The sequence below is a fragment of the Rhodococcus sp. IEGM 1341 genome (assembly GCF_030056895.1).
Classification (GTDB): Bacteria; Actinomycetota; Actinomycetes; order Mycobacteriales; family Mycobacteriaceae; genus Rhodococcoides.
Genome location: NZ_JASHKV010000003.1, coordinates 344865 through 401209, shown reverse-complemented (window position 1 = coordinate 401209; position 56345 = coordinate 344865). Strand labels below are relative to the sequence as shown.

The window sequence follows — 56345 nt, the reverse complement described above, 5'->3', positions numbered from 1 at the left end:
CCAACAAGCTGATAGGCCGCGGGCCCATCCTGCACCGATAAATCTTTCCACCACACACCATGCGGCATGTGGTCATATCCGGTATTAGACCCAGTTTCCCAAGCTTATCCCAGAGTGCAGGGCAGATCACCCACGTGTTACTCACCCGTTCGCCGCTCGTGTACCCCGAAAGGCCTTACCGCTCGACTTGCATGTGTTAAGCACGCCGCCAGCGTTCGTCCTGAGCCAGGATCAAACTCTCCGTAAAAGACCTGCGAAACAACAACCCCGACCCCCGAAAAGAGGACCGAAGCTGCGAATCAGTCAAAGACATCAAGTCAAATCACTAGCAGAAAAACTCAACTAGCATTTCAAACAACACCCGACAACAACCACCACAAGCGGATGATTGATACATCGAATGCTTTCACCAAAACAAAATATTTCGGCACTGACATTCATCGACACACTGTTGAGTTCTCAAAGAACACGCACACACCATTCACCTTCGAGCTGAAGCTCGTAGATGTCCGGGGCAAGAGTTCCAGCTTAGATCAGATGATCAAGCGCAGTCAAACTGGCTTCACATCCGTGAAGAAGTCGATCTTTCGGCTTTGACATCTTCATGGTGTCGGAGGCGAACTCCGCGTTGCTCAGGCCTTGCGGTCTGGGCTGGCGTCCGTGTCGCTCTGACCTGGACAAAGTTACGCCCCGGATAACAACGCGTCAAATCCCCAGGTCGTTCACGCGTGAATCGCGTGAACGGCCTGGTCGCAACCGGTCACTTACCCACCTGACGGGCGTCGTAGCCAAATTACATGGATGTGACTCCGCCCACTGACTACAACGGAAAACTCAGTCCGCGATTCGGGCGCCTGCGAAGTTCCGCTTTCCGCGTCGGACCACCAACCAACGGCCGTGCAGGAGATCGTCCGCACCGGGTGTCCATTCTTCGTCGGAAATCTTGACGTTGTTGACCGATGCGCCGCCCTCCTTGACTGCGCGTCGGGCAGCGCCCTTGCTCTCGCTCAACCCCGTAGCGACGAGCAGATCGACGATGGTGTTCGGTGCACCGGCCTCGATGTCGGCCACAGACGCTTCCTGTAGCGCGGCAGCGAGCGTCTTCTCGTCGAGTTCGGTCAGTTCGGCCCGCCCGAATAGCGCCTGGCTGGCCAGTTCGACCGAGCGAGTCGCGGCTTCGCCGTGGACGAACGTGGTCATCTCGGCGGCCAGGCGCTTCTGCGCCTCACGCGCGTGCGGACGCTCGGTGGTCGCCGTCTCCAGTTCGGCCAACTCGTCCTTCGACAGGAAGGTGAACCAGCGCAGGTACTTCACCACGTCTGCGTCACCGGTGTTCACGAAGTACTGGTACCAGGCGTACGGGCTCGTCATCTCCGGGTCGAGCCACAGGCTGCCGCCTCCGGTGGATTTGCCGAATTTCTTGCCGTCGGCGGAGGTGACCAGCGGAACCGTCATGGCGTGCACCGACTCGGCGTCCTGGCGCCGGTTCAGCTCCACCCCGGCGATGATGTTTCCCCACTGGTCGGAGCCGCCGATCTGAAGACTGCAGCCGTATTGCCTGCGGAGCTGCACGTAGTCGTTCGCCTGCAACAGCATGTAGCTGAACTCGGTGTACGACATTCCGTCGCTCTCGAGCCTGTTCTTCACCGTCTCGCGAGCAAGCATGACGTTGATCGAGAAGTGCTTACCGATGTCGCGAAGGAAATCGATCGCGGACAGCTCCCCCGTCCAGGACAGATTGTTCACCACCACTGCACCCGTCGGGCTCTCGTCCAGGTCGACGAACCGTTCGAGCTGACCACGGATGCGCGAGGCCCACTCGGTGACGACCTCGGGGGAATTCATGGTGCGCTCCCCTACATCGCGAGGGTCACCGATGAGTCCCGTCGCACCACCAGCGAGGATGATCGGGCGATGGCCGGCTCGCTGGAAACGCTTGAGCGCCAGCAACGGCACGAGGTGCCCTGCGTGCAGCGAGGGACCTGTCGGATCGAAACCGGAGTACAGCGTGATCGGGCCCTCGGACGTAGCCTTCTTCAGCGCGTCCACATCGGTGGACTGTGCGATCAGTCCACGCCAGGTCATTTCGTCGATGATGTTCTCACTCACGACGTCGATCCTCCCGTATGGACGCATCCAGGCGTCGGTCAGGCCTCCGAGCTCCGGGAGCGGCGGCGCGGGGACTGCGTTTGTAGCTCGACACCGCCTGCGACCCGAGCATCCAGAAGCGCCACGGACGATCGGCCGCCGAACTCACCCCTACCCGTGGGCCGGATACAACGGCCTTCTCGTTCAACGGGCGCTCGAGTAGTTCGAGGGTGACCGCCGACGACGCGTCGAACACGTCCGATCCGTTGTCCGCCAGCGAGACGCCAAGGGCTCGACCGAGATTTCCGGGCCCGCGGGCCCAACCGGCCTCGACCCGTGCGGTCCGTGGACCGCGGCCGGCGCGCCTGGTCTCGACGATGTGGTGACCGGCCACCACTTCACCCGCTCGAAGCAACACCGCAGCGGCCGTACCGTCCGGGCCGCAACTCACGTTCACACAAAGATGCATTCCGTAGCTCAGGTAGACGTACAGACGCCCCGCAGGACCGAACATCACCTGGTTACGAGGGGTCGGGCCCCGGAAGGAATGCGCGGCCGGATCCGGCCATGGACCATCGAGTGGACCACCGTAGGCCTCGACTTCCACGATGCGCACCGACACGTCGCCCACGGTGACGGTTCCGCCGAGGATGCGTCGGGCTGCGGCGTCGGGTTCCCCGATCTCCAAGTCAGCGACATTCATCGATCCCATGATGCTTCGCCCTTGACCACCGTGCGCCGACGGGGCTATGACTTCGACATCCGACAAGTCTGGAGGCCGCTATGGCGTTCACCGGTGAACACGCCGTCGAGATCGCAGGGCTGACGGTTCGCCGCGGCAAGCGAACGGTGCTGAACAATCTGTCCCTGACAATCCCCCGTGGTGTCATCACCGGACTTCTCGGTCCATCGGGCTGCGGTAAGACGACTTTGATGCGATCGATCGTCGGCACTCAGATCGTCAGCAGCGGAACCGTGACAGTACTCGGATCGCCGGCCGGCTCGGCACCGTTGCGCCGCACCGTCGGGTACGTGACCCAGGCACCGAGCGTCTACCGAGATCTCACCGTTCGCGAGAACGTGCAGTACTTCGGGTCGCTGTACGGTCGCCGGCGCGCGGACGTCGCGTCCGCCATCGAGACCGTCGGACTGGCCGACCACGCGTCGTCACGGGCGGGCGAGCTCTCCGGCGGCCAACTGGGGCGGGTCTCCCTGGCCAGCGCGCTGGTTGCCGAACCCGAGCTGATCGTCCTCGACGAACCGACGGTCGGCTTGGATCCCGTGCTGCGCTCGGAGCTGTGGTCGCGTTTCGCCGATATCGCGGCAAGCGGCACAACGGTGCTGGTCTCGAGCCACGTGATGGAAGAGGCGGAGCACTGCAGCCGTCTCGTTCTGATGCGCGACGGCACCGTTCTCGCCCACTCGAGCCCGGACGCGCTACTCGCGCGCACGAACGAAACGACCCTCGATCGCGCATTCCTGTCCCTCATCAGATCTACCGAGGAGACATCGTGAACGCGCGTATCTACGCAGCCGGCACGGGCCGCATACTGCGACAGCTACGAGCAGACCATCGATCGGTGGCGATGGTGCTGCTCGTTCCGTCCCTGCTGATGGTGTTGCTGTATTACCTGTACCGAGACGTGCCGACCCCGCCTGATCAGCAGCCGTTGTTCGATCGGATCGCGATCACGATGCTCGGCATCCTGCCGTTCGTCGTCATGTTCCTGATCACGTCGATCTCGATGCAGCGTGAACGATCCTCGGGAACGCTCGAACGCCTGCTGACGACTCCGATGTCCAAACTGGATCTGCTCGCGAGCTACGGGTCCGCGTTCTCGCTGGCCGCCGTCGGACAGGCGGTACTCGCATGCACCGTCGCGTTCGGATTTCTCGGGCTCGACATCGAGGGCTCGGTAGGTTGGGTACTGGTGATCGCAATCCTGGGAGCGATGCTCGGGGTCGCCGTCGGACTGCTGTGCAGCGCATTCGCTCGCACCGAGTTCCAAGCCGTCCAGTTCATGCCGGTGGTCGTGATTCCACAGCTGTTTCTCTGCGGACTCCTGGTGCCGCGCGACCAGATGCCGAACTGGCTGAGCACGATCAGCGATGTCCTGCCGCTGAGCTACCTGGTCGACGCGCTCCAGGAGATATCCAGGTACCCCGGAGTCACCGGGCGCATGTGGACCGACATCGCCGTGGTCACGGCGTTCACCGTCGCTGCGCTGAGCGGAGCCGCCGCGACATTGCGTCGACGAACCCAGTAGTCGACGACCCCTGTAGTCGACGAACCCGGCGCGCGGCCGAGAGTTCTAGGACGTGGCGCGAGCCAGGATCGACTCGTGCTCGGCGTCGTCGACATCGCGGGCGTCGTCGGCGAGCAACACCGGGATGCCGTTCTCGATCGGATATGCACGCCGCAGTCGCGGGTTGTAGAGCAGTTCCCCTTCGATCAACAGCAGCGGGCCCTTGTCCACCGGGCACGCGAGTATGGAAAGCAGTGTCGAATCGATTGCCACAGGTGTCCTTTGCTCTGCTCCGGTCGAACCGGAGTGGTGTACTCGCTTACGCTACCGAACCCGTATTCTTCCGTGCCGACTCGTTCCTACGACGATTTTTCGGCCGCGGCCTCGCGCCCGACGAACCGTTCGGCCACAACAGCTTTCGTCAATCGACGGTAGCTGTTCGACTCGGAGTCGTAGAACCACGAACGTGCACTCGGCGTCGGAATGCCGACCTTCTTCAACGCCGTCGCGGTCGGTCGGTACGCGCGTCCTACCGGAATTTCGGGCACCACGTGCACGATCGCCGGCCGCTCGGCCGGGAGCAGCACTCCGAGAGTGTCCGTCAATGCACGAGCGGTGATCACCGCCTCCGGTTGCAGCGAGATGGCGCAGACGGCCACCTCGGTGGCCGAAGCCTCGACGCGCACCGATCGTGGCCGATCGGATGTCACCCGCACTCCGTAGACCACGGCCGAATCGACCTGATCCAGGTCACCTACCGCATCGACGATCGGCTGGGTGTACACCGGACCGCACGCCGAGCGCACCACGGTGTCCTTGCGGTCGACGAGCCAGTAATCGCCGTCGGAATCGCGACGGAAGAGGTTCTCGGTGGGGATCCAGGCATCCGTGGGCTCGAATACTCCACGCATGACATGGCTGGTCGCTTCGCCGTCCCCGCTCGGTCGGCCGAGGAGCAGCCCGATCTCGTCGTCACGGCACTGCCGGACGAAACCGTCGTCGTCCTCTTCGAGACGGCCGGTGATCGGGTCGTAGGCCGCCAACGCAACCCGTGCACTGCCCGGCAGCGGACGTCCCTTGGAGCCGATCTTCGAGCCGGCCACATTGGCCAGGATCACGTCGTTCTCGGTGGATGCGTAGAACTCGAGCACCCGAGCCGGGCTGAACCGCGCCAGCGTGCGACGCCACAGCCCCACCGGCATACCGGAGCCGATGAACAGGCGCACCGGGTGGCCGGAGTCGACCGGGAACCGGCCGTCGTCGAGGATCTGCCGCATCATCGTCCAGGTGTAGCTCACGACGGTGACGCCGTAGCGGTACACCTCTTCGCTGAACCGCTCGGGCTCGAGACCACGGGAGAGCGCGATGCGTGACCCGCCCGCAAGCGCACCACCGATCGTGACGAGAATCCCGGCCGAATGATGTAGCGGGGCAAGGCAATAGACAGTATCTCCGGGCCCGAGCGCGGCCGTCGTCGCGGTTCCGAACGCAGACAACGCCCAGCGATGATTGGTGATGTATCTCGGTTCGAGACCGCGATCTGTGGTCGTGAACAGGATCATCGCCAGTTCGCGGGCACGACCCGGATCCGGCTCGTACCACTGAGGCAGACGCACCGCGTCGGGATCGATGGCCTCGAGATCGACCACCTCGTAGCCTGACGGGATGTCGAGGCGCCGAGTCTCACCGCCGCCGAGCACCAGGACGTTCGGTGCCACCGGGACCGCCGCCGCAGCGTTCTCCGGATCGGCGATCACCGTGTCGACGTCGACGGTTCGCAGGGCTGCGGTCAGGTCGCTGCCCGGCTGCAGCAGAACAGGTACGGCCCCGATCCGCGAGAGCGCCGCCATCGCGGCCAACGCGCTCGGACGAGTCTCCATCAACACACCGATGCGCGACGCAGGCCGCACCCCGACACTGATCAGACCGCGCACCACATTGTCGATGCGGACATTGACGGCATCGTAGGTGTGCACTCGGTCGTCGAACAGGAAGCACTCGCCGTTCGGAGACTTACGTCCCTGTTCGGCGATCAAGCGGCCCAACGACACTCGACTGTGCGGCTGCATCTGCCCGAGGCGGGCGAGCCTCGGCAACGTACGCACGGCCTCGGACGAGATTTCGCGGGTTCCGCGCACCGCGCCGGTCGCCGCCGACGCCAGCCCGCGGCCGACACCGACGCCCACCTCGGCGATGGAGGCAGCGGTGTGGATCAGTCGATTGGTGATCGACACACCGCTTTCGGAATCGCCGTGGTCCTCGCGCTCCATCACACGGACCGCCTCCGGCTTCGGTCCGAGATCCTCGCGCCACCGTATCCAGTTTCCCGTCGTCGGCCAGGTCTGTGCAGCCGCGGTACTTCCGACAACCAGTCCGAAATGACCTGCGCGCAAGGTGGTTTCGAATACCTGGGCACGCGGGGCAGCGCGCTGGATGCCGCGCACGGCCAACGGTTGACCGATGTCGTCGACTTCGCCGACGAAGGCGAGCACGGGCACCGTGAGTTCGGCCAGAGTCAGCAATCTGTCCTTGATGACGAAACCGCCGGTCATCATGCGGTTGTGGACGACGAACTGCTTCAGCAACTCCGCAACGGCCGGGCCGGACCACGCCACCCACCCGTCCATCGCCAGAAAGCGACGCTGCGGCTCGCGTGGGAGCAGCGCCTCACGATCGTGCAATTGCCGCAGGAAATCCAAGCGCGACCGCACGGTCTTCGCCGGATCGAGCAACTGGAATCCCGTCCGCGCCATCCACCCCGACACAGCGAGCCGAGTGAACACGTGATCGGCGAGGAACTCCGCTCCCCGCGTCGCCACGCCTGCCGGAATCCCGAGCGGCAGACCGGCAAGCGTGTCGACCGGAGCTCCGAACGTGATGAGGCTGGCCAGATTTCGGCCACCTCGGTAGGCGGCCGCCTGGTAGCAGAACATGCCGCCCTGGGAGTAGCCACCCAGGTGGACGTCGCGACCGGTGTGCTCGTGCACCTTGTCGACGACCTCGCTGATCGCCACGACGTGATCAGCGAGCGTACGGCCCCATCCACCCTCTTCGGTATCGGGTGACCCGAAATCGACAACCCACGGATCCAGACCCATGCCGTGCAGAATTCCGGCCGCACCTTGGTCGGTGGTGACGTCGTAGACGTCCGCGGAGACCATCATCGGCGGAATGAGCACCACCGGAGGACTGTCCGCGGGCACATCGTCGGGGAAATACCGCCGAAGCCGATACATCGGCTCGCGATCCATCACCCGAAACGGCGACGGATCCACCTCGGTTTCGAGCCCACCCAGACGAATGACCTCGAGACCGTTCTGGGCTGTGGCGATGGCACGCCGCAGTGGTCCACGTACGGCATCTGCATTCAGTCCCACCAATACACTCCTGCGTTCGGCCCGACGGAACGACCGGCATCGGTCTTCGCGTGACGAAAGCTTCTCACATCACACTCGAGGAAACCGGCGTGGATATCGATTGCCCTCTCAGTGCCGCAACACCGGTTCCTCAGCCCATGCACGCAGGGTCGCGGCAGTCGCCCGCACGCCCCCGAGCTGATGAGCAACCTGCACGGCCGCCGTCCCACCGCGGGCATCGCGCGACGAGATCGAGCCCTCCACCGTGAGCACCTCACGAACGTCGGGAGTGAGTGCCGGATCGATCGCGGCGAGTTCCTCATCGGTCAGATCCACCAGCCCGACGCCTCGCGCCTCGGCCGCCCGAACGCAGGCACCCGCGGCCTCGTGGGCAACCCGGAACGCGATCCCCTGCCGCACCATCCACTCGGCGATGTCGGTGGCAAGAGTGAACCCGGCCGGTGCCAGCTCGGCCATGCGTTCGGTGTGGAATTCGAGTGTCGCCGTCAACCCGGTGAGCGCCGGGAGCAACAACTCGAGCTGCGCGACCGAATCGAACACCGGCTCCTTGTCTTCCTGGAGATCACGGTTGTAGGCCAACGGTTGCGCCTTCAGCGTGGCCAGCAGGCCGGTCAGATTACCGATCAAGCGGCCGGTCTTTCCGCGAGTCAACTCCGCGACGTCCGGATTCTTCTTCTGCGGCATGATCGAGCTGCCGGTCGACCACGCATCGGCCAGCGTCACGTAGCCGTACTCGGGAGTGCTCCACGAGATGACCTCCTCGGCGAATCGCGACAGATCCACCGCCGTCATCGCCAACACGAAGGCCGCCTCGGCGGCGAAGTCACGTGAGGACGTGGCGTCGATCGAGTTCTCGGCGGACGAGTCGAACCCGAGCTCGGCAGCGATCTTCTCCGGACTCAGCCCCAACGACGAACCGGCGAGAGCACCGGAACCGTACGGCGACACCGCTGCTCGCGTGTCGAAATCCGCGAAGCGCTGCACATCGCGCAACAACGGATGGGTGTGCGCGAGCAGATGATGCGCAAGCAACACCGGCTGCGCGGCCTGCGAATGCGTCTTGCCCGGCATGACGGCCGTGGGATGCGCCGCAGCCTGGGTGGCCAACGCGTCGACCACATCGAGAACGCCCACCGACACCCGGCGGACGGCGTCGCGCAGCCACATGCGGAACAGCGTGGCCACCTGATCGTTCCGCGACCGGCCCGCACGCAGCCGGCCACCGACCTCGGGTCCGACCCGGTCGATCAAACCGCGCTCGAGGGCACCGTGCACGTCCTCGTCCGATTCGGCTGCCACGAATTCACCGGAGGCGACGTCATCGGCGAGTCGCTGCAAACCGTCGAGCATGGTCTCGAGGTCCTGCGGGGTGAGCAGTCCGGCACCGTTCAGCACTCGGGCGTGCGCCATGGATGCGCGGATGTCGTACGGCGCGAGGACCCAGTCGAAGTGCGTCGACTTGCTCAACGCTGCCATGGCGGCGGCCGGCCCCGATGCGAATCTGCCGCCCCAGAGCGAACCTTCGTTGGTTCCGTGTGCGGTCTCCGAATTCGTCACAGGCCCAGGTCCCTCTTCGCGGCGATCTTCGACGACAGTCCGTGCAGCTGAACGAATCCCTTGGCCGCGGACTGGTCGAACGTGTCGCCCTCGTCGTAGGTGGCAAGGTTGAAGTCGTACAGCGACTCGCCACTGCGCCGTCCGTTGACGATGATCCCGCCCGCGTGCAGAACCAGGCGAATATCGCCGGAGACGTGCTCCTGCGTGTGCTCCACGAACGTGTCGAGAGCACCCTTGAGCGGGGAGTACCACAGGCCGTCGTACACCAGCTCGGCCCACTTCTGATCGGTATGGCGCTTGTAGCGACCGAGTTCGCGCTCGAGGGTCACGTGCTCGAGCTCCTCATGGGCGCGGATGAGCACCATGGCACCGGGTGCCTCGTAGATCTCGCGACTCTTGATGCCGACGAGCCGATCCTCGACCACGTCCAATCGGCCGACACCCTGCGCTCCGGCACGAGTGTTGAGCTCCTGGATCGCTTCGAGCACCGAGACCGGGCGACCGTCGATCGCGACCGGGCGACCCTTGTCGAACGAGACGATCAGTTCGTCCGGAGCCTGGAAGTTGACCGTCGGATCCTCGGTGTAGTCGTAGACGTCCTTGGTCGGCGCGTTCCACAGGTCCTCGAGGAAGCCGGTCTCCACCGCGCGTCCCCAGACGTTCTGGTCGATCGAGAACGGCGACTTGGTGGTCACGTTGATCGGGATGTCGTTCTCCTCGGCGAACTTGATCGCCTTCTCGCGCGTCCACGCGTAGTCGCGAACCGGTGCCAACACCTCGAGCTCGGGGGCGAGGGTGTTGAAGCCGACCTCGAACCGAACCTGGTCGTTGCCCTTGCCCGTGCATCCGTGTGCGACAACGGTTCCACCGTGCGCCCGCGCGTTCTCCACGAGGTGCTTGACGATGAGCGGACGGCTGATCGCCGACACGAGGGGATACCGATCCATGTACAGCGCGTTGGACTGCACCGTCGGCAAGCAGTACTCGTCGGCGAACTCGTTCCTGGCATCGACGACGACGGATTCGACTGCGCCGCAATCGAGTGCGCGTTGGCGCACGACGTCCATGTCCTCGCCGCCCTGCCCCAGGTCGATGGCGACGGCAACGACCTCCTTGCCGGTCTCCCTGCCGATCCAGCTGATGGCGACGGAGGTGTCGAGTCCGCCGGAGTAGGCGAGGATGACGCGTTCGGCCATGGTGTTCAAGCTCCTTCGTTGTTCTTGATGCGCATGATGGGTAACCGGATCTCAGTTACCGCGTCGAGCAAGCTTTTCGATCTTGTCCGCGACCTCGCCACCGGTATGTGGCTCGCGGGCGATCAACAGAATCGTGTCGTCACCGGCGATGGTCCCGACGATCTCGGGCATCGCAGCACGGTCCAGAGCGCTGGCCAGGTAGTGCGCCGCGCCCGGTGGCGTGCGGAGGACGGTCTGGTTCCCGCTGTGGTCGGTGGACACCAACAACTCCCCCAGCAACTTCAGGAGGCGGTCGGTGCCGCCGGACACTCCCCGGACCGGGCTGCCGTCCTCGGGCACGACGTACACCCCCACTCCACCGTCCGGCGCGCGCAGTTTCACGGCACCCAGTTCCTCGAGGTCCCGCGAGAGAGTGGCCTGAGTGGTGTCGATCCCCTCGGCTGCGAGCAACGACGCCAGCTGCGGTTGACTGCGCACCTGATGGGTGGCCAGCAACGCGATGATCCGTGCCTGCCTGCCCGCGCGGGTCGACGCGGTCAACGGCACCGCAGTGACGTCCTCGCTCATGGTCGTCGGGCCTGTTCGAGGAGCCACACCAGCAGTGCCTTCTGCGCGTGCAGGCGGTTCTCGGCCTCGTCCCAGACAACACTCTGGGGACCGTCGAGCACCTCGTCGGTGATCTCCTCGCCGCGATGTGCAGGTAGGCAGTGCAGCACGACGGCGTCCGACTGGGCCTTCGAGAGCAGGTCCGAATCGATTCGATACGGCCGGAACGGGGCGACGCGATCGAGACCGTCGTTCTCCTGGCCCATCGACGTCCAGGTGTCGGTGACGAGCGCGTCGGCACCGGCGGCGGCCTCGACCGGGTCCTCGGTGATGGTGATGGTGGCCCCGGTTTCCTCGGCACGCGCATGCGCCGCGTCGAGAACGTAACCGAGCGGGGCAAATTCCTTGGGCGCAGCGATCCGCACGTTCAGCCCGGCCGTCACTCCGCCGATGAGCAGCGAGTGCGCCATGTTGTTGGCACCGTCACCGAAGTAGGCCAAGGTGCGCCCCTGCAGATTTCCCTTGTGTTCGATCAGGGTCTGCAGATCCGCAAGAACCTGGCACGGGTGGAACTCGTTGGAGAGGGCGTTGACGATCGGAATCGTTGCGCCGGTCGCCATCTGCTCGAGCCGCTTCTGCCCGAACGTGCGCCACACGACCGCCTCGACATAGCGCGAGAGAACCCGCCCCGTGTCCTGCAGCGTCTCCTCGCGACCCAACTGGGTGTCGCGGCCCGTCACCACCACGGCATGACCACCCAACTGCGCGATGCCCATCTCGAACGAGAAGCGGGTCCGTGTCGAGTTCTTCTCGAAAATGACGCCGACCCCCTTGGGGCCCTCGAGCGGTCGCTTCGAGAACGGAGCACGCTTGAGTTCGGCTGCCAGAGCAAGGATTTCACCCTGCTGCGCGGGCGTGATGTCGTCGTCCCGGAGGAAATGCTGAACGGTCATGGCTGATGAGCCTCCTGTGCTGCGTCGAGAATTGCCGGTAACGCCGTCACGAACGACGCGGCTTGCTCTTCGGTGATGATCAACGGTGGTGCGAGCCGAAGCACGTCGGGCTGGGCCGCGTTGAGGAGGAAGCCTGCCTCGCGCGCGGCGGCTTCGGCCGCCGGTGCGACGGCGTCGGTGAGGACCACACCGAGGAGAAGGCCCGAACCCCGAACATGGCTCACCAGAGGGTGATCCAGATTCTCGATGGAGTGTGCGATGGTCTTGCCGATGCTGTCGGCGTGCGAGAGCAGGTCCTCGTCGGCGATGGTGCGCAGCACGGCCAGAGCCGCCGCCGCGCATACGGGGTTACCACCGAACGTGGTGCCGTGCTTGCCCGGATGCAGCAACTCCCCCGCCGCTCCGATGCCGATGCAGGCCCCGATGGGAAGGCCGCCGCCCAGACCCTTGGCGAGCGTGATGACGTCGGGCACGATGCCGACCGACTGGTGAGCGTAGAACCAGCCCGTTCGGCCGATACCGGTCTGCACCTCGTCCAGGACCAGCAGTGCGCCGTGCTTCGCGGTGATCTCACGGGCGGCGAGAAGATATCCCTCCGGCGGAACCACCACGCCTCCCTCACCCATGATGGGTTCGAGAAACACTGCGGCAGTGTCCGAATCGACGGCAGCTTCCAGCGCGGCCACATCGCCGTACGGAACGTGGTGCACGCCGGCAGGCATCGGCTCGAACGGGATCCGCTTGTCCGGCTGACCGGTCAGAGCGAGAGCGCCCATCGTCCGTCCGTGAAACGACTTCTCCGCCGCCACGATGTTGGGACGGCCGGTCAGGCGAGCGATCTTGAACGCCGCCTCGTTGGCCTCGGTTCCCGAGTTGCACAGGAACACCCGACCGGTGGCCCCGGCACCGAGCTGCGCGAGCAATTGCTCGGCCAACGCGATACCGGGTTCTGTCGCATACAGATTCGAAGTGTGCCCGAGGGTGGACAGCTGAGTGGTGACCGCCTCGATCACCGCCGGGTGCGCATGTCCGAGGATGTTCACGGCGATACCCGCGAGCAGGTCCAGATACTGCTTTCCGTCGGCGTCCGTCACCACCGAGCCCTCGCCGCGGACGAGCGCCACGCGCGGAACACCGTAGTTGTCCATCAACGAATTCGACCACCGCTGTTGCAGATCGAGGGTGGACTCGGTGCCGGTCATGGCGTGACTCCTGACGTGGAAGAGTGATCGGGGGTGACCATGGTGCCGATTCCCTCACCGGTGAACAGCTCCACCAGCACGGAATGTTCGACGCGACCGTCGATGACATGAGCCGACGGAACACCGGCTCGAACCGCCCGCAGGCACGCTTCCATCTTCGGCACCATCCCGGCGTCGAGTGAGGGCAGCAGGGCCTCGAGCGTGGACGCGTCGATCTCGGAGGTCAACGAGCTGCGATCGGGCCAATCCGTGTACAGGCCTTCGACATCGGTGAGCACCACCATCTTCTCGGCACCGAGGGCACTGGCGAGCGCCGCTGCCGCAGTGTCGGCGTTGATGTTGTGGACGACGCCGTCGCGGTCGGGCGCGATGGTGGACACCACCGGAATGCGTCCTGCGGCAATGAGATCGAAGACCGCGGCAGGATCAACCGACGTGACGTCGCCGACGAGACCGATGTCGGTCTCGACGCCGTCGACCCGCACGGTACGACGCGTCGCGGTGAACAGGTGCGCATCCTCACCGGAAATTCCGACGGCATACGGACCGTGCCCGTTGATCAGGCCGACGAGCTCGCGCCCGACCTGACCGAACAGCACCATCCGCGCGACGTCCATGACCTCGGGGGTGGTGACGCGGAATCCGCCGCGGAATTCACCGGCCAGGCCGAGTCTGGTCAGCATGGCCGAGATCTGCGGTCCGCCGCCGTGAACGACGACCGGATGGATTCCGACGGTGCGCAGAAACACCATGTCGGCCGCGAACGCCCGCTTCAGATTCTCGTCGATCATGGCGTTTCCGCCGTACTTCACTACGACGACCTTGCCCGAGAATCGCTGCAGCCAAGGCAGCGCCTCGGCGAGCGTGAAGGCCTTCTGCGCGGCCGTCAACTGCAGTGCGGCCGAGGTCATGACGAGTACGCCGAATTCTCTTCGACGTACGCGTGCGAGAGATCGGTGGTTCGGATGGTGGCCGACCCTGCGCCGAGACCGAGATCTATGGTCACCGAGATGTCGACGCCGGACAGATCGACCTGCCGAGCTCCCGGCGCTCCCACGCCGTCGATGCACACCGGATTTCCGTTGAAGGACACGGCAATTCGATCCGGATCGAGCTCGATCGGGGCGATACCGATTGCCGCGAGCACCCGGCCCCAGTTGGGATCGGACCCGAAGAGGGCCGTCTTGGTCAGGGAGTCCCTGGCGACCGCGCGAGCGCCGATCAGGGCGTCGTCCTCGCTCATCGCGCCCGACACGGTGATCCGCACCCGCTTGGTCACGCCCTCCGCGTCGGCCATCATCTGGTCGGCCAAATCGTCGCACACCGCCAGGACCGCGGCGTCGAGTTCTTCCTGCGACGGTGCCACTCCGCTGGCCCCGGACGAGAGCAGCAGCACGGTGTCGTTGGTCGAGGACGCGCCGTCGACGTCGAGCCGGTCGTACGACATCCGGGTCGCCGCGCGCAGTGCCTTGTCCAGCTGGTCCGCGGTGGCGACAGCATCGGTGGTGATGACGCTGAGCATCGTGGCCAACGACGGTGCCAGCATGCCTGCACCCTTGGCCATGCCGCCGACGTTCCATTTGTCGGCATGATGAACGGCTGCCTGCTTGGGCACGGTGTCGGTGGTCATGATCGCGTACGCCGCATCGGTACCACCCGAAATTCCGCCCGCGAGCTCGTGCACCACCTCGGTCACACCGGGCAGCAGCTTGTCCATCGGGAGCCGATCACCGATGAGACCCGTCGAGCACACGGCGACCTCGATCGCTCCGGTCTCGGAACCCCAATTGCTCAGTGCGGACGCCACTTCCTCGGCTGTACGGTGCGAGTCCTGAAAGCCCGGAGCACCCGTGCAGGCATTGGCACCACCGGAATTGAGGATGACCGCGCGCAGCCGTCCGGTGGAGAGCACCTGCTGCGACCACAACACCGGCGCAGCCTTGACCTTGTTGCGGGTGAACACACCCGCCGCAGCGAAATCGGGACCCTCGTTGAACACCAAGGCCAGATCGGACTTGCCACTCGCCTTGATTCCGGCCGGAATACCGGCAGCGCGGAAACCTGCAGGACAGGTGACACCCTGCGTGCGCACGAGCTTGCCCGCAATCATGCCGACGGCCTCCGCCTGGCTCCCGACGCTGCTCATGGTGCTACTCCTACGGTAGAGAGACCCTCGGTCTCGGTAATTCCCAGTGCAAGATTCATGGATTGGACGGCGGCTCCTGCCGTGCCCTTGGCCAGGTTGTCGATGGCCGCGATCACGACGAGCAAACCGGCGTCCGCATCGACCGACACGCTCATCTGCACGGCGTTCGACCCGATGACCGAACCGGTCTGCGGAAGGCGACCGGCCGGAAGCACGTGCACGAACGGCTCTGCGGCATAGGCCTTCTCGTAGACCTCGACGGCCTGCGCCTGCGTGGCGGTGGTGATCGCGGTGCAGGTGGCCAGGATTCCGCGGGGCATCGGTGCGAGAACCGGCGTGAAGGACACCGCAACAGCACTACCGGCGAGCGCCGAGAGGTTCTGCACGATCTCGGGAGTGTGGCGGTGTGCGCCCGCAACCGCGTACGCCCGAACCGAACCCATCACCTCCGAACCGAGAAGATCTGCCTTCGGAGCTCGGCCTGCACCCGAAGTACCGCTGACAGCAACGATATTGACGCGGGGCTCGATGATGCCTGCGGCGACAGCCGGTGCGAGCGCGAGCGACGACACCGTCGGGTAACACCCGGGGACGGCGATGCGAGTGGCACCGACCAATCGCTCACGGCAGCCCGGCAACTCCGGCAAGCCGTACGGCCAACTGCCCGCGTGCGGACTCTTGTAGTACTTCTCCCACGCCGCACCGTCGGTGAGGCGGAAGTCGGCCCCGCAATCGATGATCACCACGGACTCGGGCAGCTGCAGCGCGAGTTCGGCGGACTTGCCGTGCGGGAGCCCCAGGAACACCACGTCGTGACCCGCGAGCTCGTCGACGGTGGTCGGGGCGAGAACGCGGTCTGCGAGAGGCAACAGATGGGGATGGAATTCACCCAGCGTCGCACCGGCATTGCCGCCCGCGGTGAGAGTGCCGATGACCAACGAACCGTCGCGCACTCCCGGGTGCCCGAGCAGCAGTCGAAGAATCTCACCGCCGGCGTACCCACTTGCGCCCGCCACTGCGATGCGCCTCGGCGTGGCCTCCGAAATAGTCATGCGGTTTATTATGCAGCATCATGCAAGCTCATTCATGAACGGGTCCGGTGTGTCAGCGTCCACCCATGGACCTGCGGATCTCGTCGAGCTTCCTCCGGCCGGCGTCCTGCCGTTCGTTCCACTGCTCGTCGAGGTCACGGCCCGCCCTGGACTCTCGGTCCAGTTCCTCCGCGCCGACGGCTGTACCCGATCGCTGTTCGACCTTGTCGCGCACACCGTCCCACGTCGGCACCCCCGAATCGGTGAAGTCACCGATCGGCGCGCGCACCGCACCGGCACCGTATCCGCTACCGATGGGCTGGTCCTCGACCAGCTCCGCATCGATGATCCCCGGTACCGTGCCGCCGAGCGGAGCCCCCGGTGGTGGATCACCGAGCGGCTGGTCGATCCGCGGCTTCGTCACCTGCGGAACGTCGACATCGGGAACCGTCCCGGGTGGTGCGCCGCGATCGGGTCCAGTGGATTCGGGTTCAGCATTGCGCAACTCGGCCGCCAGCGCCGATGCGGCTGCCGCTACCGGGGCCAACCGGGACCGACCTGCCATTGCAGCCAGGATCTCCTCGATCACCTGAAGATCCGTCGCCGCACCGTCTGTTCCGAATTCACTCATGCGCTGCTCCCGTCACCCGTCGTACTCGTGACTCCACGCTACGGACAGACGAGCCCGGGTGTGCACGGATCAACCCCGCAGCTGCGCTGGTTCAACTGCGCAGCTGCGCTGGTTCAACTGCGCAGCTGCGCGCCGACGGCCTTCGATGCCGCGTCGACCGCCGCATCGCGGGCAGCCGTTGCCTGATCCTCGGTCAAGGTGCCGTCGGCACCTCGGAACCGCAGCGCGAACGCCAGCGACTTGCGACCCTCGCCGACCTGTTCACCCTCGTAGACGTCGAACAGTCGAATCGACTCGAGCAGGTCGCCACCGCCGATCGTGAGCGCGGCTTCCACCGACGCCGCAGGTACGGACGCGTCGACCACCACTGCCACGTCCTGCAGCACCGCCGGATACGGCGACACCTCTGGGGCAGGGAGCGACTCGACGACGGGAAGAGCGCTCAGGCTCAACTCGACGGCACACGTACGCGGCGGCAGGCCCGCCCGCTCGAGCACGGCCGGATGCAGCTCGCCCGCGTATCCGACGACCTCACCGTCGAGCAGGACCTCCGCGCACCGACCCGGATGCCACGGAAGGTGCTGCGCCGCCCGAAGATCGACGTGCACTCCGGACGCCTCGGCAACCGTACGTACCGCAGCGAACGCATCGGCGGCCTCTGCGGCGCGGCCGGCACCCCACGGACCCGACAACTCACGCTGACCGGTGAGCACCATGCCCACGTGCACCGGCTGCGCCGGCAACGAACCACGAAGCATGGCGATCTGGTCGTCGGTGGGACGACGGTCGACCGGCAACGCGTCCACGGCTGCGGTGGCGTCGTGGCGGAGCACCACCTGGGCAATGCCGAACAGCGAGACGTCTCGCTGACCGCGCGCGATGTTCCGGCTCAGCATCTCGAGCAAACCGGGAAGCACAGTGGTCGCGAGCTCGGGACGGTCGGCCTCGAGTGGATTGAGCACCGAGGTGGTCGCGCGCCGTGGGTCGTCCGCGTCGAGACCCCACGTGTCGAACACGCCCTTGGGCAGGAACACCGGAGGCAACACCTCGACGTACCCGGAGAACGCGAGTGCCTTGCCGACGGCACGCCTGCGCTTCTGTTCGGCAGTGAGGCCACGACCGCCCGGAGCCGACGGCAGTACCGACGGGATCTGTTCGAGCCCTTCGAGCCGCAGCACCTCTTCCACCAGGTCGGCGCGCTGCACCAGATCCGGTCGCCAGGACGGCGGGGTGACGATGAGCTGGCCGTGTCCGGCGTCGTCGACCGATACCTCGACTCCGCAACCGATCTGCGTCAACCGTCGGGCAGCGGTTCCGTTGGGGTACTGCACTCCGGCAATTCGGTCCGGCAGGTCGAAGTCCATCGTGACCGTGGGATATTCGGCTGCCTCGCCGATATCGGTCAACACGGGCTCGATCCGGCCGCCGGCGATCTCGACCAACAACTGTGCGGCCCGATCGAGTGCTGCGACAGGCAGAGCCGAATCCACGGTCCGCTCGAAACGCTTGCTGGCCTCGCTGGAGAGCTTGTGGCGACGACCGGTGCGGAACACCGCGAGCGGATCGAACGATGCCGCTTCGAGCACGACCTCCGTGGTCGAGTCGTCGACTTCGGTGGACGCACCGCCCATGACACCGGCCAACGAGATCGCTCCCGAGCCGTCGGCGATGACGACGTCCTCGGCATCGAGGGAACGCTCGACACCGTCCAGTGTGGTCAGCTTCTCCCCCGCGTTCGCGCGGCGGACGACCAGATCGCCGTCGAGCTTGGCCGCATCGAAGGCGTGCAGCGGCTGGCCGAGTTCGTGGAGCACGTAGTTGGTGACATCGACGGCCGCCGAGATAGGGCGTACGCCTGCCAGCAGCAGTCGACGCTGCATCCACCAGGGCGTCGTCGCCGTCGGATCGATGCCGACAATCTTGCGCAACGCGAATCGCGATGCGCCGGAGTTCGGTTCGACGGTGACCGACCAGGCGTCACCGGTGACCTCGGTGGGGACCGTGCGCGCCGGATCCACGAACGGAAGGTCGAAACTGCAGGCCAGTTCGCGGGCGAGGCCGCGGACCGAGAAGGCGTAGCCGCGATCCGGGGTCACGTTGAGCTCGATGACCGAGTCCAGCAGACCGAGAACGGCTTTGGCGTCGTCGCCCGGGGCAGCCGTACCCTCGGGCAGCACCAGAATTCCGGAGTGATCCTTGCCCAACCCGAGTTCGAGTGTCGAGCAGATCATGCCGTTGGAGTTGCGGCCGTAGGTCTTGCGCGACGCGATGGCGAATCCCCCGGGCAGGACGCTGCCCGGCAGCGCGGCCACGATCAGGTCACCCTCGGCGAAGTTCCTGGCCCCGCACACGATTTCCTGTGGCTCGGCTGCTCCGACGTCCACCAGGCAGAAGCGAATCGGTTTCTTGAACTCGGTCAGCTCCTCGATCGAACTGACCCGACCGACCACGAGTGGCCCGGTCACGTTGTCCAGCGAATCGAGTTCCTCGACCTCGAACCCGACCCGCACGAAACCGGCGTCGAGTTCCTCGGGCGAGACGGCCCAGTCGGGCGTCCCCGCGTGCAGGACCTCGGTCAGCCAGGATTGTGGGACTCGCACGTGTGCTCAGCTCTTTCTTGTATCCGAGAAGAAGTGGGGCGGGGAAGAACGTCCGTCAGGCCTGAACACCGAAGGGCAAAGTGAACCTGATGTCGCCCTCGACGATGTCGCGCATGTCCGGGATGTCGTTGCGGAACTGAAGCGTCCGCTCGAGACCCATTCCGAACGCGAATCCGGTGTAGACCTCGGGATCGATGCCACTGGCCTGCAACACCTTCGGGTTGACCATTCCGCAGCCACCCCACTCGACCCAACCGGCCCCGCCCTTCTTCTTCGGGAACCACACGTCGACCTCGGCCGACGGCTCGGTGAACGGAAAGTAGTTGGGGCGCATGCGTGTACGGGTGTCGTTGCCGAACAACGCCTTCGCGAACGCATCCAGTGTGCCGCGCAGGTGTGCCATGGTCAGGCCCTTGTCGATCGCAAGACCCTCGACCTGATGAAAGACCGGAGTGTGCGTCGTGTCGAGTTCGTCCGTGCGGAACGTCCGTCCCGGGCAGACGACGTAGATCGGAACCTCACGCGAGAGCATCGACCGAACCTGCACCGGGGAGGTATGAGTGCGCAGAACCTGACGCGAACCCTCCGGCGCGATGTGGAACGTGTCCTGCATCGTGCGTGCCGGGTGGTCGGGCAGGAAGTTCAGCGCGTCGAAATTGAAGTGTTCGGTCTCGACCTCGGGGCCTTCTTCGACCTCCCAGCCCATTCCGACGAACACGTCGGCAACCTGTTCGGCGATGATCGTGATCGGGTGCCGGGCACCGACGGGAGCTCGGTCGGTCTGCAGTGTCACGTCGATGGTTTCTGCGACCAGGATGGCGGCGTCACGCTCGGCCGACAGCACGGCGCGTCGCTCGTCGAAGGCCTTCTGCACTCGATCACGCGCTGCCTTGACGCGTTTGCCCGCGTCCGCCTTCTGGTCCCCCGGGATCGCACCGAGCGCGCGCTGCGCCAGTGCCAACGGAGCCTTGCCGCCCACGTGATCGATCTTGACCTTGGTCAGAGCATCGAGGTCCGACGCGTCGGCGAACGCCTGCTCGGCCGAGTCCACTGCGGATCCGAGCGCGGACTCCTCGAGAACGGACGGATCTACCGGCTCGGGTCCGCCATCTTTCTTCGCCACGACAGCTGCACTCCTCGAGTAATAGTCGGTGTCTGCTCAGAACAGACAGGTATCGATCCTAGGCGAGACCTGCTCACGGGGTTTCGGAGCGTCGCTGCGCCCTGGCACTCGCGTACAGACAGATCGCCGCGGCGGTCGCCAGGTTGAGGCTCTCGGCGCGGCCGTGGATCGGGATTCGAATGCGGTGATCGGCGTCGCGCGTCACGGACTCCGACAGCCCGTGTGCCTCGTTGCCGAACAACCACGCGGTCGGTTGCGTGAGCAGCTCGTCCGCGTCGTCCAAATCCACTTCGCCATCGGCGGCCGTCGCGACGATGGTCAGACCCGCCCTGCGCAACGCGTCGATTCCGGACTCGATCGATCGCTCCCGAGCGATGGGCAGATGGAACACGCTGCCCGCCGAGGCGCGGATGCACTTGCCGTTGTGGGGATCCACCGAATCGCCCAGTAGAACGACCGAATCCGCTCCTGCCGCGTCGGCGACGCGAATCACAGTCCCGGCATTGCCCGGCTCGGCCGTCTCCACCGGTACGGCCACCAGCCGCGGTGTTCCGGCCAACGCACGGTCCATAGGCACGTCGACCAACTCGGTGACCGCGATGAGACCCTGCGGAGTGACCGTGTCGGACAATGCCTTCGCAGCACGGTCGGTGATCGGATGAACTCGTGCGCCAGCCGCCTCGATGGACGCGATGAGGTCATGGTGGCGCTCGAGAGCATCCGCGGTGAAGAACAGCTCACGAACCAACCGGGACCGGGCCGCCTCGGACACCGCATTGAAGCCTTCGGCCAGAAAGAGCCCGGTCTTCTTGCGTTCCGCGGCTCGAGCGAGCTTGACGGCCGAAACGACCCGCGGAGTTCGCTCGGTCAGCGAATCCACGGGCCGTTTCGGTGTTGAGTCGTCGTACGTCGACTCGCTCAGGCTGCTTCTCCGGCCGGAGCGTTGACATCGGCAGGCAGTGCGGCCTTGGCGATGGCGACCAGGCTTGCGAACGCCGCAGCATCCGACACAGCGAGCTCGGCGAGGATCTTGCGGTCGACCTCGACTCCCGCGGCCTTGAGGCCCTGGACGAAGCGGTTGTACGTGATGTCGTTGGCGCGAGCTGCAGCGTTGATACGCGTGATCCACAGCTTGCGGAAGTCACCCTTGCGCGCGCGGCGGTCCCGGTACGCATAGGTCAGCGAGTGGAGCTGCTGCTCCTTGGCCTTGGTGTACAGACGTGAGCGCTGTCCGCGGTAGCCCTTGGACGCTTCGAGAATCGAACGGCGCTTCTTCTGGGCGTTGACGGCCCTTTTTACGCGTGCCACTGGTGAATCCTGTCGATCTGGGGGTGTGTGAAACCCCGAATGGTAATGGGATGAAGCCGACCGAAATCAGTCGGCGGCGGGCCGAATCAGATGCCGAGCAGGCGCTTGATCCGCGGCACGTCGGCCTTCTTGACAACGGCGACACCATCGAGGCGACGAGTCACCTTGGTGGGCTTGTGCTCGAGCAGGTGGCGACGGCCGGCCTTCTGGCGCAGGATCTTGCCGCTGCCGGACACCTTGAATCGCTTCTTGGCACCACTGTGGGTCTTCTGCTTGGGCATGAAATCCTCTTCTTCTGTAATAGCTCTTCGGTGTTGCATGGCACAGCCGCACATCGCTACGGAAATGCTGTGCACCGAAGCAGGTGTAGGGCTGTCTTACTGGTAGAGCGCGAGGCTCAGTTGGTCTGCGCCGGAGTAGCCGGAGCTGCTGCGGCCGGTGCTTCGGCAGCCGGGGCTGCATCGGCGGGCTGTTCCGGCGCGGGGGCCGGTGCGCGCTGCGCGGGCGGAGCCGCTGCGCTCTCCTGTGCCTTGACGCGAGTCTTGGCACCCTTGTGCGGCGCCAACACCATCGTCATGTTGCGGCCGTCCTGCTTGGCCGAGGTCTCCACGAAGCCGAGCTCCGCGACGTCCGCGCCCAGGCGCTGCAGCAGACGGAAGCCGAGTTCGGGACGCGACTGCTCACGACCGCGGAACATGATGGTGACCTTGACCTTCGAGCCGGCTTCGAGGAAGCGAACGACGTTGCGCTTCTTGGTCTCGTAGTCGTGCGCGTCGATCTTGGGGCGGAGCTTCTGTTCCTTGATCACGGTGAGCGTCTGGTTCTTGCGCGATTCGCGCGCCTTCTGCGCAGCCTCGTACTTGAACTTCCCGTAGTCCATGATCTTGCAGACCGGCGGACGTGCGTCGGGAGCTACTTCTACAAGATCGAGGTCGGCTTCGAGAGCCAAGCGGAGTGCATCTTCAACACGCACGATCCCCACCTGTTCACCGCCCGGTCCGACAAGCCGGACCTCGGGAACTCGGATGCGATCGTTGATGCGGGTCTCAGTGCTGATGGGGCCTCCTAGGTAGTGCGGTGTGGTGTGTAACCCGACCGCCTGCCACTGGCACAGCCCGTCGCCGTCGATCCTCGACATTCCCCGCAGCGATGTGAACCGCTGCAACGAAAAAACCCTGCTCTCGGTGTGATCCGATGGCAGGGCCCGATGTCGACCGGTCGACCCGCACGACAACTGTCGTCGTACAGTCTCCTCACTGGGAGGAAGCACGTAGGAGGCCGATGAAGACTTCCTTCGTGCGACCGGACCGGGAAGTAGCTTGTTGAAGGCTACGTGCCGGTGGGAGTCGGGCTCCACTTGCTGCCTCCGTGCGGTGAACTCCATCGAGGAGCGCACGCCGAAGACGGTCGTCGAGTCACACTACCAGCCGATTCGAGAAACCGACAATCGAGCCCGATCGCCCCCGACAGCGTCGGCACCCGATTCTCCCCGCTGCAGGCGGCGTGGGATTCTCGTAGGCATGACCAGCGCCCCCACTCCCGCCGATGGCGATCCCGCGGGTGCCGACCCCGTCGGCACCGAGCCCGAAGTCCGTGAACTCGCCGAAGTCCCCGCGGTCGAGGTCATCAGCCGCGCTGCGGTGATGCTGATGAGTTCCGCAGCCGAGAAGTTGGGACTGTCCGAGCCGGATCCCGCGGAGAGCCCCTACCTCGACCTCGACGAGGCACGCCGCGTCATCACCGCCTTGGCCGGCCTGGTCACCGCGTCGGTGGAATACCTCGGCCCCCATGCCGGACCCATCCGCGACGGCCTGCAGGCACTGCAGCGCGCATTCCGGGAAGCGTCGGCCCATCCGGACGAGCCGGGAAAGGGCCCCGGCGAGAAGTACACCGGTCCGGTGCACTGAGCACTACACCAGCCAAGTCGAGACCGACGCACGAAGCCGCATCCGGTGACTACCGGATGCGGCTTCGTCGTTCGCGGGGTCCGAATCGGACGGCTTCAGCCGACGGCAGCGCTTATCGGACGGCGGCAACCTTGCGAGGCCTACGCTTCTTCGCAGCCGCCTTCACCGGCGGGGCGACGACCGACTCCCGGGTGAGCGCCTCCTGCAGGAACTTGCCGGTGTAGCTTTCCGAGACCGCCGCCACTGCCTCCGGATCACCCTGCGCCACAACCGTTCCGCCGCCCGAGCCACCTTCGGGGCCCATGTCGATGACCCAGTCCGAGACCTTGATGACGTCGAGATTGTGCTCGATCACGATCACCGTGTTGCCCTTGTCCACCAAGCCGTTCACGACGCCGAGCAGCTTGCGAATGTCCTCGAAGTGCAAGCCGGTGGTCGGTTCGTCGAGAATGTAGACCGTGCGGCCGGTGGACCGCTTCTGCAGTTCCGCTGCCAGCTTGACGCGTTGCGCCTCGCCGCCGGACAACGTCGTTGCCGGTTGGCCGAGTCGGACGTACCCGAGACCGACCTCGACGAGTGTCTTGAGGTAGCGGTGGATCGAGGTGATGGCCTCGAAGAAGTCGGCAGCCTCCTCGATCGGCATGTCCAGGACCTCGGCGATGGTCTTGCCCTTGTAATGGACTTCGAGTGTCTCGCGGTTGTATCGCGCTCCCTCACAGACCTCGCACGGAACGTAGACGTCCGGCAGGAAGTTCATCTCGATCTTGAGTGTGCCGTCTCCCGAGCACGCCTCGCACCGGCCGCCCTTGACGTTGAACGAGAATCGACCGGGCTGATAGCCGCGCACCTTGGCCTCGGTGGTCGCCGCGAACAGCGTGCGGATCTTGTCGAACACACCGGTGTACGTGGCCGCGTTCGAGCGCGGCGTGCGTCCGATCGGCGACTGATCCACCCGCACCAGCTTGTCGAGCTGATCGAGGCCGTTGATGCGCGTGTGCCGACCGGGAACCTGGCGGGCACCGTTGAGCTTGTTGGCCATCACCGTCGCGAGAATGTCGTTGACGAGTGTGGACTTGCCCGAACCCGACACCCCGGTGACCGAGGTCAGCACACCGAGCGGGAAGCTGACGTCGATGCCACGGAGATTGTGCTCGCGGGCACCGACCACGGTGACCTGACGCTTCTTGTCCACGACACGACGGGTGTCGGGCAGCGGAATCTCCATCCGTCCGGACAGGTATGCACCGGTCAGCGATTCCTCGTTGGTCAGCAGGTCCTCGTACGAACCGCTGTGCACGACGCGTCCGCCGTGCTCACCCGCCAACGGACCGATGTCGACGATCCAGTCGGAGGTACGGATGGTGTCCTCGTCGTGCTCGACGACGATGAGGGTGTTTCCGAGGTCGCGCAACCGCGTCAACGTGTCGATGAGCCTACGGTTGTCGCGCTGATGCAGTCCGATCGACGGCTCGTCGAGAACGTACAGAACACCGACGAGTCCCGATCCGATCTGGGTGGCGAGTCGGATGCGCTGGGCCTCGCCGCCGGACAGCGAGCCGGCGGTCCTGGCCAGTGACAGGTATTCCAGACCGACGTCCAGCAGGAAGCCGAGGCGAGCCTGTACCTCCTTGAGGACCTGCCCGGCGATTGCTTCCTCGCGGCGACCGAGAGTGAGGCTGTTGAGGAAATTCGCGGTGTCGGCGATCGACAATTCGCACACCTCGGCAATCGACTTAGGGCCGAAGTCGCCCGCCGCGATCGTCACCGACAGGATCTCCGGCCGCAGCCGCGCCCCGTTGCAGGTGGGACACGGCACGTCGCGCATGTAGCCGTCGTAGCGTTCCTTCATCTGCTCGGACTCGGTCTGCTCCAACCGGCGGTGCAGGAACGGCATCACACCCTCGAACTCGGCGTAGTACGAGCGCGTGCGACCGTAGCGGTTCTTGTACTTCACGTGCACCTGGTGATCGCTGCCCTCGAGGACTGCGCGCTTGACCTTGGCGGGCAACTTGTTCCACGGCGCGTTCAGGTCGAATCCCATGGCGTCGGCGAGCCCGGAGAGCAGGCGGCCGAAGTACTCCGACGTCTGGCCCATCGACCACGGTGCGATGGCACCGTCGGCGAGGCTGAGATCGCCGTCGGGAACGACCAGCTCCGGATCGACCTCCTTGCGCACGCCGAGTCCGACGCAATCCGGGCACGCACCGTACGGCGAGTTGAAGGAGAACGACCGCGGTTCGAGATCGTCGATGGACAACGGGTGTCCGTTGGGGCAGGCGAGCTTCTCGGAGAACCGGCGCTCACGGTCCGACGCATTCTCGTCACGGTCGACGAAGTCGAGCACCACGATGCCGTCGGCCAGCCGAAGGGCGGTTTCCACCGAGTCGGTCAGACGCTGCTTCGAGCTCGACTTGACGGTGAGGCGGTCGACGACGACCTCGATGTCGTGCTTCTCCTGCTTCTTGAGCACCGGCGGACTCGTGAGCTGATGTACGACGCCGTCGACGCGAACACGCGAGTAGCCCTGAGTGTTCAACGAGTCGAACAGGTCGACGAACTCACCCTTGCGGGTACGAACCACCGGGGCGAGAACCTGGAACTTCAGGCCCTCCTCCATGTCCAGCACCTGATCGACGATCTGCTGCGGAGTCTGCTTGGCGATCTGCTCGCCGCACACCGGGCAGTGAGCCGTTCCTGCACGCGCGTACAACAGCCGGAGGTAGTCGTAGACCTCGGTGATGGTGCCCACGGTCGATCGCGGGTTGCGGTTGGTCGATTTCTGATCGATGGAGACCGCAGGCGAGAGGCCCTCGATGAAATCGACGTCCGGCTTGTCCATCTGGCCGAGGAACTGCCGCGCGTATGCGGACAGCGACTCCACGTAACGACGCTGTCCTTCGGCGAAGATCGTGTCGAAGGCGAGTGAGGATTTGCCCGATCCGGACAGACCCGTGAACACGATCAGCGCATCCCGCGGCAGGTCGATGTCGACTCCCCGCAGGTTGTGCTCCCGTGCACCTCGCACTATCAGGCGATCCGCCACTGTGTTCCCTTCTTTCCGAACGAGCACGTCCAGCCGAGTTGCTGCGGGGCGCAGCACTGCACGACCTTCGAGTCGCGTGATGACGTGTGATGCCGACGCACCGGTCACACGTCGTGTAACCGTGGACCCCACGTCGAAAACCTGTTGTGGTGAGGGACGAACCTCACGCAGTAGCAATGGTAGATCCAGGCACCGACACACTTTTCCAGCTGCGCGACCCCGACGCCCATCATGCCGTCGACGACGGTAGCGTCCTGGAAATGGACGAGCACCTCATGGTCATCGATGACAACTACACCGGCGTCGTCTCTCAGGGATCGCAGCCGCAGCGGCGAACGATTCCCGGAGCGACGATCACGAAGATGTCGGTCGGCCCCATGGACAACAACACCTACCTTGTCGTCTGTTCCGCAACAGGTCACTCGGTGCTGATCGACGCCGCCAACGAGGCCGACCGGATCTCGTTGCTCATCGACCGGAACGCGCCGACACTCTCACTCATCGTGACAACTCACCAGCACGCCGACCACTGGCAGGCGCTGGCAGACATCGCCGGCGGTACTGACTCGCCGACCGCAGCGCACGAACTCGATGCAGGCCCCTTACCGGTGGCTCCCGACCGCCTGCTCGCCGATCGGGACACCGTGTCGGTGGGACAGCTCACGTTCGATGTGGTGCACCTGACCGGACACACTCCCGGCTCCATCGCACTCGCACTGACCGATTCCGACGGAAAGCGCACCCACCTCTTCACCGGAGATTCCCTCTTTCCCGGTGGCGTCGGCAAGACGGGCAGCCCCGAGGATTTCACCCGTCTGCTCGACGACGTGACAGCGAAACTGTTCGACCGCTTCGACGACGAGACCGTTGTCTACCCGGGCCACGGAAAGGACACGACGCTCGGTACCGAGCGCCCTCACCTGGACGAATGGCGCGCCAGGGGTTGGTGACGATCGGCGTGCTTGAGACCGCGAACCACGGGGTATGAATAGTGTGACAAAAGGACGCACAGCGGTAGGTTTTCGGACCGCCGTGCCGTCCATGGTTCCACCGCCGATGACACGAGAAACTACGCAGGAGGCTGTCAATGCTGGTCCGCCGTATCGCCCGTCCGCTGATGTCTACGATTTTCATCGCAGGGGGCGTCGACGCACTCCGTAATCCCACCGGCAAGGCCCAGGCCGCCACCCCGTTGATCGAGCAGGGCAAGGACGTCCTCCCCAACGAGGTCACCGCGAACGTGCCGAACGACCCGGAGACGCTGGTCCGTATCAACGGTGGAATCCAGGTCGCGGGCGGCATTCTGCTGGCCACCGGCAAGGCACCGCGCATCGCCTCGCTGGCTCTCGCCGGAAGTCTCGTACCGACGACGCTCGCCGGACACGCCTTCTGGAACGAGACCGACCCGGAGACCAAGGCTGCGCAGCGAATCCACTTCTTCAAGAACCTGAGCCTGCTCGGCGGACTGCTCATCGCAGCCGTCGACACCGAGGGCAAGCCGTCCGTCGCATGGCGTAGCAAGCGGGCAGCACGCCGCGCGCAGGAGACCGTCGTCTCGGCCCTGCCGGGTCACTCCACCCACGAGACCGGTGAGCGCGTCAAGGAAATCGCAGCCGTCGCCGCGAGCCGCAGCGCCGATCTGGCCGAGGCTGCACAGCCGAAGCTGGCCAAGTTCGCCGACGCCGCCCAGCCCAAGTTGGCCAAGCTCGCCGATATCGCTACCGAGAAGGGCTCGGAGCTGGCCGACGTAGCTCAGCCGGCGCTGAACCGCTGGGCTCACGTGGCCGCCGACAAGGGTTCGGTGCTCGCCGAGGAAGCACAGAAGCGTGGATCCAAGCTGGCCGAACTGGCCGCCGACCGCGGCAGCGACCTGGCCGAAGAAGCACAGAAGCGCGGCTCCAAGCTCGCCGACAAGGCAGCCCATCGCGGGACCGACCTCGCGGAGCTCGCACAGAAGCGCGGCTCCAAGCTCGTCGACGTCGCTGCAGATCGTCGCGGCGAATTGGCCGATGTCGCGCAGAAGCGTGCGTCCAAGCTCGCCGATCTGGCTGCCGAGAAGGGTTCCGTCCTCGCCGACGAGGCGCAGAAGCGCGGAGTCACGTGGGCCGATCTGGCATCCGATCGCGTCGACACGCTGAGCAAGCGCGCTCGCAAGCGCGCCGAGAAGCAGAGCAAGGAACTCGAGAAGGTGACCGAGCAGGCTCGCGCCAAGCTCGAGAAGCGAGTTGCCAAGGCTCAGAAGAACTTGGACAAGAAGCTGCAGCAGTACGCGAAGTAATTTTTCGCAGACAGCCACACAGCGACGTTCGCGTAGACGGCCCTGCCCCGGAACCAGCGGTTCTGCGGCAGGGCCGTTGTGCGGCGTAGACTGCTCTGGCTGATTTCGAGGCGATATCTTCGCCTCGGCCGAACTCCCGAGGAGACCCTTTGCCGGACGACGGCCACACATCGAGCGACTCCGTGGTGCCGCTCGAAGAAGACTTCGAGCAGGCGCATCTGACGCGGCTGTACACGCAGCTCGACGCGTTACGCGAGTATGCCGCGAACCGACTGCGTGCAGTGCTGTTGGAGACCGGCGGCACCCCGCAGGCCCGCAGCGAACGGGAATCGTTCAACCAGATGTACACCGAGGACATCGCCAAGTACGACGCCGCCGAGAACGGATTGTGCTTCGGGCGCATCGACCTCGATCCCGAGACCCTCGACCCCAAGGTCGACGACCGGCCCGAGCGATACATCGGCCGCGTCGGGATTCTCGACGACAAGAACGATTACGAGACACTGCTGCTCGACTGGCGAGCACCGATGGCCCGGCCGTTCTACCTGGCGACGCCCGCCGCACCCGAAAACGTGTTGCGGCGCAGACACATTCGTACCCGCGGCCGGCGAGTGACGTCGATCGCCGACGAATTCCTCGACCTGAACTCCGCCCGATCGTCGAACGATGCCGCCGTGGCAGGCGGCGTCGCGAGCGAAGGCGCGCTGCTCTCGGCGCTCGATGCCGCACGTACCGGTCAGATGAACGACATCGTCGAGACGATCCAGAGCGAGCAGGACGCGATCATCCGATCGCAGCATCGCAGTGTGTTGGTGGTTCAGGGCGGACCGGGCACCGGCAAGACTGCCGTCGCGCTGCACCGCGCCGCCTATCTGCTCTACACCTACCGTCAACAGCTCGGTAAGAGCGGCGTGCTGATCATCGGACCCAACGCCACGTTCCTCGATTACATCGGTCAGGTACTGCCGTCACTCGGCGAGACGGGAGTGCTGCTGTCCACGATCGGCGACCTCTACCCGGGAGTCCGCGCGCAACGCGAGGACTCGGCCCTCGCGACCGAGGTCAAAGGCAGGCTGTCGATGGTGGAGGTGCTGACGCAAGCGGTTCGCGACCGTCAGGAAGTTCCCACGCAGCCCCGTCGGCTGAAGTTCGACACCTACGACATCACGCTCGATCGCAAGATCGTCACCAGGGCTCGCGGTCGTGCCCGCTCGTCCCGGCGACCGCACAACCTGGCTCGTCCGCTGTTCGTGTCCTCGGTCATCGACCAGTTGGCCAACCAATTGGCAGCGAAACTCGGGCAGAACCTCGTCGACGGGTCCAGCCTGCTCAGCGCCGACGACATCGCGGACATGCGCGACGAGATGCGCGAGGACCAGGACGTCATGGCAGCCGTCGACGAACTGTGGCCGGATCTGTCTCCCCAGCAGGTTCTTCGCGACCTGTTCGCCTCGCCCGAGAAAATCGCCTCGGCCGCGCCTGCACTGGACGAGATGGAGCGTGAGGCCCTCGTCCGCCGAGGCCACGGGTTCTCCTCGGCCGACGCTCCCCTGCTCGACGAACTCGCCGAGCTACTCGGCGTCGACGACGCGGCCGAACGTGAACAGGCACAACGTCAGTGGCGCGGCCAGATCGCCGACGCCCAGGGTGCCCTGGACATCCTGACCGGTTCGGCACCTCAGGACCTCGAGGACGAACTCGATCCGGAGATCCTGATGGCCTACGACCTCATCGATGCCGATCAGCTTGCGCGACGGCAGAATTCGGGCCAACGACTCACGACGGCCGAACGGGCCGCCGGTGACCGAACGTGGACCTACGGGCACGTGATCGTCGACGAAGCGCAGGAACTCTCTGCGATGGCGTGGCGAATGGTCATGCGGCGCATACCGAATCGGTGGATGACACTGGTGGGCGATACGGCGCAGACCGGTGATCCCGCCGGTACCTCGTCGTGGGGTTCGGTTCTCGAACCGTATGTGGCCAAGCGCTGGAAGCGAACCGAGCTGACGGTGAACTACCGAACACCGTCCGAGATCATGGCGGTGGCACACGACGTGTTGGCTGCCATCGATCCCGAGCAGTCCGAGCCGCGGTCCATCCGCAGCACCGGGACACGACCGTGGGCCCAACGGGTGGCACCGGACGATCTGATCACCGCGGTCGAGAAGCGAGTGGCCGAGCACCCTCGCCCAGGCCTGAGTGCCGTGCTGGTTCCCGCAGGCCACGTCGACCGATTCCGCCATCTGGCATCGGAACTGGTCACCGTATCGACGGTCAAGGACGCCAAGGGACTGGAATTCGACTCGGTGCTGATCGTCGAACCCGGTGCCATCGTGGCGGATTCGGTCAAGGGCATGAACGATCTGTACGTGGCGCTGACCCGAGCGACTCAGCGACTCGGCGTCGTGCACGCGGACGCACTACCGGGTGAACTCTCGGCGCTGCAGCCGTTCGAGCCGGAAGCCTAGAGAACCGCACACACCACCGGCCCGCTCCGTCGATTCGACGGAGCGGGCCGGTGGTGTGTGCGGCGTGCAATCAGCGGACGGTGTGCACGATCAGAACGTCGCAGGTGGACTTGCGAGCGGCGTCCGACGGAACCGAACCCAACAGACGGCCCGTCAACGAGTTCAGGCCGCGGTTGCCGACGACGAGCAGGTCACCCTTGACCTCGTCCACGAGTGCCAGCAGCGACTCGACGGGAGCACCGACGATCGCCTTCTCCTCGATGTTCTTCGCACCGGCCTTGGTGGCGTGCTCGCGCGCCGTGCGCAGAATCTCACGCGTCGGTGCCGATCCGGTGATCTGGTAGGCGTCCTCGCGCAATGCGTCGGCGGCAGCGGACGTGTCCTTCGGATCGGCCGGGTAGTACGCACAAGCGATCACCAGGGTGGCAGCGGCGTCTCCCGCCAACGCCGCGGCCTTCTCCACTGCCCGCAGTGACGATTCGGAGCCATCGGTCCCGACGACGACGGTGCGGTAGGCGCTCATTCATTCCTCCATTTGTCGGTCACACACACAGATGTGACACTTCTGCTCGAACTCGATTGGTGCAAGTCACAGGACCGAAAAACGTGGTCCGGGGACTGATTCGCTGACATTAGCCGGAACTGGCCGATCGGCACGTGAACTTGGGGAACAACACGATCCGCGCCACTCACATACATTGGTTTCCATGCCGATTCCCCGCCCGCCACTGTCGAGACGGGCCATGACTGTCGGTGCCGCCGTGATTGCGGTTCTGGCTGTAGCCGCCCTCGCATTCGTACTCCTCCCCCAGGATTCGAGCGCCGACACATCCACGCGTGATGCGCGCATCACGCTACCGGACAGCCCCGGATCGACGGGCACCGTCGACATCGACGCTCGTCTGTACGTCCCCGCCGTCACCCCCGCACCGACGGTGCTGCTCGCCCACGGCTTCGGCGGCAGCAAGGACTCGGTCGACGGCGAGGCACGTGACCTCGCAGCCCGCGGGTACACCGTGCTCGCCTACAGTGCACGCGGATTCGGCGACAGCACGGGTTCGATCTCGCTCAACGACCCCGACCGCGAGGTCGCCGACGCACGCGGACTCATCGACTGGCTCGCCGAACAACCGGAGGTGGAACTCGACGCCCCCGGTGACCCGCACGTCGGTGTCGCCGGCGGATCGTACGGCGGCGCACTGGCTCTGAGCGCAGGCGGCACCGACCCCCGGATCGATTCGATAGCCGCAGCGATCACCTGGAACGACCTGGGTCAGGCGCTGTTCCCCAACTACGGCGTCACCTCCGCCGAGGGCCGAGAAGCCCTCGGCGACACCGCCACCCCCGCAGCTGCCGAATACGGCGGACCCGGCGTCCTCAAGCGCGGCTGGGCGGGAGTGTTCTTCGGAGTGGGCGCCTCCAGTGCAGCACCGGCCGGAGACGGTGACGGCAACGGCACCGACGGCAACGAAGCCGGCACCGCCGAGGAGACATCCGCCTGCGGACGGTTCGCACCCGAGTTCTGCGACGCCTACGCCCAGTCCGCAGTGACCGGAATCCCCAGCCAACAGCTCCTCGATCTGCTCACGGCCCACTCGCCGGTCGCGGTGGCGTCGAACATCACCGCGCCGACCCTGCTGGTTCAGGGCAGCCAGGACACGCTGTTCGGTCTGGATCAGGCCGACGCGACGGCTCGTCAGATCGCGGCGGCCGGTGGGAACGTCACCGTGCGATGGTTCGACGGCGGTCACGACGCAGGTGGGACGGACGGCACGAGCGATCAGGCCATCGCCGACTTCTTCGACACGACCTTGCGTGAGAGCGATGCTGCTACAGACAGCCAGCCGTTCGTCTACTCCACTCAGCGGGCAGCCGACGAACGCGGCGGCGACCGCAACCGCCGAATGACGGCTCCTGACTACCCGGGGCTCATCTCCGACTCCGACCCCACCGAGACTCGATCGGTGACGTTCACTCCCGCTGCGGAGAACCAGTCGATCATCCGTCCGCCCGGGGCGTCGCCGTCGGCGATCTCGTCGATACCCGGTTTGGGCTCGGTGCTCTCGACCCTGGGATCGACCGGGGCCGGAGCAGCCCTGACCGCGGACCTGCCGGGCCAGTCGGCAACGTTCACCAGCGAACCCGTCGATTCGTCCGTGACGGTCACCGGTGTGCCGCGGGTGAATCTGCGCGTGGCGTCGCTGGCCTCGCCGGGTCAAGCGGTCCTGTTCGCGAAGCTCTACGACGTCGCACCGAACGGCACGAGAACGCTTCCGGGCGGGGCCGTCTCGGCGATCCGCCTGCCCGACACCGAGGGCATCGATCCCGTCGACGTCACCGTTGCCCTGCCTGGCATCAGCTACCTCGTCCAGCAGGGTCATCGCCTCGAACTGAGCATCTCCACCACCGATCAGGCGTATGCCGTGCCGCTCGAACCCGCACAGTTCAGCGTGGCCATGACCGACAACACCATTGCGTTGCCCACCGTCCCCGCGGAAGCGAGCGCCAACAGCACTGTTCCGGTGGCACCACTGATCGGCATCGGGGTCGTCCTGCTCGCGGTCGCCGGTGCGATCGTGGCCGGAGTCGTGCAGACCAGACGCCGCGCGGTCGCCGAAGTGGACGAGAGTCTGATCGACACCCCTCTGGTGATCACCGATCTGGCCAAGACGTACTCCAACGGTTTTCGGGCAGTCGACGGCGTCAGCTTCGAGGTGAAGCAGGGCCAGGTTCTGGGTCTGCTCGGGCCGAACGGTGCAGGCAAGACCACGACCCTGCGCATGTTGATGGGCCTGATCACTCCCACCGGTGGTGACATCAGGGTCTTCGGTCACAAGGTGACGCCAGGAGCACCGGTGCTGTCCAGGTTGGGCTCCTTCGTCGAGGGATCGGGCTTCCTGCCGCACCTGACCGGAACACAGAATCTGCGGCTGTACTGGGAAGCGACCGGTCGCCCGATCGAGGACGCCCATCTCGAGGAAGCCCTCGAGATCGCAGACCTCGGCACCGCGATCGAACGCAAGGTCAAGTCGTACAGCCAGGGCATGCGGCAACGGCTCGCCATCGCCCAGGCCATGCTGGGGTTGCCGGACCTGATGGTCCTGGACGAGCCGACCAACGGACTCGACCCACCGCAGATCAGGACGATGCGCGACGTGCTGATCAACTACGCGAAGACCGGACGAACCGTGTTGGTGTCGAGCCATCTCCTCGCCGAAGTGGAGCAGACCTGCACCCACGTGGTCGTCATGAATCGCGGATCGGTGATCAGTTCCGGCACTGTGCGCGAACTGACCGCGGCAGGCGGACAAACGGAGATCAGGGTCGACGACGCCACCCGCGCACAGACGGTGCTCGGTACCTCCGGCCACGACGGCGCAGTGATCGTCGACGACGGCACGGTGACCGTCGACCTGACCGACGCGGATGCCGCCGTCGTGATCCGAGAGCTCGTCACCGCGGGGATCTCGGTGCGCGGATTCTCGCAATCGACGCGCCTCGAAGACGTGTTCCTCGATCTCGTTCACCGAGACACCCCAGGGTCCGCCACCAGCAAGGATCGTTCATGAGCACCACACACGCAGACGGGCGCGCTGCCGGATACACCGGCGGCAGCACCTTGCCGTTCCGTACCGAGTTACGCAGGCAACTAGGACGTCGACGCACTCAGCTGGCGATCGGCTTCCTGGCGCTGCTGCCGGTAATTCTGGCCATTGCGTTCACAGTCGGCAGCTCGGATGCGGACTCGGACGCCGGTGGGCTGATCGAACTCGGCACTCGCGGAGGCATGAACTTCACGGTCTTCGCTCTGTTCATGTCCGTGGGATTTCTGCTGATCGTGGTGGTGGCCCTGTTCTTCGGCGACTCGGTGGCAAGCGAAGCCTCGTGGTCGAGTCTGCGGTACCTGCTGGCCATTCCTGTGCCCCGGAGTCGACTGCTGACGCAGAAGGCATTGGTGTCGGCGACGCTGTCCAGTGCTGCGATTCTGGTGCTCGTCGGGGTGTCCCTGCTGATCGGCACCGTGATGTATGGCGCGGAGTCGCTGATCACCCCGCTGGGCGAGGGGCTGCCCTACGGCACCTCACTGGTTCGGCTACTGATCGCGGTCGCGTACATCGGCATCAACCTGTTGTGGGTCGCGGGCCTGGCGATGCTGCTGTCCGTGCTCACCGACGCCCCTCTCGGGGCCGTCGGCGGCGCGGTGATGACATCGATTCTGATGCAGATTCTCGACCAGATCACGGCACTGGGATCACTCCGCAACTACCTGCCCGGGCACTACGCCAATTCGTGGATCGATGCATTCGGCACGAGCATCGACTGGAACGACATGGTGGTCGGCTCGTTCTCGGCCGTCACGTACGCGGCACTGTTCGGGTTGATCGCGTGGCGACGTTTCGGCACCAAGGACATCACCAGCTGAGGCGGGCTACTTCTTCTTGATCGCGGGCCCGAACACACCATCCGGAATGACGCCCGCACCGACGATCGACTCGCGCCACGGCGTCCCGAGCGAGACCAGCCGCGCCGCACCGTCCTCGCCGAGCGCAGCCCACGGCGCGGCGGCGAGGTCGTTGGTGATGTCCTCGACCAACGTCCGGAGATCCTTTCCGTCCTGAGTCAGCGCGCCGTCGGACGAGAGCAGCTCACGGTCGGCCAGAGACGCAACGGCCCCGTCCCACTGCTCGGTCGACCATCCGCGACGCTTGCGGGCGAACTCCTTCTCGAAGCCGTAGCCGGTGGCGGTATGGGTGATGAGTGCTTCGAGACCGCTCAGTCCCGCCGTCTGCAGCGCCGCGAGGTGACCGTCGCCGCGGTATTCGCGAATCAGAGTCAGGGCGTGCCACAGCACGAGATGCGGAGCTGTCGGCCAGTCGAGCTCGGCATACGCGGAGTACAGGGGTCGGCCGTCGTCACCGGGAATGCCACGGGCTGCGATCGATGCCAGGTCTGCGGCCTCGGCCATGTCCGCGGACGTCAGGACCTCGGGCCCGAGCAGTCGGGCGAAGGCGGCATCGAGCGTGTCGTACCGGATTGCCATGATCTCGTCGGGTGACGCGATGTCCCAGGCGGCCGGAATCAGCGGCGCGATCAGTTCACGATTGAAGTTGTAGAACGTGGCGGTGACGACACCTGCACCGACCCGCCCCAGAGGCGCTGCCCGGCCAGCGAAATAGCAGGCCCGCGGCGGCAACCCTGCGGCGACGAGAGCGTCCTGCGTCTCCGGAAGGAAATAGGTCATCGAGTGAATGAGCTCGAGCGCGCGAGAGGTGCGGCCGGCGGTGGTTGCGTCCATCGTTGAACCGTAACCGAACCTATTTGAGGCCTGCTGCATCCATCCCGCGCAGTTCTTTCTTCAGATCCTGGATCTCGTCGCGCAGTCGGCCGGCGAGCTCGAACTTGAGCTCGCGCGCCGCGTTCATCATCTGATCGGTCATGTTCTTGATCAGATCGGCCAGTTCGGCGCGCGGCATCGACGAGACGTCCTGGCCCTCGTACACCCCGGTGCTGACCGACCGGCCCGCCTCGCCCTGCGCTCGCCGACCCCGGCTGGCGTTGCGCCCAGATCCCCCGACTTCGACGACCGACTCGGTGTCCTCGGCTTCCTGGTACACCTGGTCGAGGATGTCGGCGATCTTCTTACGCAGCGGCTGAGGGTCGACGCCTCGTTCCTTGTTGTACGCGATCTGCTTCTCACGCCGACGCTCGGTTTCCTCGATCGCGTAGGTCATGGAATCGGTCATCTTGTCGGCGTACATGTGGACCTCGCCGGAGACGTTTCGGGCGGCACGGCCGATGGTCTGGATGAGGCTGGTGCCGCTGCGGAGGAAGCCTTCCTTGTCGGCGTCGAGAATCGCCACCAGCGAGACCTCGGGCAGGTCGAGACCCTCACGGAGCAGGTTGATGCCCACCAGCACGTCGTACTCGCCGAGTCGGAGCTGCCGGAGCAGTTCGACGCGGCGCAGCGTATCGATGTCGGAGTGCAGGTAGCGGACACGAATGCCCAATTCGAGCAGGTAGTCGGTCAGATCCTCCGACATCTTCTTGGTCAGCGTGGTCACCAGCACACGCTCGTCCTTCTCCGCGCGTTCTCGGATCTGATGGACCAGGTCGTCGATCTGGCCCTTTGTCGGTTTGATGACGACCTTGGGATCGACGAGTCCGGTCGGACGGATCACCTGCTCGACGAACTCTCCCCCGGTCTGGCCCAGCTCGTACTTGCCCGGAGTTGCCGAGAGGTAGACCGTCTGACCGATCCGCTGAGTGAACTCCTCCCACGTCAACGGCCGATTGTCGGTCGCGGACGGCAGGCGGAAACCGAAGTCGACGAGGTTGCGCTTGCGGGACATATCGCCCTCGTACATCGCCCCGATCTGCGGAACCGTCACGTGAGACTCGTCGATGACGAGCAGAAAGTCCTCGGGAAAGTAATCGATCAACGTTGCAGGCGCGGTACCTGCACCGCGTCCGTCGATGTGCCGCGAGTAGTTCTCGATACCCGAGCAGAATCCGACCTGCTTGATCATCTCCAGGTCGTATTGCGTCCGCATCCGCAGCCGCTGAGCCTCGAGCAGCTTTCCCTTGCCCTCCAGCTCCGCGAGCCGACCTTCGAGTTCGGCTTCGATGTCCTTGACGGCTCGTTCCATCCGCTCCGGCCCGGCAACGTAGTGCGTGGCCGGGAAGATGCGCACCGAATCGACCTGCCGAACGATGTCGCCGGTCAGCGGATGGAGGTAGTACAGCGCTTCGATCTCGTCGCCGAAGAACTCGATGCGAATCGCCAGTTCCTCGTAGGACGGAATGATCTCGACCGTGTCACCGCGAACTCGGAACGATCCGCGGGTGAAGGCCATGTCGTTGCGGGTGTACTGCACGTCCACGAGCAACCGGAGCAGCGCGTCACGCTGCACTTCGACGTTGACCTCCAGCTCGATCGACCGATCGACGTACGACTGCGGAGTACCGAGACCGTAGATGCACGACACCGACGCCACCACGACCACGTCGCGGCGCGAGAGCAGAGATGCCGTCGCCGAGTGCCGCAGACGCTCGACATCGTCGTTGATCGACGAGTCCTTCTCGATGTAGGTGTCGGTCTGCGCGATGTACGCCTCGGGCTGGTAGTAGTCGTAGTACGAGACGAAGTATTCGACTGCGTTGTTGGGCAACATGTCTCGCAGCTCGTTCGCCAACTGCGCCGCCAAGGTCTTGTTCGGTGCCATCACCAGAGTGGGGCGCTGCAGCTTCTCGATCAGCCAGGCAGTGGTGGCCGACTTACCGGTACCGGTGGCACCGAGCAACACGATGTCCTTCTCGTCCGCCTTGATCCGCCGTTCCAGCTCGGCGATGGCGGTCGGCTGATCGCCTGCCGGCGTGTGTTCGCTGACGACCTCGAACGCCGGTCCGGTGCGCTCGATTGCGCCCACCGGACGGTGCTCGGAGTGCGCGACAACGGGATGTTCGGATGCAAACGCCATTTCACAAGCGTAGACGCGACCACCGACAAGTTCCGTCGGGCAGACCCCGGACGTCGGTTCCCGGTAGCTTCTACAGGCATGGTCGCTCACACGTCAGCCGGTGCGCACACCGTCGTTCATGCCCCCAAGCACGAGACGTTCGACCTCGTCGCCAAGACGAACGTGGATCCCAAGGGGTTCGTCCGGGTCGTCGACGAATACCGCGTCGAGCCGTGGGGGCTGTACATGGCCCGCCCGTCCGATCACGCCCACTTCGACTACCTGGAGTCCTGGTTGCTGCCCGCTCTGGGGCTACGGGCCTCGGTGTTCCACTATCTGCCCGCGCACGCCCGCGATCAGGACTACTACGTCGACATCGGCGAGTACACCGCCGGCACCACCCGATGGACATCCGTCGACCACTATCTCGACCTCAGCGTGCGTACCGGCCGCGATTACGACCTGCTCGACGTCGACGAGTTGTTCGACGCTCGGGTGGCGCACCATCTCGACACCCCCACGGCCGAACTCGCGCTGGCCAGATCGATCACGGCCATCGAAGGACTGACGCGGCACGACTACGACCTGAACGCGTGGCTCGCATCCCTCGGAATGCCGACCGAGTGGAACGGCAAGCCGTCCTGACTCGGTCGGCCCCGATTCACGCGGTCCAGTCGGTCTGCTCCGCCCACTGCCATGCCCGACGGTATGCCACGTCGAACCATGGGGCTTTCGCGTTCTCGTAGGCCTCGATGGCCGATTCGAAGTCGGTGATTCCGGCAGCGGCCTCGGAGGCGCGTCGCTTGATTCCTGCGTACTCGGTGGTGATGTTGTCGTCCGCTCGCAGCCAGTCCCGGAACAGCAGGGCGAACGTCTGATTCGGCCAGCCGTCGACCCGGATATGTACGTTCGCCGGCCGGCCGGGGTCCGCGCTGCCGTGAAAACGCTTGGCCCACACGGCAGGATCGGCTTCTCCGCCGATTCCGTATGCGGGCTTTGGATAGTCGAAGTTGCTGGCCTCTCGCCGAGGGAACCCTGCCACGCGCAGCTGCTCGGCGACAGCATCGGCGTCGTCGAGCCCCTGCACGGTGATCTGGATGTCGATGACATCCTTCGCGTCGAGACCGGGCACCGCGGTGGAGCCGATGTGGTCGATTCGGACCGCTTTGTCCGCGCAGGCAAGGGCCAGGCGCGAGATGATGCGTCGGGCCTGCGATTCCCACGTGGGGTCGGCTGTCACCTGTTCCGGATGAACGCGCGCGATGATCCCCTCCCTGATGTTGCGCTCGAAGGGAATCAGACGTTCGCTCCACAGGGCTCGGACGACGTCGTCGACGCTGCCCGGCGCACCGGTGTTGTCGATCCACACGTCTGCTGCGGCGCGGCGCGCATCATCGGTTGCCTGTGCTGCGATCCGCGCGCGAGCGTCGGCCTCGGGCATGCCTCGCTGTCCCGTCAGACGACGAACCCGTTCCTCGGCGTCGACCCACACGATGACCACCAGGTGAAAGAACGGGCCCATCGATCCCTCGACGAGGAGCGGAATATCCTGCACCACTACGGCATCCGGCGCTGCACCGTCGATGATCGCGGCGGTGCGCTCGCCGACCAACGGATGAACGATGGCGTTGAGCTTCTTGCGGGATTCCTCGTCGCCGAATGCCTTGGCCGCCAATGCCGGACGGTCGAGCGAGCCGTCGGGTGCGAGAATGTCGGCTCCGAAGGTGTCCGTCAGTCGTTGCAGCCCAGGTGTTCCCGGCTCCACGACTTCACGGGCAAGCACGTCGGAGTCGACGAGCACTCCCCCGAGTTCGGTCAGCACCTTGGCAACGGTCGATTTTCCGGCACCTATTCCACCGGTCAGTCCCAGTCTCAGCATGCACCCAGTCTGACACTCGAACACGCCGAATCACACCAGCCTCAAATGCACCGTTTTCGGAGGTGGGTCGGTTATCTTCGACGAGCGCGACCTCGATGTGCCGACCCACAGCTATTGAAAAGGACACCCATGCGAAGCAATCAGATCCAACCGGGTCGGCACCGCCTTGGCATGGATGCAGGCGTTCATTGCATTCTCATCCCGGAAGTAGCCTCGGCGTTGGCCGACCATCGGCGTAACTGGTTCACCAACCTCCTGACCCCCGCCCGCCACAGCTTCGCCAGCATGCGCAAGCGCACGGAGAGCGTCGGCCAGTGGAGTCCAGCCACCGCCGCGTAGTTCGCACTCCCCCTCACACATGGGCCCGGTTCATCGGAACCGGGTCCATTGTCGTGTCCGCAGCTTCTCTGCTCCCCTGATTCGAAACGAGAAAGCCCCGGTTTTCACGTGGAGAACCGGGGCTCGGTGTCACACCCTCACGGGTGGACCACTTTTATCAGGCGTTGCCCGACAGCTTCTCGCGAAGTGCAGCGAGCTGCGCATCGCTGGCCAGCGAACCACCGGTCGAGGCCGGAGCCGACGCTGCGGGAGCGTCGCCTTCTGCATCGGCGGGGGCCTGACCCGACTCGGAGGAGTAGTTGGTGTTGGCGGCTTCGGCAGCTTCGTCCTTGGCCGTCTTCTCCATCTGAGCGGTGTGCATCTTGTGGCGACGCTCCGCCTCGGCGTAGCGACCTTCCCACTCTTCACGCTGCTTCTCGTAACCTTCGAGCCATTCGTTGGTCTCGGAGTCGAAGCCCTCGGGGAAGATGTAGTTGCCACCCTCGTCGTACGAGTCGGCCATGCCGTACTTGGACGGATCGAACTCTTCTGCGTAGTCCTCGTTGGCCTGCTTGAGGCTCAACGAAATCCGGCGACGCTCGAGATCGATGTCGATGACCTTGACGAGTGCGTCGTCGCCGACACCCACGACCTGGTCCGGAACCTCCACGTGGCGCTCGGCCAGCTCGGAGATGTGCACGAGGCCCTCGATGCCCTCTTCGACGCGCACGAATGCACCGAAGGGAACGAGCTTGGTGACCTTGCCGGGCACGATCTGGCCGATCGCGTGGGTGCGAGCGAACTGGCGCCACGGATCTTCCTGAGTTGCCTTGAGCGACAGCGAAACACGCTCGCGGTCCAGGTCGACGTCGAGAACCTCGACGGTGACCTCGGTGCCGACCTCGACAACCTCGGACGGGTGATCGATGTGCTTCCAGGACAGCTCGGAGACGTGCACGAGTCCGTCGACGCCACCCAGGTCCACGAAGGCACCGAAGTTGACGATGGAGGACACGACGCCCTTGCGGACCTGGCCCTTCTGGAGCTGGTGCAGGAACTCGCTGCGGACCTCGGACTGGGTCTGCTCGAGCCATGCACGGCGCGACAGGACCACGTTGTTGCGGTTCTTGTCGAGCTCGATGATCTTGGCCTCGATCTCCTTGCCGACGTACGGCTGGAGGTCGCGGACGCGACGCATCTCGACGAGCGAGGCGGGAAGGAAGCCACGAAGACCGATGTCCAGGATGAGTCCACCCTTGACGACCTCGATGACGGTGCCCTTGACGGCCTCGTCCTTCTCCTTGAGCTCCTCGATCGTGCCCCAAGCGCGCTCGTACTGAGCTCGCTTCTTGGACAGGATCAGACGGCCTTCCTTGTCCTCCTTGGTGAGGACGAGTGCTTCGATCTCATCTCCCACGGAGACGACCTCGTTGGGGTCGACGTCGTGCTTGATGGAGAGCTCGCGGGAAGGAATGACGCCTTCGGTCTTGTAACCGATGTCGAGTAGAACCTCGTCACGATCGACCTTGACGATGGTGCCCTCGACGATGTCACCATCGTTGAAGTACTTGATCGTGGCGTCGATGGCGGCGAGAAAATCCTCTGCGGAGCCGATATCGTTGACGGCTACCTGCGGTGAGGTTGTGGTTGAGGGCATGTGTTGAGTTGCTCCGGACGGGTTGGGTATCGGTTGATGGATGTTCGGTCGGACTTGGTGAAACGTGTGCAACACGAGCATCTTCGGCGAATCCGTTGCCGGATCCGTGTGCGCCGAGGTCGAGGGAACCTGACCTGGGCGCAGCATGAACACACTCGCGTTGAACAGGGTACGCGATGCCGCAGTACCAGCACAAACCCGGATAGAGTCGGCGTGTGACCGATCTTTCCACACCGTCGTCCACTCCCGGCCGCGGCCGAATCGATTCGGTCGCGAGTGACCGCGCGAGTCGTCTCTGGTGGGATTCCGACGCCGAGAGCTACCACCGTACGCACGGCGCGTTTCTCGGAGTGTCGACCGAATCCGGGGAGTTCGTCTGGTGCCCGGAGGGGCTGCACGAGGGCGACGTGCATCTGCTGGGCGACGTCGCGGGGAAGGACGTCCTCGAAGTGGGCTGCGGCAGTGCACCGTGCGCCCGCTGGCTCGGAACCCAGGGTGCGCGCGCGATCGGTCTCGACATCTCGATGGGCATGTTGCAGCGCGGCGTCGATGCAATGACCGCGGGCGGGTCGACGGTTCCGCTGGTGCAGGCCAGTGCCGAGTCCTTGCCGTTTGCCGACGAACGATTCGACATCGTCTGCTCGGCCTTCGGTGCGGTGCCGTTCGTCGCGGACTCGGCCAATGTGATGAAGGAAGTCGCGCGGGTACTCCGGCCGGGCGGGATCTGGGTGTTCGCCGTCAACCATCCGATGCGCTGGGTGTTTCCGGACGATCCCGGGGTCGGCGGTCTGACCGCGACGATTCCGTACTTCGATCGAACCCCGTACGTCGAATACGACGCCGACGGGACTCCCAACTACGTGGAGCATCACCGCACGATCGGTGACCGCGTGCGCGAACTGGTCGCCGCAGGTCTCGAGGTGCGCGACATCGTCGAACCGGACTGGCCGGAATGGCTCGACCGCGAGTGGGGACAGTGGAGCCCACTGCGCGGCCAGCTCTTTCCGGGCACCGCGATCTTCAGCAGCCGCAAACCGCACTGACGGAGTCCGCCGCGATCAGCGCCGGTGCACCCGGGCTTCCACGGCCTCGGTGAATGCGCTGGTCGACGCCTGCCCACCGAGGTCGGCTGTCGCGACCCCGGATTCGACCGTGGCGTCGACGGCGTCACGGATCCGGCCGGCGGCCGCGGCCAGCCGATCGTCCCTGTGCCGCGGGGCGAGCCACTCGAGCAGCATCGCAGCTGACAGGAAGAGTGCCGTCGGATTGGCACGGTTCTTGCCTGCGATGTCCGGGGCCGATCCGTGCGAGGCCTGCGCCATCGCCTGGGTTTCCGAGGAATTGATCGACGGCGCGGTGCCCAACGACCCGGACAGCTCACCCGTCAGATCCGACAGAATGTCACCGAACATGTTCTCGGCCACGATGACGTCGTAGTCCTCGCCCCGCCGAACCAGGTGCGCCGCGAGCGCGTCGACGTGCTCCTCGGTTACCTGGACGTGCGGAAATTGCTCGCTCACGGCGCGGCACGCATCGCGGAACAGCCCCGTCGTCATGGACAGCACGTTGGTCTTGTGCACGATGGTCAGTTTCCTGCTGCGTCGCTCAGCCAGCGAGAATGCCTCACGTGCAATGCGTTCGCAGGCCGCACGCGTGAACACTCCGACGGCCAACGCCACATCGGGAGTGGGCATGAACTCCCCGCTGCCGACGAACATGTTGCGATCGGCGTAGAACCCCTCGGTGTTCTCCCGCACGACCACCAGATCCATCCGCGGAGACACCGCCCGTACGCCGGGCAGTGCCTTCGCCGGCCGAATGTTGGCGAACAGGTCGAATTTCTTGCGAATCCGTCCGCCTGGAGTCAGTTCGGATCGGAACGGCTCCGGATACGACGCGCTGTCGTGCGGTCCCAGAATCCAGCTTTCGAGCTCACCCAATTCGTCCAGCGTGTTCCCGGGTATCGGCGTTCCGTGGTGGTCGATGGCGTCCATGCCCAGAGGGAGGCGCACCCAGTCGACGGCCGGTCCGCCGACGGACGCCAGGGCCGCGTCGACCACCCGGATCGTCGCGGGCACGATCTCGTGGCCTATCCCGTCGCCGGTCATGGCCCCGATCCTGAGCGTCGTCGTATTCCGGCCGTCCGTCTGCGACATCATGGGCTCCATGGTGCAGTCCGCAGAACTACTACTCGACTCCGGCCTCGACGCAGCGGTGCGCCGCGAGTGGGCGGCGCTGTCCGAGGCCGGGCTCCCGAGTCAGAACCGCCACCGCGGTGAGTCGAATCGCCCGCACGTCACCGTCGCAGTGGCGTCGTCGATGCCGGCCGCGGTGGACGACGGCGATGCGGTCCGCTTCGATCCGTTCGATGTGCGCCTGGGCGGGCTCGTCGTGTTCGGCGGTCGAACGATCACCCTGGCGCGACTGGTCGTTCCGTCGAGCGAGTTGCTCGATCTGCACGCCCGGATGCACGAGGCAGTGGGCGAACGTTCGCTCGACCACCTCGAACCCGGCCGATGGACGCCGCACGCGACGTTGGCTCGACGGTTGACGCCCGAGGAGGCAGGAGCGGCGGTGCGCCTGCTCTCGGCGGACATCGATGATCTGGTGGGATCTGCGGTGGCGCTGCGCCGATGGGACGGCGAGGCCAAGCGCGAATGGCGGATCGGCTGACCCGGGGCACTCTAGAACCGGAAGTCGCCGAACTGGGTCACCTCCGCGTGGGTATCGGGAGCGAAGCCTGCGAGCACGACGGCGTCGAGGGCCAGGAACAGCAGCACAACTACCAATACAATTGTCATGCCGCAAGCTTCCAACCTGCGAAGAATGCGCACGAGTGGCAGTAAAGCCATATATCGACGACTTTCTGCCATACTTCTTTTCATGCTGAAACGAGTGGTTGTCGCGCTGATGCCGTTGACCGAACAGTTCGAGCTGGGCGTCGCCTGCGAGGTGTTCGGATTCGATCGCTCGGACGAGGGCCTACCCACCTACGACTTCTCTCTGATCGCAGGTGTCCCCCAACCGATCCGCACCCGCGTCGGTTACACCATCGACGTCCCTCACGATCTCGACAGTCTCGACAGCGCCGATCTGATCATCATTCCGGCCGGCGGCACCGAAGCCGCCGAGGACGGTACATACGTCTGCGGAGCTGGACACAACTCGTCCATCGAGCCACTACTGGCCAAACTTCGCGCGGCCGTCGACAGGGGTGCCATGGTCGCCAGCCTGTGCAACGGCGCGTTCGTACTGGGCAAGGCCGGACTGCTCGACGGCCGCCCCTGTACGACGCATTGGCGGCACTCCGCTTTGCTGGCCGCGAAATATCCACTCGCGCAGGTCGATCCGAACGTCCTCTACGTCGACGACGGAAACGTGCTGACAAGCGCGGGCACAGCGGCCGGAATCGACCTGTGCCTGCACATCGTGCGCAAGTACCAGGGCAGCGTCGTGGCCAACGGGATCGCTCGCCGGATGGTCGTTCCTCCGCATCGTGACGGCGGCCAGGCTCAATTCGTCACCAGTCCCCTGCCCGCCACTCGTACCGAGACACTGGCTCCGCTGCTGGACTGGATGACCGAGAACCTCGACTCCGAGCTGACCATCGGTCGACTGGCGGCGAGGGTGAACATGTCGGCGCGAACCTTCGCCCGCAAGTTCGCGGCCGAAACCGGAACCACGCCCGCGCGCTGGCTCAACGACCAACGAGTACTGGCGGCGCAGCAGCTGTTGGAGAACTCGGATCTGCCGATGGATTCGATCGCCGAGGTGGTCGGTTTCGGAAATGCGGCAGCCTTGCGGCAGCATTTCGTGAGGTTGCGATGCACCACGCCGAATGCGTATCGCCGCACGTTCCGTGCCGCACCCCAGCCCGCCTGACGCAGGCGCTCCGACCCGGCCGGGATGATTCCGGTGAGTACCTGCGTTGGAACACTCCAGAAGCGCAATCAATCGAAAGGGACCGCGTGGCCACTCAGACTTTGACCCAGCAGAATTTCGACGAGATCGTGACGAACAACGACGTGGTGTTGGTCGATTTCTGGGCGTCCTGGTGCGGACCGTGCCGCCAGTTCGCGCCGACGTTCGAGAAGTCGTCCGACGCGCACCCCGACGTGGTGCACGCCAAGGTGGACACCGAGGCCGAGCAGGGACTTGCTGCCGCGGCGCAGATCCAGTCGATCCCGACGATCATGGCGTTCCGCGAAGGAATTCTGGTGTACGCACAGCCCGGCGCACTGCCTGCGCCGGCGCTCGAGGACCTCGTCGGTCAGATCAAGGCACTCGACATGGACGTCGTGCGCCAGCAGATCGCCGAGCAGGCTCCCGCGGCGGAGTAGTTTCTCGCCGCTGCACACGACGCGAAGGGCCGCTCACCGAATTCGGTGAGCGGCCCTTCGTCGTTCGTCCTGCGCGGCCTCGAATCAGTGCGCAGCGGCATCCCAGCTGCGGCCGGTGCCGACCGAGACTTCCAAGGGCACCGACAGTTCGATGGCCGAGGACATCTTGTCGCGTACGAGCGCTTCGACTTCCTCACGCTCGGATTCGACGACCTCGAGCACCAGTTCGTCGTGGACCTGCAACAGCATTCGTGACTTCAGCGTCGACTCCGCCAGTGATCGGTGCACGTCGATCATCGCGACCTTGATGATGTCTGCGGCGGTGCCCTGGATCGGGGCGTTGAGAGCTGCCCGCTCGGCGACCTCGCGGCGCTGACGGTTGTCGCTGTTGAGATCGGGCAGGTAGCGGCGCCTGCCGTACAGCGTGGAGGTGTATCCCACCTTGCGCGCTTCCTCGACGGCGTTGCGCAGGTAGTCACGGACGCCGCCGAACCGCGCGAAGTACGCCTCCATCTGCTGCTTCGCCTCGTCGGTGGAGATCTTGAGCTGCGCGGCGAGACCGAATGCGCTGAGTCCGTATGCCAATCCGTACGACATCGCCTTGACCCGGCGACGCAGTTCGGGGGTGACCTCCTCGATCGGCACGCCGAACGCCCGGGCACCGACGAAACTGTGCAGATCCTCGCCGGTGTTGAACGCCTCGATCAGACCTTCGTCGCCGGATACGTGCGCCATGATGCGCATTTCGATCTGGCTGTAGTCGGCAGTGAGCAGTGTGTCGTATCCGGCCCCGACGACGAAGCCGTCACGGATGTGGCGTCCCGCCTCGTTGCGCACCGGAATGTTCTGCAGGTTCGGCTCGGTGGACGACAGTCGTCCGGTGGCCGCGACCGTCTGATTGAACGTGGTGTGAATGCGGCCGTCGTCGGCGACGGATTTCAGCAGGCCGTCGACCGTCACCTTCATCCGCGTCGCGTCCCGGTGATCGAGCAGGAACTTCAGGAACGGATGCTCGGTCTTCTCGAACAGCCCCTGCAGCGCATCGGCATCGGTGGTGTACCCGGTCTTCGTCTTCTTCGTCTTGGGCATGTCGAGTTCCTCGAACAACACCACCTGCAACTGCTTCGGAGACCCGAGGTTGATCTGCTTGTCGATCACGCCGTAGGCGGAGTTCGCGGCCTCGTCCACCTGCGCGGCGAATCCGGACTGCAGCGCGCGCAGGTGATCACCGTTCACGGCGATACCCGTTGCCTCGACATCTGCCAACACCGTCAGCAAAGGCAGCTCCATCTCGGAGAGCAGGGTGGTCGACTCGATGGCGGCGAGCTCGGCGTCCAACGCATCGGCCAGGTCGATCACGGCCCGCGCCTTGAGAATCTCGCCCTCCGCGAACGCCGCATCGGCGGTGTCCTCCGCGTCGAGCAACGACATCTGACCTTCACCCGCATCCTCGACGCGGAGTTCGCGCTTGAGGTAGCGCAACGACAGGTCGTCGAGATTGAACGATCGCTGACCGGGCCGCACCAGGTACGCCGCCAGTGCGGTGTCGGTGGTCAAGCCGCCGAGGGTCCAGCCGCGCCCACGAACCGCATGCAGAGCCCACTTGGCCTCGTGCAAGGCCTTGGGTTGCGCTGCATCTGCGAGCCAGGCCGCGAGTGCCTGCTCGTCGGATTCGTCCAGAGCGGTCGTCGTGACGAACGCGCCCTCGCCGTCGGCCGCGGCGATCGCCACCGACGTCGCATCGCTGTCGAACGGCCGACGCGGGCCGAGAATCGACAGCCCACTACGCCTGCCGTCGGCTGCGTGTTCCGCCAACCAGGCGGCCAGTTCACCCGGTGCGACGATGCCGCCGCGGACGTCGAACCCTTCCTCCGCCTCGGGTTCGACCGACGCGAGTGTCTCGAACAACCGGTCCCGCAGAATGCGGAACTCGAGGTCGTCGAACAAGGCGTGGATCTTCTCGCGGTCCCACGGAGCGAGTTCGAGCTGATCGGGGGTGTAGGGCAACGGCACATCTCGGACCATCTCGGTGAGCTCGCGGTTGAGCACCACGCTCGACAGGTTGGCGCGCAGTGCATCTCCCACTTTGCCCTTGACCTTGTCCACGTTGTCGACGAGGGCGGTGAGGGAACCGTATTCGATGATCCATTTGGTGGCCGTCTTCTCGCCGACCCCAGGAATGCCAGGAAGGTTGTCGCTCGGGTCTCCGCGCAGGGCCGCGAAGTCCGGGTACTGCGACGGCGTCAACCCGTACTTGGTGGCGACCTCGTCGGGAGTGAACCGAGTCAGATCCGAGACGCCCTTGCGCGGATACAACACCGTGACGTTGTCGGTCACCAGCTGCAGCGCATCGCGGTCGCCGGTGACCACCAGGACGCGGTAGCCGAGCGCCTCCGCCTGGGTCACCAGAGTGGCGATGATGTCGTCCGCCTCGAAGCCGGCCTCTGCCATCACCGGAATACCCATGGCCCCGAGTACGTCCTTGGTGATGTCGACCTGGCCGGCGAACTCGTCCGGAGTCTTGCTGCGGTTGGCCTTGTACTCGGGGAACCGCTCGGCGCGGAAGGTCTGCCGCGAGACGTCGAACGCCGCCGCGATGTGCGTCGGCTTCTCGTCCCGCAGCAGATTGATCAACATCGAGGTGAACCCGTACACGGCGTTGGTGGACTGACCGCTGGTGGTCTTGAAGTTGTCCGCAGGCAACGCGAAGAAGGCACGGAACGCCATCGAGTGGCCGTCGATGAGCAGCAACGTGGGCCGCTCCCCGCCCGCCTTCGCGTCGGTCTCGGCTGCGGGCGCTGCACTTTTCTCCGTTACTGGGCTCACGGTTGACCAGTCTAGGGAGCGGGTCCGACAACTCGAAGCCGGATGCAGGTGCCGCGACGCGATCGCTCTCACGGCGCGCGTCGTGCACCGCGAAACACAACCGATACTTTCCGGAAATCTCAGTCGCCGATTTTGCGTCGTTTCAGCGGATAGAGTCCGACAATTGCAGGAAACCCCACATACCCGTGGCTCAACGACAACCCGTCCGGAGGACGTGCGTGGCTCCAAATGTTCGATGGACCAGAAAGGTGCAACCGCCGAGGTTGCGCGCAAGATCTGCCGTTCGGCTCTTCCAGCGAACACTCCTACTCGCCGTTCTGAGTTCCATTGCCGCGCTGCTGTTCAGTGCGCCGGCATTGGCCCAGGAACCTACCCCCACTCCCCCGGCAGCACCGGGGACCAGTGCCGAACAGGCACCGCCGGCGGACGCCGTCAGCGTCGCCGGATCTCTCAACAACGGTGGCGAACGACTCATCGGAGTCGACGTCGCGGCGCTGGACGCGTCCGGCGCCGAAGTCGCCCGCACCACCAGTGAAACCGGCGGCCGGTGGACCCTCGAATTGTCGCCCGGCACATACACATTCCAGGTGGTTCAGGAAACGCTCCCCGACGGCGTCAGCGTCCAGGGCGAGGTCCAGCGCGATGTGCAGGCCGGGCGTTCCAACACCGTCATCTTCTCGTTCGGTGAGGCCAGAACCGCCACCAGCATTCCGTTCTACGAGAAGTTCGTCCGCACCACGGTCGACGGCTTTCGCTTCGGCCTCGTCATCGCGCTCGCCGCGGTCGGACTGAGTCTGATCTTCGGCACCACCGGTCTGACGAACTTCGCGCACGGAGAGATGGTCACGCTCGGTGCCGTCGCGGCGTGGTTCTTCAACGTCAGTGTCGGGATACAACTCATCCCGGCCACGCTGCTGGCAATCGTCGTAGGAGTCGCGATCGGCTGGCTCAACAACGCCCTGATATGGCGTCCGTTGCGCAAGCGACGGACCGGCCTCATCGCGCAGCTCGTGGTGACGATCGGCCTCGCGATCGCACTGCGCTATCTCATCCTGATCTTCTTCTCGGACCGCTCCGAACCCTTCGACGACTACCAGGCTCAGACCGAGAACAACTGGGGTCCGCTCTCGATCACCAACGTCAACCTCGCCTGCATCGTCATCAGCATCGTCGTCCTGGTCGGCGTCGCACTGATGTTGCAGCGCACCAAGATCGGCAAGGCCATGCGTGCGGTTGCCGACAACCGGGACCTCGCTGCGTCCTCCGGCATCAACGTCGAGCGTGTGGTCACGTTCGTCTGGTGCCTCGGCGGCGGCCTGGCTGCCCTCGGCGGCGTGTTGTTCGGGCTCTCCGAACTCGGCGGTCGCGTCCAGTGGGAGATGGGCTTCAAACTCCTGTTGCTCATGTTCGCCGGCATCACACTCGGTGGACTGGGAACGGCCTACGGCGCCTTCCTCGGTTGCGTCATCGTCGGTCTGCTCGTGCAGTGGTCGACGCTGGTCATCAATCCCGATCTCAAATACATCGGAGGGTTGCTCGTCTTGATTCTCATCCTCGTCGTCCGTCCACAGGGCATCCTCGGCTCGCGACAAAGGATCGGGTGACCTTCACATGGATATCATCGGCGCACTTCAGATCTCACTCGCTCAGCTGGTCGGCCCGTCGGCCATCTTCTACGCTCTACTCGCCATCGGCCTGAACCTGCACTTCGGTTACGCCGGACTGCTCAACTTCGGTCAGATCGGCTTCGCACTGCTCGGCGGCTACGGCGTCGGCATCACCACGATCACCTACGAACAACCGCTGTGGCTGGGCATTCTGGTCGGCCTCGCTGCAGCCGGATTACTGGCCCTGGTTCTCGGCATTCCGACCCTGCGACTGCGAGCCGACTATCTCGCGATCGTCACCATCGCCGCCTCGGAAATTCTCCGATTGGTGTTTCGTTCCACCGCAACGGATTCGGTGACCAAATCCACCAACGGCATCACCGGCTTCGCCGGCCCGTTCACCAGCATGAGCCCGTTCGAGGGTGGTAAGTCCTACGAATTCATCGGCGTGCGGTTCCTCGGCAACGATCTGTGGGCCATGCTCGTCGGCTGGACGCTGGTCCTGCTGCTGTGCGGCGTGATCTACCTGCTGACGCACAGCCCGTGGGGACGCGTCCTCAAGGCTGTCCGTGAGGACGAGGACGCAGCCCGTTCGCTGGGCAAGAACGTCTTCGTCTACAAGATGCAGGCACTGGTTCTCGGTGGCGTCATCGGCGGTATGGGCGGGGTGTTCAACGCACTGCAGACCCAATCCATCAACCCGGACTTCTACTCGACAGCCCAGACATTCTTCGCCTTCGGCGCACTGATTCTCGGTGGGGCGGCAACAGTGTTCGGCCCGGTACTGGGCGCGATGCTCTTCTGGTTCCTGCTGTCCATTCCCGATGCGATTCTGCGGCAATTGATCTCCGGCGACGACCCGGTGCTCAACCTCACCGGTGCCCAGGTCGGTGCCACGCGATTCGTGCTCCTGGGAATCCTGATCGCCGTCTTGATGGTGTTCAGACCTCAGGGCATTCTCGGCAACAAGCGAGAGGTTCAACTCAATGCCTGACCCGAGCAAGGATGCTGCTGCAACGGCCGCACCGAGCAAGAAAGCAAGCACACTCGAATCACGCGCTGCGCAGGCGTTGTCGAGCGATCAACGCGCGGCCCTGTTCGCCGGTGTTCCCAACGAACCCGGCGCACCGAAACCGGACGCCACCATGGTGGTCGACGGCGTCTCGCGCACCTTCGGCGGCCTCAAGGCCGTCGACGTGGCGCACCTGGAGATTCAGCGTGGCTGCATCACCGGGCTCATCGGGCCCAACGGCGCAGGCAAGACCACCCTGTTCAACCTGCTCACGGGATTCGATCGACCCGACACCGGGACCTGGTCGATGGACGGCCAGGAACTGGGCCGGATGCATCCGCACCAGGTGGCCCGCAAAGGTGTGGTGCGCACGTTCCAGTTGACCAAGGCACTGTCGAAACTGACTGTGCTGGACAATGTTCGGCTGGGTGCAACCGGTCAGCGCGGTGAGCGCATGATCAACACCTTCATGCCGTGGACCTGGAAAGCCCAAGAACGTCAGATCACCGAACGCGCCTACGAGCTACTGGGCCGCTTCAAGCTCGACGCCAAGGCCGACGACCTCGCCGGCTCGTTGTCCGGCGGCCAGCGCAAGCTGCTGGAGATGGCGCGTGCGTTGATGACCGATCCGTCGGTGGTCATGCTCGACGAGCCCATGGCCGGGGTAAATCCAGCTCTGACGCAGTCACTTCTGGGGCACATCAAGTCGCTTCGCGACGACGGTATGACGGTGGTGTTCGTCGAGCACGACATGGACGTCATCCGCGACATCAGTGACTGGGTGGTGGTGATGGCTCAAGGCAGCATCATTGCCGAGTCCACCCCCGAGGAGCTCTCCAACAACGGAGCCGTCGTCGACGCGTATCTCGGTAGCCATCACGATCAGGCTCTCGAATTCGATGCCGACGGCAATCCGGTCGGGGCAACCGCCGAACTGGCGGAGGCACTGAAGCAGGCCGAGAAGGAAGAACTCGAAGCGGGAGGCGATCTTTCGGAACCGGAGTTCGTCAGCCCAGTGACGCCCGACGTGGCCGAAGGCGGCTCACACCGGGCCAAGGAGGACAACCGATGAGCGAACAGACATTGACGCCGGCGGAATTCGCCGCGACACCCGAGGAACATGCTCGACTCGCCGAAGGTGCACTGCTGCGCGCCGACGGACTGGTGGCCGGATACATCCCCGGCGTCAACATCCTCAGCGAGTGCAACTTCTTCCTCAACGACGGGGAGATCGTCGGCATCATCGGACCCAACGGTGCCGGAAAGTCGACCCTCCTCAAGACCCTGTTCGGGCTGGTCGCCGTCCGTGAGGGCAGCGTCAAACTGCGCGGCGACAACATCACCTCCGCGGAAGCGCATGTGTTGGTCACCAAGGGAGTCGGCTACGTTCCGCAGACGCAGAACGTGTTCCCGTCGCTCACCATCGAAGAGAACCTCGAAATGGGAATCTATTTGCGTCCCAAGAAGTTCGGTGAGCGTTTCGAGTTCGTCAGCGAGCTGTTCCCGCTGCTCGGCGAACGCAAGAAGGTCAAGGCAGGCGCGCTGTCCGGCGGCGAGCGACAGATGGTCGCCATGGGACGCGCACTGATGATGGAGCCGTCGGTACTGCTGCTCGACGAACCGTCGGCCGGATTGTCACCGATGTTCCAGGACGAGGTGTTCATCCGCTGCAAGAAGATCAATGCAGCGGGCGTCTCGATCATCATGGTCGAGCAGAACGCCCGTCGCTGCCTCCAGATCTGCGACCGTGGCTATGTACTCGATCAGGGCCGCAACGCCTACACCGACACCGGTCCGGCATTGATGAACGACCCGAAGGTGATCGAGCTGTACCTCGGCACACTGGCGGGAAGCAAAGAGAAGAAGTAGCTGCTCGGCAAACGACGAAGGCCCCGGTTCGATGTCAACCGGGGCCTTCGTCGTTGCGGTCGAACGTGCGACACCTACGAAAACCTCTGGGCCCGAGTCCTGATCGAGGACTCGGGCCCAGAGGCTGTGTGACAGTTACAGATCACTCACCGACGACGATGTAATCTTCCGTCGTCAGGGTGTTGTCCGGTCCGAAGACCAGGTTGCCGTACGAACCGGTGGCGGGCTCTCCTGCGTCACTGAAGTTCAGCGCGCCGGTGATTCCGTCGTAGTCGATATCGGTTCCGGCCTTGACGAGCGGAAGGCACTCGGCGTAGCTGGTGCACTTGGTGCCGTCCTTGGTGACGCTGTTGATGTTGGCCGCGATGTCGGTACCTGCCGTCGACTTGGCCTGCTCGGCAGCGAGCGCCGAGATGATCACTGCGTCATAGGACTCACCCGCGTAGTTGAAGTCGACCAGAGCCGGATCGACGACCTTGAGACGATCCTGGAATCCGGTGCCGACATCGGTCAACGGAGTGGTGCCGCGCATCGTGTCCAGCAGACCCGCTGCGACCGACTCACCGAGGGCGTTGCCCATGTTGCCGTCGACGCCGTAGACCAGCGTGCCGTCGGACGGTCCGATGCCGATCTCGTGCATACGGGTGATGATCTTCGCGGACTCCTCGAAGCCGATGATGGCCACGGCGTCCGGGTTGAAGTTCTTCACACCGTCGACCTCGGCGTTGAACGACTGTGCGTTCGGGTCGTAGATCGTGGTCTGGATCTGGTCCGCCGCGATGCCTGCCTCTTCGAGGTTGTCCGCGGTGTTCGCGGCCAGGCCCGTGCCGTACGGGTCGTTGAGCGCGAGGATGGCGACGCGCTGCGCACCGTCCTGGGCGATCAGCTGGGACAGGGCCTGCGCCTGCAGCACGTCGGTGGGTGCGGTACGGAAGTACTGCCCCTTGTCCGGGTAGCAGACGAACTGATCGGACGTGTTGGCCGGCGAGAACTGCACGACGCCTGCGCTGGCGATCTTGTCGATGACCTTGAGCGAGACCGAGGACGACGCTGCACCGACGATGACGTCGGAACCGCCGGCGAGCAAGCGGTCCACCGTGGTGTTGGCGGTATCGGTCGTCGTGTCGCCCGAGTCACCGGGGATGAGCGTGACGGGCTGCTCGAGGACGCCACCGGCTTCGTTGACGTCGTTGACGGCCAGCTGCACACCGGCAACTTCGGGCGGGCCGAGGAAGGCCAGGGTTCCGGTCTCGGGGAGGAGGGTTCCCACCACCAGCGGGGCCGTGTCCGGGGTTGCCCCGGCAGTGGCCTGCTCGGGCGTGCAGTCGGTGGAGACGGTCGTTTCCGCGGCTGCAGTGCCGCCGCTGGCACTGGTGGAGTCGGTCGAGCCCGAGTCGTCGCTCGACGAACAGCCGAACAGTGCGAGCGAGGTAACGCTCAGCACCGCAGCCGTGCGGACATAGGTCCGAATTGCCATCTAGGTTCTCCTTGAAATTGCTCGTCGATGAAGCGCACCTGAGTTACATGTGGCTCACGTGTGGGTCAGACGCTAATGCGCGGAGCCGATTCGCAAGGCCTAGAACGACGCTCGTGACCTGACTGTGACCTAGAGAGTCGAAGTTTTACGTGGCCGTAGCTTTCGCCGGCCGATCAGCTTTCTCCCACGGGCTTGTTCGC

At 65.0% G+C, this 56345-nt stretch carries 47 protein-coding genes and 1 rRNA gene (1 of these 48 only partly in view); 18 read left to right on the top strand and 30 right to left on the bottom strand.

Annotation, left to right across the window (positions count from 1 at the left end; genetic code table 11):
- The 3 genes from QM615_RS11310 to QM615_RS11300 all read right to left on the bottom strand — a co-directional run.
- A 16S ribosomal RNA gene (locus QM615_RS11310) occupies positions 1-247 on the bottom strand; the annotation flags it as partial.
- Positions 248-834: 587 nt separating this feature from the next.
- Entirely contained in the window at positions 835-2109 is a 1275-nt protein-coding gene (gene tyrS, locus QM615_RS11305) for a tyrosine--tRNA ligase (RefSeq protein ID WP_149406068.1), read from the bottom strand.
- Positions 2102-2791 carry a DNA-3-methyladenine glycosylase gene (locus QM615_RS11300; protein ID WP_149406069.1) on the bottom strand — a complete coding sequence of 230 codons (690 nt, stop codon included), beginning with the start codon at positions 2789-2791 and terminating at the stop codon, positions 2102-2104. Before QM615_RS11300 ends, tyrS begins: the two co-directional genes overlap by 8 nt.
- A gap of 80 nt (positions 2792-2871) precedes the next feature.
- Here QM615_RS11300 and QM615_RS11295 point away from each other — a divergent pair, with 80 nt between their 5' ends.
- Together QM615_RS11295 and QM615_RS11290 are read left to right on the top strand one after the other, a co-directional pair.
- A complete protein-coding gene (locus QM615_RS11295) occupies positions 2872-3603 on the top strand; it encodes an ABC transporter ATP-binding protein (protein ID WP_149406070.1) in 732 nt (243 codons plus the stop codon).
- The gene (locus QM615_RS11290) at positions 3600-4355 is read left to right on the top strand and encodes an ABC transporter permease (RefSeq protein WP_283347326.1); all 756 of its coding nucleotides are present in this window, start codon (positions 3600-3602) and stop codon (positions 4353-4355) included. Before QM615_RS11295 ends, QM615_RS11290 begins: the two co-directional genes overlap by 4 nt.
- A gap of 45 nt (positions 4356-4400) precedes the next feature.
- Here the strand turns inward: QM615_RS11290 and QM615_RS11285 are convergent, their stop codons facing one another.
- From QM615_RS11285 to infC, 17 genes are all read right to left on the bottom strand, one after another.
- Entirely contained in the window at positions 4401-4607 is a 207-nt protein-coding gene (locus QM615_RS11285) for a Trm112 family protein (protein WP_037192601.1), read from the bottom strand.
- Positions 4608-4693: 86 nt separating this feature from the next.
- On the bottom strand, positions 4694-7714 hold the full coding sequence (locus QM615_RS11280; protein ID WP_283347325.1) for an AMP-binding protein: 3021 nt from the start codon (positions 7712-7714) through the stop codon (positions 4694-4696).
- A 105-nt stretch (positions 7715-7819) separates the two neighbouring features.
- Positions 7820-9268, bottom strand: coding sequence for an argininosuccinate lyase (gene argH, locus QM615_RS11275; protein ID WP_149406073.1), 1449 nt, complete (start codon positions 9266-9268; stop codon positions 7820-7822).
- Positions 9265-10464, bottom strand: a complete 1200-nt coding sequence (locus QM615_RS11270) for an argininosuccinate synthase (protein ID WP_094640067.1) — start codon at positions 10462-10464, stop codon at positions 9265-9267. Before QM615_RS11270 ends, argH begins: the two co-directional genes overlap by 4 nt.
- Before the next feature lie 51 nt (positions 10465-10515).
- On the bottom strand, positions 10516-11031 hold the full coding sequence (locus tag QM615_RS11265; protein WP_262498359.1) for an arginine repressor: 516 nt from the start codon (positions 11029-11031) through the stop codon (positions 10516-10518).
- Positions 11028-11963 (bottom strand): ornithine carbamoyltransferase, encoded by a 936-nt coding sequence (gene argF / locus QM615_RS11260; RefSeq protein ID WP_094640068.1) that lies wholly within the window; start codon positions 11961-11963, stop codon positions 11028-11030. The genes QM615_RS11265 and argF overlap by 4 nt, the downstream gene beginning before the upstream one ends.
- On the bottom strand, positions 11960-13165 hold the full coding sequence (locus tag QM615_RS11255; protein WP_149406074.1) for an acetylornithine transaminase: 1206 nt from the start codon (positions 13163-13165) through the stop codon (positions 11960-11962). The genes argF and QM615_RS11255 overlap by 4 nt, the downstream gene beginning before the upstream one ends.
- On the bottom strand, positions 13162-14076 hold the full coding sequence (argB, locus tag QM615_RS11250) for an acetylglutamate kinase (RefSeq protein WP_149406075.1): 915 nt from the start codon (positions 14074-14076) through the stop codon (positions 13162-13164). The genes QM615_RS11255 and argB overlap by 4 nt, the downstream gene beginning before the upstream one ends.
- Entirely contained in the window at positions 14073-15275 is a 1203-nt protein-coding gene (gene argJ / locus QM615_RS11245) for a bifunctional glutamate N-acetyltransferase/amino-acid acetyltransferase ArgJ (RefSeq protein WP_269594004.1), read from the bottom strand. The genes argB and argJ overlap by 4 nt, the downstream gene beginning before the upstream one ends.
- Positions 15276-15307: 32 nt before the next feature.
- Positions 15308-16363, bottom strand: a complete 1056-nt coding sequence (gene argC, locus QM615_RS11240) for an N-acetyl-gamma-glutamyl-phosphate reductase (RefSeq protein ID WP_149406077.1) — start codon at positions 16361-16363, stop codon at positions 15308-15310.
- Positions 16364-16415: 52 nt separating this feature from the next.
- On the bottom strand, positions 16416-16973 hold the full coding sequence (locus tag QM615_RS11235; RefSeq protein ID WP_283347324.1) for a hypothetical protein: 558 nt from the start codon (positions 16971-16973) through the stop codon (positions 16416-16418).
- A gap of 113 nt (positions 16974-17086) precedes the next feature.
- Entirely contained in the window at positions 17087-19573 is a 2487-nt protein-coding gene (pheT, locus tag QM615_RS11230) for a phenylalanine--tRNA ligase subunit beta (protein WP_149406079.1), read from the bottom strand.
- A 55-nt stretch (positions 19574-19628) separates the two neighbouring features.
- Positions 19629-20696, bottom strand: coding sequence for a phenylalanine--tRNA ligase subunit alpha (gene pheS / locus QM615_RS11225; protein WP_149406080.1), 1068 nt, complete (start codon positions 20694-20696; stop codon positions 19629-19631).
- A gap of 73 nt (positions 20697-20769) precedes the next feature.
- The gene (locus QM615_RS11220) at positions 20770-21576 is read right to left on the bottom strand and encodes a TrmH family RNA methyltransferase (protein WP_149406081.1); all 807 of its coding nucleotides are present in this window, start codon (positions 21574-21576) and stop codon (positions 20770-20772) included.
- A 38-nt stretch (positions 21577-21614) separates the two neighbouring features.
- Complete coding sequence (gene rplT, locus QM615_RS11215; RefSeq protein WP_032378959.1) at positions 21615-22004, bottom strand: 50S ribosomal protein L20; 390 nt, start codon at positions 22002-22004, stop codon at positions 21615-21617.
- A gap of 86 nt (positions 22005-22090) precedes the next feature.
- Entirely contained in the window at positions 22091-22285 is a 195-nt protein-coding gene (rpmI, locus tag QM615_RS11210) for a 50S ribosomal protein L35 (RefSeq protein ID WP_008715923.1), read from the bottom strand.
- A gap of 116 nt (positions 22286-22401) precedes the next feature.
- The gene (gene infC / locus QM615_RS11205) at positions 22402-23142 is read right to left on the bottom strand and encodes a translation initiation factor IF-3 (protein WP_045199680.1); all 741 of its coding nucleotides are present in this window, start codon (positions 23140-23142) and stop codon (positions 22402-22404) included.
- A gap of 382 nt (positions 23143-23524) precedes the next feature.
- Here infC and QM615_RS11200 point away from each other — a divergent pair, with 382 nt between their 5' ends.
- On the top strand, positions 23525-23911 hold the full coding sequence (locus QM615_RS11200) for a DUF1844 domain-containing protein (protein WP_068050975.1): 387 nt from the start codon (positions 23525-23527) through the stop codon (positions 23909-23911).
- 112 nt (positions 23912-24023) lie between these two features.
- Here QM615_RS11200 and uvrA read toward each other — a convergent pair whose 3' ends face one another.
- On the bottom strand, positions 24024-26954 hold the full coding sequence (uvrA, locus tag QM615_RS11195) for an excinuclease ABC subunit UvrA (protein WP_094640381.1): 2931 nt from the start codon (positions 26952-26954) through the stop codon (positions 24024-24026).
- Between the two features lie 260 nt (positions 26955-27214).
- Between uvrA and QM615_RS11190 the strand changes: the two genes are divergently transcribed.
- From QM615_RS11190 to QM615_RS11180, 3 genes are all read left to right on the top strand, one after another.
- The gene (locus tag QM615_RS11190; protein WP_269594003.1) at positions 27215-27904 is read left to right on the top strand and encodes an MBL fold metallo-hydrolase; all 690 of its coding nucleotides are present in this window, start codon (positions 27215-27217) and stop codon (positions 27902-27904) included.
- A gap of 137 nt (positions 27905-28041) precedes the next feature.
- Positions 28042-29232, top strand: a complete 1191-nt coding sequence (locus QM615_RS11185) for a DoxX family protein (protein ID WP_269593966.1) — start codon at positions 28042-28044, stop codon at positions 29230-29232.
- Between the two features lie 149 nt (positions 29233-29381).
- The gene (locus QM615_RS11180) at positions 29382-31703 is read left to right on the top strand and encodes a HelD family protein (RefSeq protein ID WP_269593965.1); all 2322 of its coding nucleotides are present in this window, start codon (positions 29382-29384) and stop codon (positions 31701-31703) included.
- Positions 31704-31773: 70 nt separating this feature from the next.
- Here the strand turns inward: QM615_RS11180 and QM615_RS11175 are convergent, their stop codons facing one another.
- Complete coding sequence (locus QM615_RS11175) at positions 31774-32226, bottom strand: universal stress protein (protein WP_068050983.1); 453 nt, start codon at positions 32224-32226, stop codon at positions 31774-31776.
- 184 nt (positions 32227-32410) lie between these two features.
- Between QM615_RS11175 and QM615_RS11170 the strand changes: the two genes are divergently transcribed.
- Together QM615_RS11170 and QM615_RS11165 are read left to right on the top strand one after the other, a co-directional pair.
- On the top strand, positions 32411-35272 hold the full coding sequence (locus tag QM615_RS11170) for an alpha/beta fold hydrolase (RefSeq protein ID WP_269593964.1): 2862 nt from the start codon (positions 32411-32413) through the stop codon (positions 35270-35272).
- Entirely contained in the window at positions 35269-36126 is an 858-nt protein-coding gene (locus QM615_RS11165) for an ABC transporter permease (protein WP_269593963.1), read from the top strand. Before QM615_RS11170 ends, QM615_RS11165 begins: the two co-directional genes overlap by 4 nt.
- Positions 36127-36132: 6 nt before the next feature.
- Here QM615_RS11165 and QM615_RS11160 read toward each other — a convergent pair whose 3' ends face one another.
- Together QM615_RS11160 and uvrB are read right to left on the bottom strand one after the other, a co-directional pair.
- A complete protein-coding gene (locus tag QM615_RS11160) occupies positions 36133-36999 on the bottom strand; it encodes an SCO6745 family protein (RefSeq protein WP_283347323.1) in 867 nt (288 codons plus the stop codon).
- A 19-nt stretch (positions 37000-37018) separates the two neighbouring features.
- Complete coding sequence (gene uvrB / locus QM615_RS11155; protein WP_269593962.1) at positions 37019-39181, bottom strand: excinuclease ABC subunit UvrB; 2163 nt, start codon at positions 39179-39181, stop codon at positions 37019-37021.
- 78 nt (positions 39182-39259) lie between these two features.
- Between uvrB and QM615_RS11150 the strand changes: the two genes are divergently transcribed.
- Positions 39260-39805, top strand: coding sequence for a ribonuclease FAU-1 family protein (locus QM615_RS11150; RefSeq protein ID WP_269593961.1), 546 nt, complete (start codon positions 39260-39262; stop codon positions 39803-39805).
- Between the two features lie 16 nt (positions 39806-39821).
- Here QM615_RS11150 and coaE read toward each other — a convergent pair whose 3' ends face one another.
- Positions 39822-41039, bottom strand: a complete 1218-nt coding sequence (gene coaE / locus QM615_RS11145; protein WP_269593960.1) for a dephospho-CoA kinase — start codon at positions 41037-41039, stop codon at positions 39822-39824.
- A gap of 129 nt (positions 41040-41168) precedes the next feature.
- Between coaE and QM615_RS11140 the strand changes: the two genes are divergently transcribed.
- Positions 41169-41378, top strand: coding sequence for a hypothetical protein (locus QM615_RS11140; RefSeq protein ID WP_068050934.1), 210 nt, complete (start codon positions 41169-41171; stop codon positions 41376-41378).
- Positions 41379-41535: 157 nt separating this feature from the next.
- Here the strand turns inward: QM615_RS11140 and rpsA are convergent, their stop codons facing one another.
- Entirely contained in the window at positions 41536-43014 is a 1479-nt protein-coding gene (gene rpsA / locus QM615_RS11135; protein WP_027497255.1) for a 30S ribosomal protein S1, read from the bottom strand.
- Positions 43015-43229: 215 nt separating this feature from the next.
- Between rpsA and QM615_RS11130 the strand changes: the two genes are divergently transcribed.
- Complete coding sequence (locus QM615_RS11130) at positions 43230-44057, top strand: class I SAM-dependent methyltransferase (RefSeq protein WP_269593959.1); 828 nt, start codon at positions 43230-43232, stop codon at positions 44055-44057.
- Between the two features lie 15 nt (positions 44058-44072).
- Here QM615_RS11130 and QM615_RS11125 read toward each other — a convergent pair whose 3' ends face one another.
- Positions 44073-45170 carry an isocitrate/isopropylmalate dehydrogenase family protein gene (locus tag QM615_RS11125; protein ID WP_269594002.1) on the bottom strand — a complete coding sequence of 366 codons (1098 nt, stop codon included), beginning with the start codon at positions 45168-45170 and terminating at the stop codon, positions 44073-44075.
- A gap of 10 nt (positions 45171-45180) precedes the next feature.
- Between QM615_RS11125 and QM615_RS11120 the strand changes: the two genes are divergently transcribed.
- The 3 genes from QM615_RS11120 (at position 45181) to trxA (ending at position 47354) form a co-directional block, all read left to right on the top strand.
- Entirely contained in the window at positions 45181-45687 is a 507-nt protein-coding gene (locus QM615_RS11120) for a 2'-5' RNA ligase family protein (protein ID WP_283347322.1), read from the top strand.
- 210 nt (positions 45688-45897) lie between these two features.
- Positions 45898-46896, top strand: coding sequence for a GlxA family transcriptional regulator (locus tag QM615_RS11115; protein ID WP_269593957.1), 999 nt, complete (start codon positions 45898-45900; stop codon positions 46894-46896).
- Positions 46897-46982: 86 nt separating this feature from the next.
- A complete protein-coding gene (gene trxA, locus QM615_RS11110) occupies positions 46983-47354 on the top strand; it encodes a thioredoxin (protein ID WP_037192657.1) in 372 nt (123 codons plus the stop codon).
- Positions 47355-47438: 84 nt separating this feature from the next.
- Here trxA and polA read toward each other — a convergent pair whose 3' ends face one another.
- Positions 47439-50180 (bottom strand): DNA polymerase I, encoded by a 2742-nt coding sequence (gene polA, locus QM615_RS11105; RefSeq protein ID WP_149406088.1) that lies wholly within the window; start codon positions 50178-50180, stop codon positions 47439-47441.
- Positions 50181-50443: 263 nt separating this feature from the next.
- Between polA and QM615_RS11100 the strand changes: the two genes are divergently transcribed.
- From QM615_RS11100 to QM615_RS11085, 4 genes are read left to right on the top strand one after another with little or no spacing between them, the layout of a single operon-like run.
- Positions 50444-51784: a branched-chain amino acid ABC transporter permease gene (locus QM615_RS11100; protein WP_269593956.1), complete on the top strand. Its 1341-nt coding sequence runs from the start codon at positions 50444-50446 to the stop codon at positions 51782-51784.
- Between the two features lie 7 nt (positions 51785-51791).
- Positions 51792-52781 carry a branched-chain amino acid ABC transporter permease gene (locus QM615_RS11095; protein WP_283347321.1) on the top strand — a complete coding sequence of 330 codons (990 nt, stop codon included), beginning with the start codon at positions 51792-51794 and terminating at the stop codon, positions 52779-52781.
- Positions 52774-53871, top strand: coding sequence for an ABC transporter ATP-binding protein (locus QM615_RS11090; RefSeq protein WP_283347320.1), 1098 nt, complete (start codon positions 52774-52776; stop codon positions 53869-53871). Before QM615_RS11095 ends, QM615_RS11090 begins: the two co-directional genes overlap by 8 nt.
- Positions 53868-54668: an ABC transporter ATP-binding protein gene (locus tag QM615_RS11085; RefSeq protein ID WP_032394315.1), complete on the top strand. Its 801-nt coding sequence runs from the start codon at positions 53868-53870 to the stop codon at positions 54666-54668. Before QM615_RS11090 ends, QM615_RS11085 begins: the two co-directional genes overlap by 4 nt.
- 142 nt (positions 54669-54810) lie before the next feature.
- On the opposite strand, the gene QM615_RS11080 is transcribed toward QM615_RS11085, so the two are convergent.
- Together QM615_RS11080 and QM615_RS11075 are read right to left on the bottom strand one after the other, a co-directional pair.
- Positions 54811-56145, bottom strand: coding sequence for an ABC transporter substrate-binding protein (locus QM615_RS11080; protein WP_068052226.1), 1335 nt, complete (start codon positions 56143-56145; stop codon positions 54811-54813).
- Positions 56146-56318: 173 nt separating this feature from the next.
- On the bottom strand, positions 56319-56345 hold the 3' portion of the coding sequence (locus QM615_RS11075; RefSeq protein ID WP_068052227.1) for an ANTAR domain-containing response regulator. The gene runs 606 nt beyond the window's last position; 27 of the gene's 633 nt are visible here — the last part of the coding sequence; its start codon lies off the right edge, out of view; the stop codon is at positions 56319-56321.

Coding starts and splice junctions, on each gene's coding strand:
- QM615_RS11175 (WP_068050983.1), bottom strand. CDS start 32,226: ATGAGCGCCTACCGCACCGTCGTCGTCGGGACCGATGGCTCCGAATCG.
- QM615_RS11270 (WP_094640067.1), bottom strand. CDS start 10,464: ATGGCCGAACGCGTCATCCTCGCCTACTCCGGCGGACTCGACACCTCC.
- QM615_RS11095 (WP_283347321.1), top strand. CDS start 51,792: ATGGATATCATCGGCGCACTTCAGATCTCACTCGCTCAGCTGGTCGGC.
- QM615_RS11125 (WP_269594002.1), bottom strand. CDS start 45,170: ATGTCGCAGACGGACGGCCGGAATACGACGACGCTCAGGATCGGGGCC.
- QM615_RS11115 (WP_269593957.1), top strand. CDS start 45,898: ATGCTGAAACGAGTGGTTGTCGCGCTGATGCCGTTGACCGAACAGTTC.
- QM615_RS11255 (WP_149406074.1), bottom strand. CDS start 13,165: ATGACCGGCACCGAGTCCACCCTCGATCTGCAACAGCGGTGGTCGAAT.
- argB (WP_149406075.1), bottom strand. CDS start 14,076: ATGACCTCGGCCGCACTGCAGTTGACGGCCGCGCAGAAGGCCTTCACG.
- argC (WP_149406077.1), bottom strand. CDS start 16,363: ATGACTATTTCGGAGGCCACGCCGAGGCGCATCGCAGTGGCGGGCGCA.
- QM615_RS11200 (WP_068050975.1), top strand. CDS start 23,525: ATGACCAGCGCCCCCACTCCCGCCGATGGCGATCCCGCGGGTGCCGAC.
- QM615_RS11160 (WP_283347323.1), bottom strand. CDS start 36,999: ATGGACGCAACCACCGCCGGCCGCACCTCTCGCGCGCTCGAGCTCATT.
- uvrB (WP_269593962.1), bottom strand. CDS start 39,181: ATGGCGTTTGCATCCGAACATCCCGTTGTCGCGCACTCCGAGCACCGT.
- QM615_RS11235 (WP_283347324.1), bottom strand. CDS start 16,973: ATGAGTGAATTCGGAACAGACGGTGCGGCGACGGATCTTCAGGTGATC.
- QM615_RS11120 (WP_283347322.1), top strand. CDS start 45,181: ATGGTGCAGTCCGCAGAACTACTACTCGACTCCGGCCTCGACGCAGCG.
- QM615_RS11190 (WP_269594003.1), top strand. CDS start 27,215: ATGGACGAGCACCTCATGGTCATCGATGACAACTACACCGGCGTCGTC.
- argJ (WP_269594004.1), bottom strand. CDS start 15,275: ATGATTGCGGGCAAGCTCGTGCGCACGCAGGGTGTCACCTGTCCTGCA.
- infC (WP_045199680.1), bottom strand. CDS start 23,142: ATGTCGAGGATCGACGGCGACGGGCTGTGCCAGTGGCAGGCGGTCGGG.
- argF (WP_094640068.1), bottom strand. CDS start 11,963: ATGACCGTTCAGCATTTCCTCCGGGACGACGACATCACGCCCGCGCAG.
- QM615_RS11265 (WP_262498359.1), bottom strand. CDS start 11,031: ATGAGCGAGGACGTCACTGCGGTGCCGTTGACCGCGTCGACCCGCGCG.
- QM615_RS11150 (WP_269593961.1), top strand. CDS start 39,260: ATGGTCGCTCACACGTCAGCCGGTGCGCACACCGTCGTTCATGCCCCC.
- QM615_RS11080 (WP_068052226.1), bottom strand. CDS start 56,145: ATGGCAATTCGGACCTATGTCCGCACGGCTGCGGTGCTGAGCGTTACC.
- QM615_RS11165 (WP_269593963.1), top strand. CDS start 35,269: ATGAGCACCACACACGCAGACGGGCGCGCTGCCGGATACACCGGCGGC.
- QM615_RS11090 (WP_283347320.1), top strand. CDS start 52,774: ATGCCTGACCCGAGCAAGGATGCTGCTGCAACGGCCGCACCGAGCAAG.
- rpsA (WP_027497255.1), bottom strand. CDS start 43,014: ATGCCCTCAACCACAACCTCACCGCAGGTAGCCGTCAACGATATCGGC.
- QM615_RS11140 (WP_068050934.1), top strand. CDS start 41,169: ATGCGAAGCAATCAGATCCAACCGGGTCGGCACCGCCTTGGCATGGAT.
- QM615_RS11185 (WP_269593966.1), top strand. CDS start 28,042: ATGCTGGTCCGCCGTATCGCCCGTCCGCTGATGTCTACGATTTTCATC.
- QM615_RS11085 (WP_032394315.1), top strand. CDS start 53,868: ATGAGCGAACAGACATTGACGCCGGCGGAATTCGCCGCGACACCCGAG.
- QM615_RS11300 (WP_149406069.1), bottom strand. CDS start 2,791: ATGAATGTCGCTGACTTGGAGATCGGGGAACCCGACGCCGCAGCCCGA.
- coaE (WP_269593960.1), bottom strand. CDS start 41,039: ATGCTGAGACTGGGACTGACCGGTGGAATAGGTGCCGGAAAATCGACC.
- rpmI (WP_008715923.1), bottom strand. CDS start 22,285: ATGCCCAAGCAGAAGACCCACAGTGGTGCCAAGAAGCGATTCAAGGTG.
- QM615_RS11295 (WP_149406070.1), top strand. CDS start 2,872: ATGGCGTTCACCGGTGAACACGCCGTCGAGATCGCAGGGCTGACGGTT.
- QM615_RS11170 (WP_269593964.1), top strand. CDS start 32,411: ATGCCGATTCCCCGCCCGCCACTGTCGAGACGGGCCATGACTGTCGGT.